46 protein-coding genes and 1 pseudogene are annotated in these 48,295 nt (G+C 68.2%); 13 read left to right on the top strand and 34 right to left on the bottom strand.

What is annotated here, in order from left to right; translation table 11 throughout:
• Positions 1-232: 232 nt before the first annotated feature.
• Positions 233-457, bottom strand: coding sequence for a hypothetical protein (locus tag VGP60_RS11395; protein ID WP_327547908.1), 225 nt, complete (start codon positions 455-457; stop codon positions 233-235).
• Positions 458-584: 127 nt separating this feature from the next.
• Entirely contained in the window at positions 585-1,163 is a 579-nt protein-coding gene (locus VGP60_RS11390; RefSeq protein ID WP_327547907.1) for a TetR family transcriptional regulator, read from the bottom strand.
• An 83-nt stretch (positions 1,164-1,246) separates the two neighbouring features.
• Between VGP60_RS11390 and VGP60_RS41680 the strand changes: the two are divergent.
• Positions 1,247-1,648: pseudogene (locus VGP60_RS41680) on the top strand (aldehyde dehydrogenase family protein); the annotation flags it as partial.
• A 91-nt stretch (positions 1,649-1,739) separates the two neighbouring features.
• A complete protein-coding gene (locus tag VGP60_RS11385; RefSeq protein WP_327547906.1) occupies positions 1,740-2,738 on the top strand; it encodes an aldehyde dehydrogenase family protein in 999 nt (332 codons plus the stop codon).
• Positions 2,739-2,912: 174 nt separating this feature from the next.
• On the opposite strand, the gene VGP60_RS11380 is transcribed toward VGP60_RS11385, so the two are convergent.
• A complete protein-coding gene (locus VGP60_RS11380) occupies positions 2,913-3,347 on the bottom strand; it encodes a VOC family protein (protein WP_327547905.1) in 435 nt (144 codons plus the stop codon).
• A 19-nt stretch (positions 3,348-3,366) separates the two neighbouring features.
• On the opposite strand from VGP60_RS11380, the gene VGP60_RS11375 reads away from it, so the two are divergent.
• Positions 3,367-4,050: a DinB family protein gene (locus VGP60_RS11375; RefSeq protein ID WP_327547904.1), complete on the top strand. Its 684-nt coding sequence runs from the start codon at positions 3,367-3,369 to the stop codon at positions 4,048-4,050.
• Positions 4,051-4,065: 15 nt separating this feature from the next.
• Here VGP60_RS11375 and VGP60_RS11370 read toward each other — a convergent pair whose 3' ends face one another.
• The 6 genes from VGP60_RS11370 to VGP60_RS11345 all read right to left on the bottom strand — a co-directional run bounded on the left by VGP60_RS11370 (position 4,066) and on the right by VGP60_RS11345 (position 8,811).
• On the bottom strand, positions 4,066-4,566 hold the full coding sequence (locus VGP60_RS11370) for a nucleoside 2-deoxyribosyltransferase domain-containing protein (RefSeq protein WP_327547903.1): 501 nt from the start codon (positions 4,564-4,566) through the stop codon (positions 4,066-4,068).
• Positions 4,567-4,571: 5 nt separating this feature from the next.
• Positions 4,572-4,955 carry an HIT family protein gene (locus VGP60_RS11365; RefSeq protein WP_327547902.1) on the bottom strand — a complete coding sequence of 128 codons (384 nt, stop codon included), beginning with the start codon at positions 4,953-4,955 and terminating at the stop codon, positions 4,572-4,574.
• A 30-nt stretch (positions 4,956-4,985) separates the two neighbouring features.
• Positions 4,986-5,588: a hypothetical protein gene (locus VGP60_RS11360; protein WP_327547901.1), complete on the bottom strand. Its 603-nt coding sequence runs from the start codon at positions 5,586-5,588 to the stop codon at positions 4,986-4,988.
• A gap of 303 nt (positions 5,589-5,891) precedes the next feature.
• Positions 5,892-6,251: an AtuA-related protein gene (locus tag VGP60_RS11355; protein WP_327547900.1), complete on the bottom strand. Its 360-nt coding sequence runs from the start codon at positions 6,249-6,251 to the stop codon at positions 5,892-5,894.
• Positions 6,235-7,518: an acyclic terpene utilization AtuA family protein gene (locus VGP60_RS11350; protein ID WP_327547899.1), complete on the bottom strand. Its 1,284-nt coding sequence runs from the start codon at positions 7,516-7,518 to the stop codon at positions 6,235-6,237. Before VGP60_RS11350 ends, VGP60_RS11355 begins: the two co-directional genes overlap by 17 nt.
• A gap of 9 nt (positions 7,519-7,527) precedes the next feature.
• The gene (locus VGP60_RS11345) at positions 7,528-8,811 is read right to left on the bottom strand and encodes a citrate:proton symporter (RefSeq protein ID WP_327547898.1); all 1,284 of its coding nucleotides are present in this window, start codon (positions 8,809-8,811) and stop codon (positions 7,528-7,530) included.
• A gap of 81 nt (positions 8,812-8,892) precedes the next feature.
• Between VGP60_RS11345 and VGP60_RS11340 the strand changes: the two genes are divergently transcribed.
• On the top strand, positions 8,893-9,843 hold the full coding sequence (locus VGP60_RS11340) for a LysR family transcriptional regulator (protein ID WP_327547897.1): 951 nt from the start codon (positions 8,893-8,895) through the stop codon (positions 9,841-9,843).
• A gap of 154 nt (positions 9,844-9,997) precedes the next feature.
• Here VGP60_RS11340 and VGP60_RS11335 read toward each other — a convergent pair whose 3' ends face one another.
• The gene (locus VGP60_RS11335; RefSeq protein ID WP_327547896.1) at positions 9,998-10,168 is read right to left on the bottom strand and encodes a hypothetical protein; all 171 of its coding nucleotides are present in this window, start codon (positions 10,166-10,168) and stop codon (positions 9,998-10,000) included.
• A 262-nt stretch (positions 10,169-10,430) separates the two neighbouring features.
• On the opposite strand from VGP60_RS11335, the gene VGP60_RS11330 reads away from it, so the two are divergent.
• Positions 10,431-12,413, top strand: coding sequence for an amino acid transporter (locus VGP60_RS11330; protein ID WP_327547895.1), 1,983 nt, complete (start codon positions 10,431-10,433; stop codon positions 12,411-12,413).
• A gap of 67 nt (positions 12,414-12,480) precedes the next feature.
• Here the strand turns inward: VGP60_RS11330 and VGP60_RS11325 are convergent, their stop codons facing one another.
• Complete coding sequence (locus tag VGP60_RS11325) at positions 12,481-13,077, bottom strand: XRE family transcriptional regulator (protein ID WP_327547894.1); 597 nt, start codon at positions 13,075-13,077, stop codon at positions 12,481-12,483.
• A 114-nt stretch (positions 13,078-13,191) separates the two neighbouring features.
• On the opposite strand from VGP60_RS11325, the gene VGP60_RS11320 reads away from it, so the two are divergent.
• Complete coding sequence (locus tag VGP60_RS11320) at positions 13,192-13,815, top strand: class I SAM-dependent methyltransferase (RefSeq protein ID WP_327547893.1); 624 nt, start codon at positions 13,192-13,194, stop codon at positions 13,813-13,815.
• 91 nt (positions 13,816-13,906) lie between these two features.
• Positions 13,907-15,478, top strand: a complete 1,572-nt coding sequence (locus VGP60_RS11315; RefSeq protein ID WP_327547892.1) for an MFS transporter — start codon at positions 13,907-13,909, stop codon at positions 15,476-15,478.
• Positions 15,479-15,662: 184 nt separating this feature from the next.
• Here VGP60_RS11315 and VGP60_RS11310 read toward each other — a convergent pair whose 3' ends face one another.
• From VGP60_RS11310 to VGP60_RS11235, 16 genes are all read right to left on the bottom strand, one after another.
• Positions 15,663-16,985 carry an APC family permease gene (locus VGP60_RS11310; protein ID WP_414640326.1) on the bottom strand — a complete coding sequence of 441 codons (1,323 nt, stop codon included), beginning with the start codon at positions 16,983-16,985 and terminating at the stop codon, positions 15,663-15,665.
• Between the two features lie 25 nt (positions 16,986-17,010).
• Entirely contained in the window at positions 17,011-17,391 is a 381-nt protein-coding gene (locus VGP60_RS11305; RefSeq protein WP_327547890.1) for a VOC family protein, read from the bottom strand.
• An 11-nt stretch (positions 17,392-17,402) separates the two neighbouring features.
• Entirely contained in the window at positions 17,403-18,161 is a 759-nt protein-coding gene (locus tag VGP60_RS11300; protein WP_327547889.1) for an ArsR family transcriptional regulator, read from the bottom strand.
• A gap of 71 nt (positions 18,162-18,232) precedes the next feature.
• The gene (locus VGP60_RS11295; protein ID WP_327547888.1) at positions 18,233-20,056 is read right to left on the bottom strand and encodes a hypothetical protein; all 1,824 of its coding nucleotides are present in this window, start codon (positions 20,054-20,056) and stop codon (positions 18,233-18,235) included.
• A gap of 94 nt (positions 20,057-20,150) precedes the next feature.
• Positions 20,151-21,164 (bottom strand): Gfo/Idh/MocA family oxidoreductase, encoded by a 1,014-nt coding sequence (locus VGP60_RS11290; protein WP_327547887.1) that lies wholly within the window; start codon positions 21,162-21,164, stop codon positions 20,151-20,153.
• Positions 21,161-22,027 (bottom strand): sugar phosphate isomerase/epimerase, encoded by an 867-nt coding sequence (locus VGP60_RS11285; RefSeq protein WP_327547886.1) that lies wholly within the window; start codon positions 22,025-22,027, stop codon positions 21,161-21,163. Before VGP60_RS11285 ends, VGP60_RS11290 begins: the two co-directional genes overlap by 4 nt.
• Complete coding sequence (locus VGP60_RS11280) at positions 22,021-22,890, bottom strand: sugar phosphate isomerase/epimerase (RefSeq protein ID WP_327547885.1); 870 nt, start codon at positions 22,888-22,890, stop codon at positions 22,021-22,023. Before VGP60_RS11280 ends, VGP60_RS11285 begins: the two co-directional genes overlap by 7 nt.
• Entirely contained in the window at positions 22,887-23,906 is a 1,020-nt protein-coding gene (iolG, locus tag VGP60_RS11275) for an inositol 2-dehydrogenase (RefSeq protein WP_327547884.1), read from the bottom strand. The genes VGP60_RS11280 and iolG overlap by 4 nt, the downstream gene beginning before the upstream one ends.
• Positions 23,894-24,799: an aldo/keto reductase gene (locus tag VGP60_RS11270; protein ID WP_327547883.1), complete on the bottom strand. Its 906-nt coding sequence runs from the start codon at positions 24,797-24,799 to the stop codon at positions 23,894-23,896. The genes iolG and VGP60_RS11270 overlap by 13 nt, the downstream gene beginning before the upstream one ends.
• A gap of 11 nt (positions 24,800-24,810) precedes the next feature.
• Positions 24,811-25,827, bottom strand: coding sequence for a Gfo/Idh/MocA family oxidoreductase (locus tag VGP60_RS11265; RefSeq protein WP_327547882.1), 1,017 nt, complete (start codon positions 25,825-25,827; stop codon positions 24,811-24,813).
• Entirely contained in the window at positions 25,824-26,783 is a 960-nt protein-coding gene (locus VGP60_RS11260; protein WP_327547881.1) for an NAD(P)-dependent oxidoreductase, read from the bottom strand. The genes VGP60_RS11265 and VGP60_RS11260 overlap by 4 nt, the downstream gene beginning before the upstream one ends.
• A complete protein-coding gene (locus VGP60_RS11255) occupies positions 26,780-27,823 on the bottom strand; it encodes a LacI family DNA-binding transcriptional regulator (protein WP_327547880.1) in 1,044 nt (347 codons plus the stop codon). Before VGP60_RS11255 ends, VGP60_RS11260 begins: the two co-directional genes overlap by 4 nt.
• The gene (locus tag VGP60_RS11250) at positions 27,820-29,007 is read right to left on the bottom strand and encodes a Gfo/Idh/MocA family oxidoreductase (RefSeq protein WP_327547879.1); all 1,188 of its coding nucleotides are present in this window, start codon (positions 29,005-29,007) and stop codon (positions 27,820-27,822) included. The genes VGP60_RS11255 and VGP60_RS11250 overlap by 4 nt, the downstream gene beginning before the upstream one ends.
• A gap of 73 nt (positions 29,008-29,080) precedes the next feature.
• Entirely contained in the window at positions 29,081-29,881 is an 801-nt protein-coding gene (locus tag VGP60_RS11245) for an HpcH/HpaI aldolase family protein (RefSeq protein WP_327547878.1), read from the bottom strand.
• On the bottom strand, positions 29,878-31,749 hold the full coding sequence (gene iolD, locus VGP60_RS11240; protein WP_327547877.1) for a 3D-(3,5/4)-trihydroxycyclohexane-1,2-dione acylhydrolase (decyclizing): 1,872 nt from the start codon (positions 31,747-31,749) through the stop codon (positions 29,878-29,880). The genes VGP60_RS11245 and iolD overlap by 4 nt, the downstream gene beginning before the upstream one ends.
• Positions 31,750-31,782: 33 nt before the next feature.
• Positions 31,783-33,192: an aldehyde dehydrogenase family protein gene (locus tag VGP60_RS11235; protein ID WP_327547910.1), complete on the bottom strand. Its 1,410-nt coding sequence runs from the start codon at positions 33,190-33,192 to the stop codon at positions 31,783-31,785.
• A 523-nt stretch (positions 33,193-33,715) separates the two neighbouring features.
• Between VGP60_RS11235 and VGP60_RS11230 the strand changes: the two genes are divergently transcribed.
• The 4 genes from VGP60_RS11230 (at position 33,716) to VGP60_RS11215 (ending at position 38,166) form a co-directional block, all read left to right on the top strand.
• Entirely contained in the window at positions 33,716-35,200 is a 1,485-nt protein-coding gene (locus VGP60_RS11230) for a CoA-acylating methylmalonate-semialdehyde dehydrogenase (protein ID WP_327547876.1), read from the top strand.
• A gap of 187 nt (positions 35,201-35,387) precedes the next feature.
• Positions 35,388-36,230 (top strand): substrate-binding domain-containing protein, encoded by an 843-nt coding sequence (locus tag VGP60_RS11225; protein WP_327547875.1) that lies wholly within the window; start codon positions 35,388-35,390, stop codon positions 36,228-36,230.
• A gap of 46 nt (positions 36,231-36,276) precedes the next feature.
• Positions 36,277-37,332, top strand: coding sequence for an ABC transporter permease (locus VGP60_RS11220; RefSeq protein WP_327547874.1), 1,056 nt, complete (start codon positions 36,277-36,279; stop codon positions 37,330-37,332).
• A 6-nt stretch (positions 37,333-37,338) separates the two neighbouring features.
• Positions 37,339-38,166 carry an ATP-binding cassette domain-containing protein gene (locus VGP60_RS11215; RefSeq protein WP_327547873.1) on the top strand — a complete coding sequence of 276 codons (828 nt, stop codon included), beginning with the start codon at positions 37,339-37,341 and terminating at the stop codon, positions 38,164-38,166.
• A gap of 157 nt (positions 38,167-38,323) precedes the next feature.
• On the opposite strand, the gene eno is transcribed toward VGP60_RS11215, so the two are convergent.
• The 3 genes from eno to VGP60_RS11200 all read right to left on the bottom strand — a co-directional run bounded on the left by eno (position 38,324) and on the right by VGP60_RS11200 (position 40,643).
• Positions 38,324-39,607, bottom strand: coding sequence for a phosphopyruvate hydratase (gene eno, locus VGP60_RS11210; RefSeq protein WP_327547872.1), 1,284 nt, complete (start codon positions 39,605-39,607; stop codon positions 38,324-38,326).
• A gap of 183 nt (positions 39,608-39,790) precedes the next feature.
• The gene (locus VGP60_RS11205; protein ID WP_327547871.1) at positions 39,791-40,291 is read right to left on the bottom strand and encodes a MarR family winged helix-turn-helix transcriptional regulator; all 501 of its coding nucleotides are present in this window, start codon (positions 40,289-40,291) and stop codon (positions 39,791-39,793) included.
• 124 nt (positions 40,292-40,415) lie between these two features.
• Positions 40,416-40,643, bottom strand: a complete 228-nt coding sequence (locus tag VGP60_RS11200; RefSeq protein ID WP_327547870.1) for a hypothetical protein — start codon at positions 40,641-40,643, stop codon at positions 40,416-40,418.
• Positions 40,644-40,780: 137 nt separating this feature from the next.
• Between VGP60_RS11200 and VGP60_RS11195 the strand changes: the two genes are divergently transcribed.
• Positions 40,781-42,370, top strand: coding sequence for a CocE/NonD family hydrolase (locus VGP60_RS11195; protein ID WP_327547869.1), 1,590 nt, complete (start codon positions 40,781-40,783; stop codon positions 42,368-42,370).
• A gap of 68 nt (positions 42,371-42,438) precedes the next feature.
• Here the strand turns inward: VGP60_RS11195 and VGP60_RS11190 are convergent, their stop codons facing one another.
• From VGP60_RS11190 to VGP60_RS11180, 3 genes are all read right to left on the bottom strand, one after another.
• Positions 42,439-43,599, bottom strand: a complete 1,161-nt coding sequence (locus VGP60_RS11190) for an alpha/beta hydrolase (RefSeq protein WP_327547868.1) — start codon at positions 43,597-43,599, stop codon at positions 42,439-42,441.
• Positions 43,600-43,873: 274 nt separating this feature from the next.
• Positions 43,874-45,217, bottom strand: coding sequence for an MFS transporter (locus VGP60_RS11185; RefSeq protein ID WP_327547867.1), 1,344 nt, complete (start codon positions 45,215-45,217; stop codon positions 43,874-43,876).
• A gap of 72 nt (positions 45,218-45,289) precedes the next feature.
• Positions 45,290-45,493 (bottom strand): hypothetical protein, encoded by a 204-nt coding sequence (locus VGP60_RS11180; RefSeq protein ID WP_327547866.1) that lies wholly within the window; start codon positions 45,491-45,493, stop codon positions 45,290-45,292.
• A gap of 319 nt (positions 45,494-45,812) precedes the next feature.
• Between VGP60_RS11180 and VGP60_RS11175 the strand changes: the two genes are divergently transcribed.
• Complete coding sequence (locus VGP60_RS11175; protein WP_327547865.1) at positions 45,813-47,039, top strand: cytochrome P450; 1,227 nt, start codon at positions 45,813-45,815, stop codon at positions 47,037-47,039.
• 153 nt (positions 47,040-47,192) lie between these two features.
• Here the strand turns inward: VGP60_RS11175 and VGP60_RS11170 are convergent, their stop codons facing one another.
• The gene (locus VGP60_RS11170; protein ID WP_327547909.1) at positions 47,193-47,837 is read right to left on the bottom strand and encodes a DNA alkylation repair protein; all 645 of its coding nucleotides are present in this window, start codon (positions 47,835-47,837) and stop codon (positions 47,193-47,195) included.
• Positions 47,838-48,295 lie beyond the last annotated feature (458 nt).

Genomic DNA, 48,295 nt, shown 5'->3' with positions numbered 1-48,295 from the left:
AGCGAAACTCACCAAACGAGCCGACCACCGAGAAGCAAGGTACGCGGACCCACCGAACATCCGGCTGACACCTCGGGCAGCTTAAGTCAGTGGCATTGCTGTCGACAGATGGCGGTAGTTGCGGACGCGGGGTATCACGTGCTGTCGACATCTCGCGGCCGCGCAAATCCCCGTGGCACGTCTTGCCTTCGCAATTGTCCAATTATCGGCAATTCGATAAAGACCGCGAGTGCTATCGCCCGCGGGTGGCGGGAAACGCGAGTCCGATGATGGCGCAGGCGATCATGAGCACCGCCAGTACGGCGATCAGAATCGCCAAGAAGGGGCTGCTCACCGTGTCGGTCGCGAAGTTGGTCAGCTCCAGGCAAAGCAGGAGAATTCCGGCGGCGAGACTGAAGTAGCACTGGGAACGAGTCGTCGGGACGATAACGAGTTTCCGGCGGGTTTTGTCGGTCATGGTTTCCTCTGTGTCGCGGATGGCGAATAAACGAGGCTAACCACGATCGCCGCTTTCCGGCATCGGTCAAAAGTACGGTTTCCATATCAGCGTGGGGTCGTGACCTCAATGCGGCGTTGGTGTCACGTCACGGAGTCGTGGGGCCTGGCGTGAAGGCGGAGCGGACGGCCGCGGCGAGGCTGGTTCGCCGGCGCTCGTGGTCGGCGGCGGCGTCCGCGGTGGTCGCGGTGTAGGTGAGGCTGCTGGGGGACCAGGACATGGCCATGGCGATGACCATGGAGTGCACGTCGGCGGGCGGGTACGTGGCGGCGATGTGCCCGGCGTCCTGCGCGCGGGCGATGGCGTCAATTTTGGGTGTTTCGTCGGCTTGGGTGAAGAGGTGGCCTGCCGGGGAGCGTTCCAGGCGGGCCCAGGTCGCCAGGCGCACGAGCTGCGGGCGAATGAGATAGGCGTCGTAGAGGCTCACGGCGTAGCCCGGGAGATCCTCGGCGGTCAGGGGGGCGGTGTCGAGGATGCCGTTGACCTGGTCTAAGAGGACGGCGTCGAACAGGTTTTCCTTGCTGCCGTAGTAGGCGTAGAGCTGGGCTTTGCTCACCTTCGCCTCACCTGAGATGCGGTCGACGCGCGCGCCGGCGATGCCGTGGGCGGCGAACTCCACGGCGCCGGCGTCCAGGAGACGTCGCCTGCTGGCCTGCGATTTGTCCACGTCGTGAGTGTAAACGAACTGTTCTGTTTGCGAGATCCCCTGGTCGTGGCTACAGTCAAAGGCGAACGAACCAGTTTGTTTTGATGGAGGTAGACATGACCACCCCGCTTCTCGTGGACGCCGACACGCGTCCGACATCCTCGTTTCTGGACGGCGAGGTGAAGAACCTGCTGATCGACGGCGAGTGGGTTGCTCCACGATCAGGAGAAACCTTTGAAACCATCGATCCCGCGACCGGCAAGGTGCTCGCGACGATCGCCACGGCCGGGCCGGAAGACGTCGAGCTCGCGGTGGCGGCGGCCAGGAGAGCCTTCGAAGACCCGTCCTGGGCGGCCATCACCCCCTATCAGCGCAGCCGGATCCTGCTGCAGATCGCGGACGTGGTCGAGGAGCATGCCGAGGAGCTGGCGATCCTTGACTCGCTCGACATGGGTGGCCCGCTGTGGATGACCCGCTGGCTCCTGGAGCACTCCGTGGAGGTCTTCCGCCACTACGCCGGTTGGCCGACGAAGATCTACGGCCAGACCGCGCCGTCGGATCCCTCGGTGTTCAAACACCCTGCGGCAGCCGTTGGGCGTGGTCGGCGCGATCACGGCCTGGAACGGCCCGGTCCTGCAGCTCGCCTGGAAGCTCGGCCCGGCGTTGGCGACCGGCAACACCGTGGTCGCCAAGCCCGCCGCGTGGTCGCCGCTGTCCACGCTGCGGATCGGGGAACTGCTGCTGGACACCGATCTGCCCCGTGGCGTGGTCAACATCGTCGCCGGCGGTGCCACAACAGGCGAGGCCATCACCAACCACCCCGATGTCGACAAGATCTCCTTCACCGGGTCACTGGCCGTGGGCAAGCGAATCCTCGAGGTCTCCAGCCGGGACCTCAAGCGCGTCACCCTGGAGCTCGGCGGAAAGTCGCCCACGATCGTGTTCGCCGACGCCGATCTGGAGGCCGCGGCCAAGGGTGCGGTGGCGGGATTCGCCCAGGGCAGCGGAGAAGGCTGCGTCGCCGGCACACGGATCTTCGTCCAGGAACCCGTCCGCGAGCGCTTTCGTGAGCTGCTGGTCCAGGAAATGAAGGCGTACACCCTTGGCGACCCGTTCCATCCCGAGACCCGGATGGGCCCGCTGGCTTCCTCGCAGCACTTCGACCGCGTCTCGTCCTACCTGGACATCGCCCGCGAGGAGGGCGGCGAGCTGACGACCACCGGCGAGCTCGGGCACGGCCTGTACATGCCGCCCACACTCGTCGAGAACGTCGGCGCCGACGCGCGAGTCGTGCGGGAGGAGATCTTCGGCCCCGTCGCCGCCCTGATGACGTTCACCGACACCGACGACGCCATCGCGCAGGGCAACGACACCATCTACGGCCTGTCCGCGTCCGTGTGGACCACGAACCTGGAACACGCCCACCGCACCGCGAGCGGACTTCGCGCCGGAACCGTGTGGATCAACGCCTATGCCGACATGAGCGCGGGCACGGTTCCCTTCGGTGGCTTCAAGCAGTCCGGCATCGGGCGTGAACACGGCATCGAGGTCCTCGACGCCTACACCGAGACAAAAACCGTCATGGTCCACCTCTGACCGCCTACATCGAGCCTCGCCAGGAGAAAACATGCACCGCGAGATCGCTCGTGCCCTCGCTCTCACGAGGTCCTCGACCGCCCGTGAGCGCACGGCCGACGCGTCTCGAGGACTGGATGACGGGCGGCCGCTGGCAGCCGTGGTCACCGGGAGCCGAGGCTCTGCGCCGGCCCCTCAGTCGAGACAGAACTCGTGGCCCTCGATGTCCTGCATCGAGATGCACGACTCGTTGACGCCATCGGCAAGCAGTGTTTGCACGTGTACCGCGCCGAGTGCGACCAGTCGTGCGCACTCGACCTCGAGTGTGGCGAGGCGCTCTTCACCCCCGAGCCCGGTGCCGGCCCGCACGTCAAGATGCTGCCGGTCCTTGACGACCTTGCCTTCGGGAACGCGCTGGAAGAACAGTCGCGGGCCCACCCCTGAGGGATCAATGCAGGCGAACGCCGAACCCTGACGCTCAGGTGGCAGCGAGCGATCGAAATCGTCCCAGGTGGCAAACCCTTCCGGTGGCGGCGGTACGACATACCCCAGCACCTCGCACCAGAAACGAGCGACGCGCTCAGGTTCTGCGCAATCGAAGGTGACTTGGAACTGCTTGACCGACGCCATTGGTCCACCATAGTGGCGCGTGCTGTTCACCGAGACCCCGGATGTCATCGCCGCTGCTCGGCACCTCCGCTGTCAGTTAATCCGTTGTGGGCAGCCATGCGCATTGCGGATGATTGTGGCCATGGCCACGACCCGACGAGCCGATATGTTCACCGCGGACGGCAAGCCGTCTGACGACGACCCGCGTGAGAACGGGCCGATGTTGGGCGACGAGCGCACGACGCTGGTCGAATCCCTGCGCTGTCAACGCCTCACCTTGGAGATGAAATGCGCAGGTCTTGACGCGGAGGCGATGGCGCGGCGTTCCGTCGAGCCGTCGACGATGTCGCTCCTGGGGCTGGTGCGACACCTGGCCGAGGTGGAGCGCGCGACGTTCCGGGTGATGATGTCGGGACAGGACGTGCCCCGGCTGTTCTGCTCCGGCACCGATCGTGACGGTGATTTCGACGGTGCTGTTCCCGACCCCCAGGTGGTCGCGGAGGCGTGGGACGCCTGGCGTGCGGAGGCGGACTTCGCCACGCGGTTTGTGGCCGAGGCACCCAGTCTCGACATCATCGGCGACGATCCCTTGAACCAGCATGGCAGCGGCGGAGGGTCGATGTCGCTGCGCCAGGTGCTGGTCGGAATGATCGAGGAGTACGCCCGCCACATGGGGCACGTCGACTTGTTGCGCGAGCGGATCGACGGGCGCCTGGGCCAGTGATGATCATGGGCGGCGTCAGCGGAGTCCGGTGACCACCGTCAGTGCGTGCGCGACCGCTTCGGCGAGGGTGTCGAAGACCGGAACGCCATGACGCCGGGCGACATGGATGAGGTATCGGTTGCGCTCCGGGTTCGGGCAACCCGGCGGGGCGCCGAGGACAGCCTCGCGTCCGAGGCCGACGTCAAGCCCGAACTCGACGTTCGTGGTGAACCCGGGCAACTTCCGCAGATCGCGCGGGATCCAGAACAGGATCACGGTGGCGGCCGCGCGGGCAGCGGATTCCCAGTCGACCTGGTCGTCGTACTTCGCGGCCCGGCGTCCGCCACGGCTTTCGGGCGAGAGAACCGTCAACGGTTCACCCGCGGCCGGCCAGCGGGCCCGGATGAGGTCGATCGCCCCCGGCCGCCAGGACGGCACGTCCTGCGCACTCGGGGTCGGCCCCGCCAGGAAGATCGCCGGTGAACCGTTGCCAGGCAAGGCTTCCCGCGCCATGACGACGTCCACGGTGTCGGCCACCGATGTCAACCCCGATCCCCGTCCAGGCGGGAACCCTGTGTGCTCCAAGGCAATGGCAGGTTGTCACCCGCCGCACGGGGCACGACGTGTACGTGGAGGTGGAAGACCGTCTGGGTCGCGGTGGCTCCCTTGCTGGTGATGATGTTGCACGCGGGTAGTTCCGCCGCCAGTTCGGCCACGCATTCCATCACCCGCGCCGAAAGCGCGGTGTCGGCGCCGATGTCCGGTACGCACTGATGGGGGATGACGAGTACATGCCCGTCCGCGACGCCGCCGCTGCGTGGCCGGATGGCGAGTACGTCGTCCCAGCGACGGACCACCTGAGCCGAAGCGCGCTCGGCCACGATCTCGCAGAAGCTGCAAACCGCAGCTGATGGTGTCGAAGTCATGCTCACAGCAAACAAGTCCAATCCGTTCCTTCATAAGGGTTTCCCGTTTCCGACCTGGGTGGTACGCCGAAGGGCGACCACTCGCTGGTGAGACGGTCGTCCCCGTCGAGCGGTGAGCGCGGTCAGCGGGCCCGTTGTCCCCCGGGACGGCATGATGAAGTGTGTGAGTGACGCGGCGGGGGAACCGATCCCGTAGCGCACGACCGGCGCCGCCACCATCGCCGCGCCCCCGGCGACGGCGAGCCCGGCCGCGGCCCGCCACGACAGACGACGGCAGCCCGTGCCGACCAGCAACGCCAGCGCGAGGACCTCCGTGGCGCCCGGCCACGCCCGCGAACCCGCGCCCGTCACCGAGATCAGCACACTCGATCCGGTGCTGACCAGGGAAAGCGCGACCACGGCCGCGCCGAGCTGCCCGACGTGGCGGGGGAACCGGCGCCGCAGCACGGCGAGTACCGCGGCCGCCGGTCCCACCGCGGGCACCAGGCTGGTGAACGCGATCGCGAGCAGGCCCTCCGCGCCCGGAGCCCGCAGCACCAGCACCGAATCCACGACGGTGGCCAGGAGCAGCACGGCGATCTCCGCGACGAGCAGCCCCTTGCGCGCCGGGGGACTGGGCAGCCAGGTGGTCATGAGCCGATCATGCCCGCTCGCCTAGCGGGCCTGTTTCACCCGGGCGCCACCGCGCGGCAGCGGCGTGTCGTGGGATGCCCTGAACGACGCGTTGAGGCCTTGAGTGACACGAACGCGTCGTTCAGTGGCCGAGCTGGGCGCGGCGGTGGTTGAGGGTGTTGCGGGTGGCGTCGATGATGAGGAACGCGCCCAGGCGAGGGCGGCGGTGGCGAGCGCGATGAGAAACACCGTCGGTTGCCCGAATCTGTGCCAGGCCTGGTTGGCACGGTCTGGGTCGCGTGCGATCCAGTTGTTCGCAGGTCTCTACCTGGTGCTTGCCCTTGGCTCATCTCCGATGGGTGTCAGTGCGGTGAAGCCGACACCGACCTCCATGGACAACAGCCGGGAACTCAAGGACTTGCCATGCGTGTCGAGCGCGAGCGAGGTGGTCACACCGCCGTCGACGATCTGGTGACACACGAAGTGCAGCGCGCCGAGACCGGGCAGTTCGTGGCGAACGACCTCGCCGTCGATGTACTCCGCGAGGTGCGCGCGGACCCGTTCGGCCGTCACTTCCCTTGCCAGCAGGGAGAACTGGGCTTCGTCGTACGGGAACACCGACAGGGTCGCGACGTTCCCCTTGTCGCCGGCCCGGCAGTGCGCGAGTTCATGAAGCAGGGGCATCGGGCGCCTCCAGCAGGGTGACGGCGGGGCGCACACGCTCCCGCGGGATGAGGGTCGACGCGATGCCGATCACGTCGCCGACGTGCACCCGGACCCCGCCACCGCCGGCGGGACCGTTGGTGTACAACGACTCCACCTCGTCGCCGACACGGTCGAGCAGCGTGAGGTCGTGGCTGAGGGCAGCGACTCGCAGGCGGCAGTCGGTCTCACCGCCGAGCACCTCGGCCCGCAGCGGCACTCCGGCAAGGCGGGTCGTGACGACCTCGGCGGCCAGTGCGGCCCGGCGTGCCGCGTTCGGTCCCACGTAAGAGATCTCGGCCTCGACCTTCGAGCCTGCCCGGTAACCGACGCTGACTTTCAGCTGGTCCGGCCGCGGTTTACCGCGCGCGCCGGCGACCCGGACCCCGCGCGGGTGCTCGGTGACGGTCACCTCGCGCAGGTCGAGCACGACGTCCGGAGTCAGATAAGCGGCCGGGTCGGTGATTTCGTACAGCAGTTGTTCGCGCACGGTCGCGCGGGACAGGACGCCACCGGTGCCGGGCAGTTTGGCGAGCTCGGCGGTCCCGTCCGCGGCGACGTCGGCGAAGGGGAAGCCCAGCCCGGCGAGGTTCGGCACGTCCTGGTGACCGGGGTCGGCGAAGTAGCCGCCGGTGAGCTGGCCGGCGCATTCGAGGAGGTGGCCGACCAGGGTTCCGGCGGCCGAGGCGGGGACGTCGTCGAGATCCCAGCCGAGACGGTGCGCCAGCGGCGCGAGGAACAGGGACGGGTCGGCGACCCTGCCGGTGATCACCACGTCCGCGCCGAGTGCGGGCCAGATCGCGTCCGCGCCGAGGTAGGCGTTCGCGGAGACGATCTCGCCGTGCTCCCGCAGCGGACGCCCTGTCTCCCAGGCCGGTGCGTCGAGGTCGACCTCGGCGAGGACGTCGTCGCCGGTGACGACCGCGACGGTGGCGCGAGAGCCGATCTTGTCGAGGATCTCTCTGGTGACCCGGCCGGCGGAGAGGGGGTTCGCCGCGCCCATGTTGGTGATCACGCGGACGCCGCCGCGGGTGGCGAGCGGCAGGAGGCGTTCGAACCGGGCGGGGAGCCGGCGTTCGTAGCCCGCGTCCGGGTCGGCGAGCCGGCGCTGCTGGGCGAGTGCGACGGTGCGTTCGCCCAGGCATTCGAGCACGAGGTCGGCGAGGTCGCCGCGGCGCAGCAGGTCCTCCGCCGGTTCGATCCGGTCGCCGGAAAAGCCGGCTCCGCTACCGATCCTGGTGGTGTGCAAGCGTTCTCCTTAGAACGAGATGGCGCCGGTCAGCAACGCGACGGCGGTCATGACGAGGGTGGTGCCGAACGCCCACTTGAAGATGAACCGCTGGTGCGCCCCGAGTTCGACACCGCTCATGCCGATCAGGATGAACGTCGACGCGGTCAGCGGGCTGAGCGGGAAGCCGGTGGTCATCTGCCCCAGAATGGCCGCGGTGCCGACCTCGGACGCGCTGCCGCCGAACGTGGCGGAGGTCTCCGCGAGCACCGGCAACACACCGAAGTAGTAGGCGTCGGGCGTGAACACCAGCGAGAGTGGCATGCTCGTGATCGCCACGGCGACCGGCAGCGCGCCCCCGGCCCCGTCCGGGATCACCCCGACCAGGCTGCGAGCCATCGCTTCGATCATGCCGGTGCCGCTGAGGATCCCGGTGAACACACCGGCCGCGAAGATCATCGTGGTGACGAGGACGACGTTGCTGCCGTGTCTGGCGAAGAGTTCCTGTTGCTGGGTCCAGCTCGGGCGGTTCACGATCACGGCGATGACGAACGCGATCACGAACACCACCTCGAGATCGGCCAGCTGTGCCAGCAGCACGCCTACGAGCGCGAGCGTGAGTACGACGTTGAACCAGAAACGCAGGGCCTCGGGCCGGGTACGCGGTGCGGGCTCCGGGGTGAGCTCGTCGAGTTCGATCACGCCGAGCCGTTTGCGTTCCGACCGTCCGATGAGGACGGACGCCACGAGTACCCACACGATCCCGGCGGCCATGGCCGGGATGGCGGGTACGAAGATCTCGGAGCTGTCGAGCTTCAACGCGGCCATCGCCCGCGCGGTCGGGCCGCCCCAGGGCACCATGTTCATCACGCCGGCCCCGAGGCAGATCACCCCGGCGAGCACCAGTGGGCGCATGCCGAGCCTGCGGTAAACCGGCAACAGCGCCGATACGGTGATCAGGAAGGTCGAAGTGCCGTCCCCGTCCAGCGAGACGAGCAGCGTCAGCACCGCCGTCCCGACGGTGATCTTGAGGGGATCGCCCTTGGCCCAGCGCAGCACCCGCGTCACGGCCGGATCGAACAGCCCGGCGTCGACCATGAGGCTGAAGTAAAGGACCGCGAAGGTGATCATGATGGCGACCGGGGCGACCTTGCCCAGCCCGTCGCCGATCAGGGTGCCCAGTTCACCGCCGAACCCGGTCACCAGCGCGACGAGGATCGGGATGGCGGTCAATGCGATGAGCACCGAGACCCGCCGGGACAGAACGGCCACCAGGAACAGCACGATCGTGACGAAGCCACTCACGGCGAGCATCGTTGACCTCCTTTGAGTGCTTCCACCTTCTGGCGAATCGCTATCGCTGGCAAGCATCAATATGCGATAGAATGATGCACTATGCGCATGGATCTGACCGTCCAGCAGCTCCGCGTAGTCGTCGCGGTACACGACGCCGGGAGTTTCACCGCGGCCGCCGAGGCCCTGCTTCAGGCACAGTCGTCGCTGAGCCGCTGCGTGCTGCAGGTGGAGCGCAGGCTGGGCGTAGCACTGTTCGAGCGCACGACCCGCAGGCTGGAACCGACCGCCGAGGGGCGTGAGTTCGTGGCGATCTCCCGTGCCACGATCGCCACGTTCGACGCGAACCTGCGGCACTTCAGCGGTTTCCTGGACGGGCAGCGCGGGCGGGTCCGGGTGGCGACCCTGCCGTCGCTCGCGGCGATCCTGCTCCCGGCCGTCGTCTCCGCCTACCAGAAGGACCATCCGGACGTACGACTGTCCATTGAGGACGCTTTGGCGACCGAGGTCCTCGAGCGGGTTCGCGCGGGAGTGGTGGACTTCGCGGTCACCGTCGTGTCCGCCGCCGAGCCGATCGACGACCTCGAGGTCACTCCGGTGGCCACCGACCGGTTCTGCTGCGTCTTCCCGCCGGACCACGCCTTCGCCCAGGTCGAGGAAGTGGCCTGGGCACAGCTCGCCGGCGAGGCGTTCATCGCGTTCGACCGGACGACGAGTATCCGTCAGCACCTCGACCGCGCTTTCGCCGAGTCCGGCAGTCGCCCGAGGAACGCGATCGAGGCACGCAACATCAGCGCGGTGGCCGGTCTCGTCGCCGCCGGCCTCGGGGTGTCGGCCGTGCCGGGACTGGTGTTGCCGCTGACCCGGTTCGCCGGCCTGTCGCATCGGCCGCTCGGTGCCCCGCGCACCGAACGGCGGATCGCCGTCGTCCGGGTACCGCATCGCCCCCTGTCACCGGCCGCGACCGCGTTCCGGACGGCGATCACCGACGCCAGCCGGCAAGGCGTGACCTTGCCTCCCGAAACCGCCTGGCTGACCAGCCGTAAAAGGTGACCCCACCTGCCAGCGGAACTTGCGGCCAATCCCGTCGCCGGAATGCCGTGAAGGGAACCTTGAGGGACTCTGAGTCCCTCAAGGTTCCCTTCACGGCATCAACGACAAGCCGCGAGGGCGGGTGCGCGGCAGGCCGCCCGCGGCGGCGGCGATGTCACGGGTGCTGGCTTCCCTCGGCACCGTGCCGGGCTATCAGTACCCGCGCGGCGGTCAGCAGTGACTTGCGCGTGGCTGTCGCGTCACGACGCCGCGGTTTGTCCGCGCCACTGGTGCAGTCGGGGTCCATCGTCGCCCTTCTCTCGACCGGTTCGTCCACTGAAGACATCAGTGTAGATTTCGAACGTGCTGGTGTCCCCGGTCGGCAGACTGCGCGAGATGCCCACCCGACCGGAAACCGGGAGTTGACGGCCCGGACAGAATCGCCCGGCACTTCCGCTGGTCAGGTGGGTCGTGAGTGGCTACGAGTGTTCTAACACCCGTAGCCACTCACGAGCCCAGACGTGGTGCCCCGACGAGCTGACGTCTTGTGCGTCGTGCATCATTCGCCCGGTAAGACCGAAGCACGGATTGCCAGCGGGGGAGACGCGTTGAGTACCGCACCTGAGTTCGTCGTTCCGGCCAGTGTCGAGAGTCCGGTGAAGGCCAAGCCTCCGGGCAGCGCGGCCGCTCGCTGGCTGCTGGAGCACCGGGTCGCACCGGTGGGACCTGAAAGCGGTGAGGACCACGCCAAGCCCCAGGCGTGGTGGAAGGTGATGTGCCTGACCGGGGTCGACTACTTCTCCACACTGTCGTACCTGCCAGGTATCGCCGCACTCGCGGCCGGGGCGTTGTCGCCGCTGGCGACGTTGCTGATCGTCGCGCTGACGTTGTTCGGCATGCTCCCGATGTACCGGCGCGTGGCCAGGGAAAGCCCGCACGGCCAGGGTTCGGTGGCGATGCTGGAGAACCTGCTGCCGTTCTGGCGCGGCAAGGTCTTCGTCCTGGTCCTGCTCGGGTTCGTGGCCACCTCGTGGATCATCACGATCACGCTGTCCTCGGCGGACGCGACCGTGCACCTGCTGGAAAACCCCATCATGCCGGGCTTCCTGCACGGGCACGCCGTCTTGATCACGGTGGTGCTGCTGCTGATCCTGGGCGGGGTGTTCCTGATGGGGTTCAGCGAGGCCGTCGGTGTCGCGATCCCGCTGGTCGCGGTTTTCCTGCTGCTGAACGCGGTGGTGGTCGTGGCGAGCGTGTTCGACCTCTTCACCGAGCCCGCCGCGTTGTCGGCGTGGACCGACGCGCTGACCTCCGGCGGTGGCGGCTTCACCGGCATCGTCGGCCCGGCGGTGGTCGCGTTCCCGTTGCTCGTGCTCGGGATGTCCGGGTTCGAGACCGGCGTCAGCATGATGCCGCTGGTCGCCGCCGAGGGCCGGACGAAGGAGGAGCTGCTCGAGTCCCGGATTCGCAACACCCGCAAGCTGCTGACCGTCGCCGCGCTCATCATGTCGGTGTATCTGATCGCGACGAGTTTCATCACGACCGTGCTGATCCCGGCCGAGCAGTTCAAGGAAGGCGGCGCGGCCAGCGGGCGCGCCATGGCCTATCTCGCGCACCAGGAGCTCGGCGAGGTGTTCGGCACGGTCTACGACATCAGCAGTGTGCTGATCCTGTGGTTCGCGGGCGCGTCGGCGATGGCCGGGCTGATCAACATCGTGCCGCGCTACCTCCCCGCGTACGGCATGGCACCGGAATGGGGCCGCGCCGTCCGCCCGGTCGTCATCGTCTACACCGTGATCAGCATCCTCATCACGATCGCGTTCGGTGCCGACGTGAACGCCCAGGCCGGTGCGTACGCGACGGGGATCCTGGCGATGATGGTCTCCGGCGCGGTCGCGGTCACCATCTCCGCCGCCCGCCGCAAACAGCACCTCGCCACTGTCGCGTTCACTGTGCTGACGCTGGTGCTGCTCTACGCGCTCGTCGAGAACATCATCGAAAAGCCCGACGGGCTAGCGATTTCGGCGTTGTTCATCCTCGGGATCATCGCGGTTTCCCTTATCTCCAGGGTGTCGCGGACGACCGAGCTGCGCGCGGAGCGGATCGAGTTCGACGAGACCGCGCGGCAGTTCGTGACCGATTCGATCAGTCATGACGGTGCGCTGAACATCATCGCCAACCGGCGCCAGGGCGGCGATTTCGCGGAGTATTCGGCGAAGGAGGCCGAGCAGCGCGGCATGAACCCGCTCCCGGGCCGGGCCGACGTGCTGTTCCTGGAGATCGACGTCGTCGACCCGTCGGAGTTCAGCAACGTCCTGCAGGTGCGCGGCGTCGAGATCGACGGCTATCGGATCCTGCGTGCGCAGAGCCCGGCCGCGCCGAACGCGATCGCCGCGATCCTGCTCGCGCTGCGCGACGCGACCGGTGTCCGGCCGCAATGCCATTTCGAGTGGTCCGAAGGCAATCCGCTCGGGCACCTGTTCCGCTACCTGATCCTCGGCCGCGGCGACACCGCGCCCGTGGTGCGCGAGATTCTGAGGACCAGCGAGGACGACCCGGCGCGCCGGCCGGGTATCCACGTCGGGGGCTGACCCGGAATGGCGGTTTTCCGTCGTCGCCGAGGCTGACGGGCCGGAACCGATGTGCCAGCGCCAGGTGTTATTCGGGCAGGCGTCCTTTCGGTGCCGCGCGGACATGGGCGCGTTCACCTTGTTTGCCGATGAGGCTGAGGAACTCGACGGGACCGGAACCGGTGGCCCCGAACCAGTGTGGGGTGCGGGTGTCGAACTCGGCGACCTCTCCTGATTCGAGGATGAGGTCGTGCTCGCCGAGGACCAGGCGGAGCCTGCCGTTGAGGACGTAAACCCAGTCGTAGCCCTCGTGGGTACGCAGGTCGGGTTCCGCGTCGTCGTTCCCGGTGGGGAGGACGAACTTGTACGACTGGATGCCTCCGGGACGGCGCGTGAGGGGGATGATGGTCGATCCGTCGCCGCAGGCGATGGGGCGCAGGTTGATGCGGGGGTTCCCGGTGGGGGGCGCGTCGACAAGTTCGTCGAGAGTGACCCCGTGGGCGCGGGCCAGCGGGAGCAGCTGTTCGAGCGTGGGGTGTCGCAGGCCCGCTTCGAGTCTCGACAGCGTGCTGGTGGAGATGCCGGTTTCGTCAGCGAGGTCGGTGAGGGTGATGTCGCGGTGCATCCGCAAGCGCTTGAGCCTCGGCCCGACGGCATCGAGGGTGCGGTTCAGGTGGTCGTCCATGGCACCAGTTTGCCATTTGGCAAGAAGGTTTGCGCATTGGCTTGGTCGCACGCACGATTGTCAAGAACTCGGCCACCGAAGAAGGCCGGTCGAGTCGGGACACACGGAGGCGTGATGACACAGGGATTCGACAAGGACTACTGGGAGTCCCACTGGCGGCAGGCGAACGAGCGCGGAGCCGGGCGGCAGCTCGCCCCGAACCCGTATCTCGCGCGTGAGACCAGCGGCCTGGTGCCGGGCACGGCGCTGGACGCGGGTTGTGGCGAGGGCGCGGAAGCGATCTGGCTGGCCGCTGAGGGCTGGCAGGTCACCGCGGCCGACATCTCCGCCGAGGTCCTTTCCCGCGCCTCCGAGCGCGCGGTAAAGGCTGGTTCGGCACCTGAGCGTGTGCGGTGGCTCGAGACGGACCTGAGTGTCTGGAAACCGGGTGAGCGGTTCGACCTGGTCACCACCCACTACGCGCATCCCGCGATGCCGCAACTGGCGTTCTACGAGCGCATCTCCGACTGGGTGGCGCCGGGCGGCACCCTGCTGATCGTCGGACACCTGCACACCCCGGGGCACGGCCACGGACACGGTCACCCTCCCGAGGAGGCATCGGTCACCGCCGCGAGCGTCACGGCGGGCCTGGACGCTGCCCGGTGGGACGTCGTCACCGCCGAGGAGCACGTCCGCACTCTCACCAACCGCGCGGTCCAGTTGCACGACGTCGTCGTGCGCGCCACCCGGCGCCCCTGACCACGCGAATCCGCCGGCCGTAGAGCCACCAATACCCGCGCCCGGGTTCTTGCCCGTGGCGCTGATCCCGCATGCCCTTCGGAGGGAAATCATGAGTACCAACGGGTCTCCGCAACTGGCGACCGCCGGCCCGACCATCCACGACCCGCGTCAGCGCCGCGCCATCCTGATCGGGGTGTGCATCGCCCTCATGGCGGTCATCGCGTCGGTGTCCGGGCTGAACGTCGCTCAGCCGCAGGTCGCCCTCGCGTTCGGCGCCTCGCAGAGCGAGGTCCTGTGGATGATCAACATCTACACCGTCACCCTGGCCGCGCTGCTGCTGCCGCTCGGCGCGGTCGGCGACCGCTGGGGCCGCAAACCAGTGCTGCTCACGGGCCTGGTCGTCTTCGGCGTGGCGAGCGCGGCGGCGGGTCTGGCCCGCTCCTCCGAGGTCATGCTCGCCGCGCGATTCCTCGGCGGCGTCGGCGCGGCGATGATCATGCCCGTCACCCTTGCCGTCATCACCTCGACCTTCCCGGACGAGGAACGCTCCAAGGCGATCGGCGTGTGGACCGGCGTCGCCGGTGGCGGTGGCATCCTGGGGATGTACCTGTCGGCTGTACTGGTCGACGTGGCGAGTTGGCGGTGGCTTTTCGTCCTGCCGGTCGCGCTCGTCCTCGTCGCCATTCTCCTGGCGCTGCGAACCATCCCGAACTCGCGCGAGGAGTCGCCGCACAAGTTCGACGTCGTCGGTTCGCTGTCGTCCCTGGTCGCTGTGGCCGGGTTCATCTTCGTTCTTCACGAGGGACCGGACCAGGGCTGGACCGCACCCGTGACGCTGGTGAGCCTCCTGGCCGGAGTCGTCGGTGCCCTCGGTTTCGTGGCGTGGGAACTGCGTCAGCGGGCGCCGCTCCTGGACGTCCGGCTGTTCCGCGAGCGGGGCCTGGCGAGTGGTTCGGTGTCGCTCCTCGCGGTGTTCGGCGTGCAGGCAGGGATCTTCGTGGTCCTGTTCCCGTATTTCCAGGCGGTGCTCGGCTGGTCCGGTCTTCGCTCCACCCTCGCGCTCATGCCGATGGCCGTGCTGATGATGGCTGCCTCCGGCCTTGCCCCACGAGTAGCGGCACAGGTCGGAGCCCGCGTGACGATGGCGTCCGGGATCTTCCTGGGAGGCGCTGGTCTGGCCCTCATGGCGACCCTTGTTTCAGTCGGCGGCGGCTACCTCTCCGTCCTGCCGGGCATGCTCGCCATGGGACTGGGCATGGGCCTGTCCATGACGCCGTCCACCGAGGCCATCACCACGTCACTGCCGCGTGAACGGCAAGGTGTCGCGTCCGCACTCAACGATGTCACCAGGGAGTTCGGCACCGCGCTCGGTGTCGCGCTGCTCGGCGCGGTCCTGACCGCCGGGTACCGAAGCGCTATCGACGCTCGGCTGGAAGGCGTCCCACACGACGCCGCCGACACCGCCCGCGAGGGCGTAGCCAACGCCCTCGCAGTCGCTGACGGACGGCTCTACTCGCGAGCGCTGATCCGAGCCGCACAGGAGTCGTTCGTCGACGGCTGGCAGCAGGCCATGTGCGCCGGGGTTGTCGTGATGACGATGCTATTCGTCTACGTACTCGTGCGCGGTCCTCAGCGCACCGGGACCAGTTCGAAAGCCGTCAGCCCGCGGCCCGCGCGGTGACGCGCTGAATGGGCAGAGCCTGGTTCGTCAGTAGTTCTTCCAGCCTGGTGCCGGCACCAGTGACACCGCGTCATACCTTCACCCCAAGAATGCCATGGTGAGGTCATGACGCGGTCGCACTGGTAGATATGCCCGGGGATGACTGGAATAGACGGCAGCAGGCTCCGGCGGCGGCGGTGATGGGCTACTCGGCAGAGGTTGCGTGCCGTTCACGCACGCGCAGCACGAACCAACGGCCGGCCAGCCCGAGGGCGAACATCACCACGCCGGCGCTCACCGAGGGAAGGGGAAGGGTCGCGACGAGGACGACGCACCCCGCGGCTCCGACGATGTTGAGGGCGCGAGGCCAGCGGCGGTGCTCGGCTGTTTGGCCGGCGGCGGAGAGGTTGGCGATCAGGTAATAGACCAGGACGCCGAACGAGGAGAACCCGATCACGGAGCGCAAGTCGGTGGTGAGCACGAGGACGCAGACGACGGCGGCGAGCGCGGCTTCGGCGTGGTGGGGCACCTGGTAGCGGGGATGGACCGCGGCCAGCCAGCGGGGCAGGTCGTGGTTGCGCGCCATCGCGAGACTGGTCCGGCCGACGCCGGCGATGAGCGCCAGCAGCGCGCCGAGGCTGGCCAGCGCCCCGCCGATCCGCACGACCGGGGCAAGCCCGGGGACGCCGGCGGCGGTGACGGCTTCGGTCAGCGGTGCGGTGGCGGCGGCCAGCCGGTCGGGGCCGGCCGCGAGCAACGCGGAACCCCCGATGAGGACGTAGATGACCACGGTGATGCCCAGGGCGATCGGGATGGCGCGGGGGATGGCGCGCTGCGGGTCTCGGACCTCTTCGCTCATGGTGGCGATGCGGGCGTAACCGGCGAAGGCGAAGAACAACAGCCCGGCGGCTTGCAGGGTCCCGTAGACGCCACCGGTGCCCAAAGCCTGCCAGCCGCCGAGGTTGGCGGTGCTGGTGTGCCCGCCGACGGCGATGCCGACGATGATCGCGGCGAGCGCGAGCAGGGTGCAGGTGACGAGGACGCGGGTGAGGGCGGCGGTTCTGGTGATACCGCGGTAGTTGAGCGCGGCGAGGCCGAGCACGCCCGCGCAGGCGACGAGTCGTTGCGCCCACCAAGGGCCGGGGATGGCGTAGGTCGCGAAGGTCAGTGCCATCGCGGCGCACGAGGCGGTTTTCCCGATGACGAATCCCCAGCCGGCGGTGAATCCCCACCAGTGCCCGAGTTGCTCGCGGCCGTAGAGGTAGGTGCCGCCCGAGGTCGGGTAGGTCGCGGCGAGCTGGGCGGAGGCGGTGGCGTTGCAGTAGGCGAGGATCGCCGCGATCGCCAGGCCGATCAGCAGCCCGGTCCCGGCGGCTTTCGCGGCGGGACCGAACGCGGCGAATACCCCCGCGCCGAGCATCGACCCGAGGCCGATGATCACCGCGTCACGGGTTCCCAGTCGCCGTGCCAGCTGGGGTGGCGGTGGGGTCACCGGTTGTCCTTTCGTGCCAGGTCGTGGTTGGCGCATCGAATCGCCCGGTGCTCGGCGGATGTCACCGGCGTGGCTGGAACAGTTCGACGAGGTTTCCGGCGGGGTCGATCAGCAGGATCTGCCGGCCGCCGGGCCCGGTGACGACGTCGTTGCGGAAGCGGACTCCGGCCTCGCGCAGCCGGGCGGCCTCGGTGTCCAGGTCGTCGACGAGGAGGTGGATCCGGTTCCAGCCGCCGGCCTCGGGGACGGCTCCGTCGGGCATGGGGCGCCCGGCGGAACTCGCCGGTCCGGACAGCAGGAGGCGCAACGGCCCGCGTACGACGTCGGCGAAGGCCGGGACCGCCGACGAGAGCAGCGTGAAGCCCAGATGGGTGGTGTAGAAGTCGACGGCGGCTTGGACGTCGTCGACCAGGTAGCGAACGTGTGCGTGCTCGTCGGTCATGATCGTCTCCGTTAGGTGTGGGTGCGGGCCAGGTTCGGCAGCAGGAACCCGATCCGGGTGGTCAGTTCGTCGGCCGTGCGGCCGAAGGCGGGGTAGCTGGCCTCGGCGGTGTCACCGGCCGCGGAGGGGTCGGGCATGCTCCAGTGCACGAGGCCGGGGTGGCCGGGGAACTCGGGGCACACCTCCCGGACCTTGTCGCAGAGGCTGATGATGTAGTCGAAACGCTGCCCGACGAATTCGTCGAGGTGTTTGCTGCGGTGCCCGGACAGGTCGATGCCTCGTTCGCGCATCACCGCGACCGCGTTGGGGTGTAACGGTTTCGGGTGGCTTCCCGCGCTCGCGACCTCGACGAGGGGCGCACTCCGGCGTAACAGCGCTTCGGCCATTTGGGAGCGGGCGCTGTTGCCGGTGCACAGGAACAGCACCCGGCCCCGCATCGACCCCGGTGTGGGCGGTGTGGGTGGGACGAGTCCCAAGGCCGGGTGCAGGCCCTGCCCGGTCTCGGCGAGCAGTTCCGCGCACCGGTCGAGGTCGAGACGGTAGTAGGTGTCGCGGCCGTCGGCAGAGCTGCGGCGCCCGGCGACCAGTCCGCCGGTGCGCAGCTTGCGCAGGTGGTAGGACACCAAGTTCTGGGGCTGGCCCACCGCGATGACCAGGTCACCGACCCGCTGGTCGCTACGGGCCAGCACGCGCAGCAAAGCCCAGCGCAGTTGCTCCCCGGCGAGATGGAGGAACCGCGGTGCACCCGGAGCCCGGCCGGCAGCGTCCATCTGCCGAAACTACATCAACTGGCGTTGATTGACCAGCATGGAGCTGCGGTGATGTGCGCCGCCGGGCAAGGTCACGGGTTCGGCAGAATCACCCAGGGCTCGGCAATCGAACCATCTGGCTCCCAGCCGAACCGTCGCAATCGAGTACTTTCCTCTGTCCGCCCTGTCTTTCGCAGCATCCAGGCCGCCGAGGGAAGGGCGCGGGGGTCTTCGGCTTCGGCGGCGCGTCGGTACCAGGTGATCGCCTCCTCCACCTGCCCTAGTTCCTCCAGCAGCCGGGCCGTGACCCACGGGCCGTCGTGATCGCCGGCTTCGGCTCGGGTCTGGAACTTTTCGATTGTCTTCTTGATCGTCCCCGTCTTCTTCAGCAGAGGAGCCAAGTGCTGCATCTCCTCCGCCACGGTGCCGCGACGGGTCGCGTTGATTTCGAGCCAGGTGATCGCCGTCTCCTCCCGCGTCGCGTCGTTCGCGAGTCGGTCCGCCTCGGTCAAGCCGCGTGAGTCACCCGCACGTCGGAACCAGATGACCGCCTCCTGGATCAGCTCGGCTTCCAAGAGCAGCGACGCCACGGAAGAGGCGGCAAGGTGGTCACCGGCTTCGGCGGCGCCGGCGTAGAGACGGGCGCCGATGCGCCTCAGGCCGCGGCTGGCGGCCGCGTGGGCGAGGGTCTTGTGGTCGGCGGACGTGGCGTGGTCGATCAGGGCGTTCCACAAAGCGGGCGGCGTGGGAGTGATGCGGCGCGTGGTCAGGGCGTGCTGTTCGAGGTAGTCAGCGAGGCGGTAGTGGGGCTGGGCAGGTTCGGGCCGGCCGGGGTGGGGGCGGATGCGGGTCAGCGGGCCGCGGACGCCGTGCAGTGGCTTGGCTGTGTAGGCGAGAGATCGTTCGAGCCAGTCGTCTTCCAGCAGGTCGTACTGGTCGTCGGTGAGGCTGCCTTCGGCGGCCGCTGCCAGCAAGGCCCGGGGCAGCGCCACGCTGTGACCAAGGCGCCGGGCGTCCATGGCGGCGGTGATCAGCGCCCTGGCGGGAACGGGAGCGGTGCGATAGCGCTCCAGCAGGGCGGGAGCGCCGGCGAGGTATTGGGTGATCTGCCCCTGCTCGGCCCGTTCCGCGGCATACTTCAGCCGTGGATCGTCTGTGGCTTCGAGCGCCAGGGCCTCCAGATCGGTGCCCGTGAACGTCTCGGCGACGGGCAGGTCATGGCCGGCCAGCAGCGCGCGGGCTTGGGCGTGAGGGTCATGCGCTCCGTCGGTGGATGGGGTGGTCAGCGTGGCCCAGTAGCCGGGCCAGCTGGTGCCCAGCACCAGCACCGGCGCCCGGCGTGGGTCGCGCAGCACCGCTCGCAGCCCGGCGGCGACGCGTTCACCCAGTGCAGGGTCGGCGAGGTGGAACTGGGCCTCGTTCAGCCACACCACCGTGTGCGGCTCGATCTGCGCCAGCCCGGCCAGCGTGGCCTCCGCGTGGGTCGGATCGATCGGATGCCACAATCTCCACTCCTGGTCGACGCTCCGCAGCGGCTTCAGCGCCTCCCAGCACGCCCTGGTCTTGCCGGTGGAAGAGCCGCCCACCAGCACCACGATCTGGCTGACGCCGCCGACGGCCCGCGCCACCACCTCACCCAGCAGACGGTCATGATCACGGTGCACGTACGCCGGGAGCACCGGAAAATCGGCGATGCGGGAGCCGGCCTCGATGGCGCGGTGAACCTCCAACGAGAACGGGTCGGTCACCTCACTCAGTGCCCAGTCTGGCCGCACCCCGGCCCGGCCCTGCCCGGAATGGGCCGCCTCACGCGTGCCGTCCCCGTGGAAGTGGATCTCACCGATGTCCCTGGCCTGCACCACCGGACCCGAGACCGAACCGTCGATCCGGTTGCTGACATGCTCAGGGCCAGGCATCCTCCCATCATCACCGATCCGGCTTGATCACGACAGCCGGTGTGCCGGCCGTTCCTGTACGAGTGTCAGCCAACCCCGAATCCGCCCCGGCCGGTCAGGTGACCGGATCGGGCTGACGCTGTGGGCGGGGAGTGAGACCGGCGGCGCGGTAGCAGTCGTCGATGAGTTGCATCGTGGCGACGGCGTCGTCGAGGTCGTTCTCGAGTGGTGTGCCTTCGCGCAGGTGTGCGGCGAAAGCTTCGAGTTGGTATGTGTAGGACGACCTGCGCCCGAGCTCTTCGACCCGGCGGCCGCGGGCGTCAGTGATCGTGACGCGGTCGTCCAGGTGTGGCTGGACGAAGTTCTCGGCGACAGCCTCACCGCGGCTTCCGACCAGCCGGCAGCTGAACTGCCATTCCGGCGCGGCCATGTGACAGCGCGCTCGCCCGGTCACACCGTTCGGGAACTCGAGCTCGGCGTCGAGCCATTCGTCGACTCCGGGGTGCCCGGCGCGCTCACCGGCCCGTGCCCCGGACAGCCGGGGCGGTCCGCCGGTCCACTTGGCGAGGGCCCGGTGCGCGTGGAGGCCGTAGCAGCCGAGGTCCATCAACGCACCACCGGCGAGGTCGTAGGACCAGCGGGGGTCGGTCTCGTCCGGGGCGGGCATCAGCATGTCGACTTCGACTGCGCGCAGCTCACCCAGCTCACCGTTGTCGAGGAGTTCGTGCAGCCGCCGGGTGACCGGGTGGTACAGGTAGTGGAAACCTTCCATGACGCGCACTCCCGCGGCCACCGCCGAGTCGCGCACGGCGGCGGCCTCGGTGGCGTTGCTGGCGAACGGTTTCTCCGACAGCACGTGCTTCCCCGCCGCCACCGCCGCTAGGTTCCACGGGCCGTGCCAGGCGTTGGGAAGCGGGTTGTAGATCACCTCGACGTCAGGGTCTTCGACAACCTCGGCGTAGGAGCTGAGCACGCGTTCCACTCCGTGCACGGTCGCGAACCGTTCCGCCCGCGCGCGGTCGCGCGCGGCGACGGCGACCAGGCGGTGTCCGGTCGCGGCCGCCGGTGCGGCGATGGCCTGGCCGGCGATACGTGCCGCGCCGAGGATTCCGATCCGCAGCGGTGTCAAGGTTTCCTCCTGATGGTCAAGCATTGCCGAGCCGCGTCGAATGCTTCGGCGACGGCGATTTCCGGTTCCAGCGCCCGGTGGTTGTGCGACATCATTTCCACGCCCCAAGGACCGTCGTAGCCGAGTCCGGCCACGGCGTCGATGAACGCGGCGACGTCGAAGTCGCCCTGTCCACAAAGGACTCGGTTGTCGAAGGTGTCGTCGAGGCCCGACCCGAGCTGGGTGGCCGAGCCGTCGTCGAGTTCGACGGCGAAGAGGTACTCGGCCGGGACGATGGCCGCCATCGTGCGGTAGTCCATGCCGCTGCGGTAGATGTGCCAGATGTCGAGTAGGAGCCCCGCGCCAGGATGGGCGACGTCGGTGACGAGCCGCACGGCCGGTTCGAGTGTCGGCATGCTGGAGAACGCGCACGCTTCGAGCGCGATGCGGGTACCGGCTTCGGCGGCCTCGGATGCCAACGCCGCGAAGGACTCGCGAAGCACTGCCGGATCGTAGCGGTCGCCGAGCACGCCCACGCCCACCTTGACGTGGCGGGCACCGAGGACGGCCGCGGCGGCGAGCAGATCCGCCCGTACCCGGTCGGAGGCCGCGCGAACGGGACCGGTCGCCCACCATTGGTCGACGACTTCCAGTTCGATGTGGACCAGTCCGTGCGTCGCGAACAGGTCGGCGAGCCGGGGCAGGCCGATCTCGTCGCGCGCGGCGACGAGATCGGCGTGGCTGAGGCCGAACCCGCGATAACCCGCGGCCGCGACGGCCTTGATCCGCCGCTCGATGCCGATCGGGCTGCGGTCGCCGGTGCGGGCCGGCATCACGTCACCGGCCGACGTCCAGCAGGTGGCCAGCAGATCCGGAGTCACCATCCCAGGCTCCGCAGGTAGGCCACGGACGCGCGGACGTCGGCTCCCGGGCCTTCGCCTTCGGGCCTGCCGGTGAGGATGGTGTCCTGCTCCATCGTGTACCAGCCCCGGTAGCCGTAGGACTCCAGCACGCCGATGATCCCCGCGATGTCGATGTCCCCAGCGCCCAGCGGCCGGTACATGCCGTCGCGCACCGCGTCGGTGTAGGTGATCTCGCCCGCCCGCACCTTCTCCGCGATGGAGACGTCGACGTCCTTGAGGTGGGTGTGGGAGATTCGCTCGGGGACGGCCTTGGCGAGCTCGACCGGGTCGGTGCCGCCGACGATGAGGTGGCCGGTGTCCAGGCACAGCGGGACCGTCGACCCGGTGAGGACGCGTTCGACTTCGGTGCGGCTTTCGACCATCGTGCCGACATGCGGATGCAGCGCCGCGGCGACGCCTCGCTCGCGCGCCCGCTCGGCGATGCGGTCGAGGTTGCCGAAGAGGGTGCGCCACGCCCGCTCGTCGAGGTCGGGCCGGGTGTCGTAGCCGTCGAGGCCACTGACCGCGGCGAGCACGATCGTGCCCGCGCCGGCCGCGACGAAGCCGTCCAGTTCGCGGTCGACCTCCGGGAGCGGGTCACGCCCGGCGTCGTGCAGGACGACGGGAACGAAGCCGCCGACCGCGGAAAGGCCGAGTTCGCGCAGCTTGGCCGCCTTCGCGGCCGGGTCGCGGGGGAGGAACCCGTCCGGACCGAATTCGGTGGCGACCAACCCGATGGCCTTCATCTCCGGCAGCACCTGCTCGGGGGTGAGCTGGTAGCCCCAGCCCGGCACCTCGCACACGCCCCACGAGATCGGCGCTCCGGCAACCCTGTCCATGATCATGTCAGTACTCCATCGGTGAGGTGCGGGGATACGGTGACGGTCCGGCCGGTGGCCGCGCTCTCGATCGCCGCCTCGGCGAGCACGAGCGCGGCCCGGCCGTCGGCGAAGCCGGGTGACGGCTGCCGCTGCTCACGGACCGCGTGGACGAACTCGTCGAACTCCGCCAAATACGCGTCGCGGTAGCGCTCGACGAAGAACCGCAGGTACGTGTCGGACGCCTCGGCTCCGAAGGGGCCGGAGGCACGCACGCTCGACGACGTCTGATTGCCCGCCTCCAGCATGCCGTTGTCGCCAAAGGCTTCGACGCGCTGGTCGTAGCCGAACACACAACTGCGGCTGTTGGTGATGGTGCACAGCGCGCCGCTCCGACTTCGCAGCAACACCATCGCCTGGTGTGCGTCGCCTTCCGCGGCGAGCATCTCGTTGCCGTCGTCGGCGGTGAAGGCCTGCACTTCCGCGATCTCACCGAGGAAGTACCGGGCCAGGTCGAAGTCGTGGATCGTCATGTCGCGGAAGATCCCGCCGGACGAGACCACGTAGGCCCGCGGAGGCGGCTCGGGATCGCGGCTGGTGATCCGCAACGCGCGGAGAGTACCGATTTCGCCTGCGCCGACGCGGCGGCGGATCTGGGTGAACGTGGGATCGAACCGCCGGTTGAAACCCATCATGACGAACGGCCGCAGCCCGGCGATGTCCGACCAGCACTGGTCGATTCGGGCCAGATCGAGGTCGATCGGCTTCTCGCACAGCACGGGTTTGCCGGCGAGGGTGGCGCGGCTGAGCAGGTCGATGTGGGTCGGGGTGGGCGAGGCGATGACGACCGCGTCCACATCCGGGTCGGCCAGCACCTGTGCGACGTTGTCGGTCGCATGGCCCCCGAGCCGGGCGGCGAGGGTCTGGGCGGCGGGCAGGACAGGGTCGCATACCCAGGCCAGCTCGGCGTCGTCGTGGCCCGCGATCGAACGCGCGTGGACCTGGCCGATCCGGCCGCAGCCGAACAGTGCTACGCGGAGCATGTGTCACCTCCATTGTTGTCGGGCAGGCCGCTGCTCCAGGACAGGTCCCGCACGTCGGCGGTCACCGCGAGGACGGCGGCGAGCAGGTCTTCGTCGATCGGGGCGGATTCGGCGGCGACGGCGGCGTCCAGGTGCCGGGCCTTGGTGGTGCCCACGACCGTCGTCGCCGCACCCGAGCGCTGGATCGAGAACTGGTTGGCCAGGAACGCGATGTCGGCGCCGCGCCGCGCGCACACCTCGGCAGCGCGCCGTGCCGCGTCGACGATCCGTTGTCCCGCGGGAACGGTGATCCGCGAGCCCGCCGGGGTGAGCAGGCCGAGCGCGACCGCGGCGGCATTGATGAGCCCGACGCCGCGCTGCCCGCACAGCGGCGCCAGGTCGTCGGCGAGCCGGGTGTTGAGCAGGGTGTAGTGCGCGTAGGAGAGGACGACATCCAGGTCGGTCTCGGTGACGGCGCGGCGCAGCGTCCCCATCGGGTAGCCGGTCATCCCGATGTAGCGGCACTTGCCTTCGTCGCGGAGCCGGACCAGCTCGGCGTAGGTGTCGGCGAAGACGCCGCCGAGGTCAACGAACTCGATGTCGTGCAGCTGCAGGATGTCGACGTAGTCGGTCTGCAGCAGCTCGAGGCTGCGGTGCACGCTCTCGCGCAGCCGCTTCGGCGTGAAGTCGAACTCGTCGCTGCCGTAGCGGCCGGCTTTGGTGCCGATCACGACGTCTTCGCGGTGTTCGCGCAGTGCCGCGCCGAGCCGGCGCTCGGCCAGCCCGTTCCCGTAGTAGGGGGACGAATCGAAGAAGGTGATCCCGGCGTCCAAAGCCCGGTGCACCGCGGCCGTCGCTTCGGTTTCGTCGGCGGCGCCGAACATGTCGCCCAGCGGTGCAGTGCCGAACGACACCGCGGACACCTTCAGATCGGTGTTACCGAGGGGGTGATAACGCATTGTTCCTCCGTGGGGGACTCGTAGAGGGCAGGCCGCTTCGGCATGGTCACGGCGACGGTCCGCCGCTCCTCGGCCGCCTGCAAGCAGGTCTCTGCGGCGACGCCCGCGGCATAGCCGTCCCAAGCGCCGGCCCCGCAGGCACCGTTGGTGCCGGCTGCGGTGACCCAGGACTGCAGTTGCCGTCGATAGGCGTCGGCGAACCGCGCCCGGAAGTCGCGGAAAACCGGCGTCGGCGTGAGGCCGGCGGTACTCGTTTCCCCGACCAGTTCGCAGCGGACGTCGTAGCCGTACTGCGCGTTGACGAAGATTTCGATGTCCGCGAGTACTCCGCTGCTGGTCTCCACGACCAGCAGGCGCGGGTCGCTCAGCCCGGCCGCGGCCAGGCTGCTGCTGCGCGGGGTGAACACCGACACCTGGGCGATGTCGGCCGACAGCAGCCAGCGGATGACGTCGAATTCGTGGACGGCCGAGTTCAGGATCGGCATTTCCGGGGTGAACCACGGCATGGCCACGGCGTTGCGGTGCGCGCAGTGCAGCATGAGCGGCGCACCGACGCGGCCGTCCCGCAGCGTCCGCTTCAGCTCGACGTAGGCCGGGTCGAAGCGGCGCATGTAGCCGACCTGCACCAGGCGACGGCCCAGAGCGACCTCGCGCTCGACGATGCGCAGACAGCCCGCAACCGTCGCGGCGAGGGGTTTCTCGCACAGGACCGGTTTCCCGGCGTCGAGGCAGGCCAGCACGAGGGGTTCGTGGGCCTCGTCGGGCGCGGCGATCACGACGGCGTCCACATCGGCCGCCGCGATGAGGTCTTCCGCGGCCGGGAACACGCGTGTCCCGGCACATTCGCCCGCGACCGCGTTGGCGCGGTCCAGGTCGGCGTCGGACACCGCCACCACGGTCGCGTCGCTGATCTCGGTGTGCAGGGTCCGGACGTGGGCCGACCCCATCGTGCCCGTGCCGATCACGCCCACTCGCAGCGTCATGTCCGCACTTCCTGGTACACCTCGGGATTGGCGACGTGTTCGGCATGGCCGCCGCCGAGGACCGCGGCCATGCCGGTGGCCATCTCGACGCAGGTGCGATGCCATGCCCGGGCGGAGATCCCCATGATGTGCGGGGTCAGCACGACGTCCGGGTGGTGGAACAGCGGGTGGTCGGCGGGTGGCTCGGGGTCGTAGACGTCGAGGCCGACACCGGCGAGGCGGCCGTCCAGCAGCGCGGCGTGCGCCGCGTCGAGGTCGAGCAGGCCACCCCGGGCACAGTTGACCAGGACGGCACCCGGCTTGACCTGCCGCAGCTCGGCCGCGCCGAGGAGGTGCCGGGTCTCGGGGGTCAGCGGCGCGTGCAGGCTGAGCACGTCCGCGGCCTCCAGCAGCCGGGGCAGGTCGGTCACGGTGATCCCGTCCGCTTGCCCCGCGTCGAGGTGCGGATCGCAGACGAGCACGTCGGCGCCGAAGCAGCGAGCCAGTTCGGCCACGCGCCGCCCGATCCGGCCGTAGCCGACGAGCCCGACGGTGGCGCCGTCGAGGTCGTACGCCGTGAGCCGGTTCCGCTGGGCCCACTTGCCCTCGCGGACCAGTGTGGTGTGCCGGCCGAGCTTCTTGAGCAGGTGCAGGGCGAGGGCCAGGGTGCCTTCGGCGACCGCCCGGGTGCCGGCGGTCGGGGTGACGACGACCGGCACCGACCGGGTGCTGGCCGCGTCGAGGTCCACACGATCAACGCCGACGCCGGTGCGGCCGATCACCCGCAGGTTCGGCGCGGCGTCGAGCAGCGCACGGTCCACCTGGCTGGTCGCGCGGGCGATGAGCCCGATCGTGTCCGGCAGCAGGGCACGCTGGTCGGCCGCGGATTCCGCGGTGACGAGCTCACCGAACGGCGAGAGCTGCTCGGCGACGAGTTCGTCCACGGGCCCCATGGCCATGATGACGGACCCGGTCATGGCTGGGTGTCCTTCTGTGCGTGGGGTTTGGTGGTGGAACGACGGACGACCAGGGTCGGCGCGATCAGGTCACGAATTCCGTTTTCCCCGGCGGATTCTCCGCCGTTGAGCCGGGCGAGGATGCGGGTGGCCGCCAGCTCACCGATCTCCTCGCTCCGCGGGTCCACTGAGGACAGTGAGAGGTGGCTGACCGCGGCGAGCGTGGTGTTGTCGTAGCCGACGATGGACAGGTCCGTGGGCACGGACAGGCCGGCATCGTCGGCCGCGGAGAGCGCGCCGACACCGGCGAGGTCGTTGAGCGCGACGATCGCCGTCGGACGGTCGCCGCCCAGCAGCCGCGCCGCGGCGGCGTGGCCGGACGGTTCGTCGTAGTCGCAGAACTCCACCTGGATGTACTGCGCGAGCCCGTGCGCGCGCATCGCGCCCTCGTAGCCACGCCGCCGCGCCTCGGCGACGCCGTCCGGGCCACCACCGATGTGGGCGATCCGCTGATGTCCCAGGTCGATCAGGTGCGTGGTCGCCTTGCGGCTGCCGTCCTCGTCGTCGTTGACCACGCTGTCGGCATACGGGAGTTCGTAGCTGTGGCTGCTGGCGACCACGGCGGGCACGGACTTCATCGCCTCGGCCAGCGCTTCGTCGTAGGGCAGCGTGCCGACGACGCACAGTCCTTCGACCCGCAGATCGATGAACGCCTCGGCGACGCCCGGGTCCACCTTGTTGTCGAGCTGGCCGCCGCCGATGAGCACCCGGAGACCATTGGCCTTCAGCACCCGGCGAAAGCCGTCGAGGATGTCGACGTACCAGGGGTTGCGCAGGTCGGACACGACGACGCCGATTGTCCGGGTGCGTCCCTCGACCAGGCTGCGCGCCACCGTGTTCGGCCGGTAGCCCAGTTCTTGCGCTGCCTGCAGCACTGCCTCCCGGCGGCCGTCGCTGACCTGCGGAGCCCCGCGCATCACCAGGGACACGAGCGACTTGGAAACCCTGGCGCGCCGGGCGACGTCGTTGATGGTGGGCCGGCGACCCTCCTGCTCGCTCATCGCACCGCCCCGGCGGGGACCGTCGCGGGAACCTTGAGCCAGCCGCCGTTCTCCGCCGAGCGCGCCATCGTGTCGACGACATGAGACGCGGTCAGCGCGTCGGCCACGCCCGGCGCCACCTGCTCGCCGGTTTCGATGGAACGCAGGAACAGCGCGGCTTCGACCACCTTCAGGTCGTCGTAGCTCATCGAAATCGCCGGCCCCGGCTGGAAGCGGCCGTAGTCGCCGTGGCCCGGTCCGGCCAGGACCGTGCGGTAGCCGTGGTCGGGGCCGCCGCGGCCGAGGCAGACCTCCAGTTCGTTCATGCGCTCGAAGTTCCAGGCGACCGAGCCCTCGGTGCCGTAGATCTCGAACCCGATCTGGCACCGTGGCCCGACCGTCACGCGGCTGGCTTCGACGGTGCCGACCGGTCCGTCGGCGAACCGCAGCAGCCCGGCGGCGTAGTCCTCGTTGTCCACCGGCGCCGTCGGCCCGCCCTCGATCACCGCGAAATGCGTACTGGGGCCGTCGCCGGGCAGCGGGCGTTCCGGGATCATGATCGACGTCAGCGCGCTCACCTCGGTGATCGGCCCCAGGAGGGACTGCAGCAGGTCTACCGCGTGCGTCATCAGGTCGCCCAGCACGCCAAGGCCCGCCCGGTCCCGTTGGAAGCGCCAGGACAGGGCGCCGTTGGGTTCGGCGGCGTAGTCGTTGAGGAACCGGCCGCGGACGTGGGTGATCCGGCCCAGCCGGCCGGAGGTGATCAGCTCGCGGGCGTGCGAGACCGAGGGGGCATGCCGGTAGTTGAACCCGACCGCGGTGCGGATCCCGGCCGCCTCGGCGGCGTCGGCGACCGCGATGGCGTCTTCGATGGTGCGGCCGACCGGCTTCTCGATCCAGAAGTGCTTTCCCGCGGCGGCAACGGCGGAGGCGATCTCCCGGTGCAGGTAATTGGGCGCGGTGATGCTGATGGCCTGGACGTCGGGGTGCGCGACGACGTCGCGCCAGTCGTCGGTGGCCTGCGCGTAACCCAGTGCGGCACGCGCGAATTCCTGCTGTTCGGCCAGCACGTCGGCGGCGATGATCAAGCGAGGTCGTAGTCCCAGCTCGGGATAGTGGTAGTTCACCCGGTCGTAGGACCTCGAGTGCAGCTTGCCCATCCAGCCGACGCTGATCAAACCGATCCCAAGTTCGGTGGTGCTCACGAGCCCTCCTCGCTGACGCTCGTCCGCCGCGTTCGCGGTGCTGCTGTGTCTGATGGTTCGCTCGCGGGCTCGCTCACACGATCTCCTTCTGTCGCCTCGTCGCGTTGTCCGCGGCTGTGTCGATGATGGTGCGGATGGCGTCGGCCACCGCCCCGGCGAGGATGCTGGAATCCGAACCTACGCCGACGAAAGTGAACCCGTCCGTGACGTATCCGGCCGCGCTCGCGGGGGTGGCGGCCAGGGTGCCGGCCGCGATGCCGGCGCCCCTGGCGGCGTCGAGCACCTGGCCGAGTGCGTCCAAGAAGTCGGGGTGGCGGACCTGCCCGGGGATCCCCATCGCGTGGCTGAGGTCGCGGGGTCCGACGAACAGGACGTCGACCCCGGGGACCGCGGCGATGGCCGCCGCGTTGGTGACCGCCTCAGGGCTCTCGATCTGGATGATGCCGAGGATCTCGTCGTTCGCCCGGTCGAGCGCGCCGGTGTCGAGCCCGAACCCGCACGCCCGGTTGTAGGTGGCCACACCGCGGTCGCCTTCGGGTGGATAGCGCAGATGCGCGATCGCCTCGGCGGCCTGCTCGGCGGTGTCGATGCGCGGGAACATGACCCCGCGGACGCCGAGGTCGAGTACCCGGCCGGCCCGGATCCGGTCGGCGGTTTCGACGCGCACGAGCGCGGCGACTCCCCGGGCTTCCGCGGCGAGGATTTGGGGGAGCAGGGCGTCTTCGCCGGTGCCGCCGTGTTCGAGGTCGATCAGCAGCCAGGCGGCGCCGCCGAGCGCGCAGGCCTCGGCGGCCAGCGGCGAGCCCAGGTTGACGAAGGTGCCCAGCGCCGGCCGTCCGGCCGCCATCAGGTCCACCAGCTGACGCCGGTTCATGCGTACCACCTCTGTGCTGTCTTCGCGGACTCGTACTCGCGGCGCTTCTCCTGCACCGCGGGGTCTCGGGACACCTCGGCCGGAGCCACGTCCCACCACACCCCGCCGGGTGGCAGGTTCTCCTGGGGCGCGGTCTCCACCACGATGACGGCCGGGCCGGTGTGCTCGCGGGCCTTGTGCAGCGCGGTCCGCACCTCTTCGGGTGTCGCGGCGGTGAAGGCGGCGGCGCCGAGCCCGCGGGCGATCGCCGCCAGGTCGAGGTCCACGTATCCGCCGGTCAACGCGCCGGGGTGGCCGTCGCGGCGGCGGAACTCGTTGCCGAAGTCGTTGCCGCTGGCGGTCATCTGGAGCCGCCGGATCACCTGGAACCCGTGGTTCTCCGAGATCACCACGGTGATCTTCAGGCCTTCCTGGACCGCGGTCGCCAGCTCGGTGGGTTGCATCAGGAACGTGCCGTCGCCGATGAAGGTGACCACCTCGCCGTCCGGCTGGGCGAGCCGCACGCCGATGCTCGCCGGCAGTTCATAGCCCATGCACGAGAAGCCGAACTCCAGGTGGCAGCCGCGGCCGTCCGTCGCGTCCCACACCTTGAGCAGGTCGCCGGGTGGTCCGCCGGCGGCGGCCACGACGGTGTCCCCGGAGCGCGCTTCCTCTTGGAGCACACCGATCAGCTGCCCCTGTGTCATCGGGCTGCTCGACGTACCGGCCAGTGCCCCGGCCCGGCGGGGTGCCCACTCGGCGCCGAGCGTCCGCGCCCGCTCGGCCCAGTCGGCGCGCGGCTCGACACCGGCGTCGCGGGCGGCCTCGGCCAGAGCCCGCAAGGCCAGCTTCGCGTCGGCGACGATCGCGGCCGCACCTTGCTTGACCGCGTCCTGCTCGGTGACGTTGATCGAGGCGAACCGGACCTCGGGGCCGGCGAACAACGACTGCGAGCCAGTCGCGAAGTCGGTCAGCCGGGTTCCGATGTGGACGATGAGATCCGCTTCGGCGGCAAGCGTGTTGGAGGCCGGGTTGCCTTCCAGGCCCAGTCCGCCGACCTGCCACCACTCGCGGGCCTGGACCGCGCCCTTGCCACCGAAGGTTTCCACGACCGGCAGGCCGAACTCCTCGGCCAGAGCCTCGAGTTCGGCGGTGGCTTCCGAGTAGTGAATGCCGCCGCCGGCGATCACCAAGGGCCGCTTCGCCGCGGCGAGCAGTCGCGCGACCTCCGCCACTTCGTCCGGGTGGGGGCTGCGCCGGCGGATGAGCCAGTCCTTCTCGGCGAAGAACTCCTCGGGGAAGTCGTAGGCCATCGACTGGACGTCCTGGGGCAGGGAGATCACGACCGCGCCGGTTTCCGCCGGGCTGGTCAGCACTCGCATGGCCGCGGGTAGCGCGGTCAGTAGTTGTTCGGGCCGGGTGATGCGGTCGAAGAACCGGGAGACCGGCCGGAACGTGTCGTTCACGGTGACGTCGGCCGCGGCCGGGTCCTCCAGCTGCTGCAGCACCACACCCTGGCGCCGGGTGGCGTAGGTGTCGCTGGGGAACAGCAGCACCGGTAGCCGGTTGATCGTGGCCAGCGCCGCGCCGGTGACCATGTTGGTCGAGCCCGGCCCGATCGACGCGGTCACCGCGAGCGTCGACTTCCGCCGGCTGGCCTTGGCGTATCCGACCGCGAGGTGGACCATCGATTGTTCGTTGCGGCCCTGGTAGTAGGTCAGCTCGCCGGAGTACTCGTCGAGCGCCTGGCCCATCCCGGCGACGTTGCCGTGGCCGAAGATGCCCAGCATCCCCGGCACCAGACGGCGGCGTTCGCCGTCACTGACGCTGTACTGCTTGCCCAGGTACAGCACGACCGCCTGCGCGGCGGTCACACGTACGGTGCCCATGCTCCCTCTTTCTTCGAAGTCTCTTGCGCGTTGCTAGCCGTGCAGCACGACCGTCTTCTCTTCGGTCATCTCGGCCACCGCGGCGCGGGGCCCTTCCTTGCCGAAGCCGCTGCCCTTGAAGCCGCCGTAGGGCATCAGGTCCGCGCGCCACAGGGGTGACCAGTTGACGTGCACGTTCCCGGCCTCGGCGTCGCGCGCGAAGCGGACGGCGTTCGAGACGTCCCGGGTGAAGATGCCCGCGCCGAGCCCGTACCGGCTGTTGTTGGCGATCGCCAGTGCGTCATCGACGGAATCGGCGGTGGTCACGGCGACCGCGGGCCCGAACAGTTCGTCCTGACTGAACGCCGAATCCGGATGGACGTCCGTCACGATCGCCGGCTGCACCACGGCACCGTCGCGATCCCCGCCGTACCAGATCTTGGCGCCGTCCACGGCCGCCTGCTGGATGGCGGCGTGCACGCGGTCGGCTTCCCGGGTGGTGATCAGCGGGCCCATCGTCGTCGCGTCGTCGAACGGGTCGCCGGTGCGGATCGCGGCGACCCGTTCCGTGAGCGCGTCGAGGAAGTCACCGGCGATGGACCGGTCGACGATGACCCGCTGCACGGAGATGCAGACCTGGCCGGCATTGCCGTAGCCGCCGATCGCGACCGAGTTCGCCGCGAGTTCGAGGTCGGCGTCGGGCAGCACGACCACTGGGCAGCTCGCGCCCAGCTCGAGGGACAGCTTCTTCACCCCGGCGACGCGCGTGATGTGTTCGCCGACCGCGGTGCTGCCGGTGAAGCTGATCTTGCGCACCCTAGGGTCCGAACACAGCACGTCGCCCAGTTCACTGCCCGGACCAGGCAGGACCGAGAGTGCCTGCGGCGGGAGCCCGGCTTCGAGCAGGAGATCGGCCAGCATCAGCGCGGTCAATGGGGTGGTCCGGGCCGGTTTCAGCACGACTGCGTTTCCCGCCGCCAACGCCGGTCCGATCTTGTGCAGCACGAGCAGCAACGGGAAATTGAACGGCGTGATCGCCACGACGACGCCACACGGCTGCCGCAGCGTGAAGCCCAGCTTCGATCGCCCGGCACCCTTGTGCGCGTCCAGCGGCAGCGAGTGGCCGTAGAGCTGGGTGCCTTCGAATGCCGACAGGCGAAGGATTTCGCCGGCCCGCGACGCTTCGCCAGTCGCTTCGGCCAGCGTCTTGCCGGACTCCGCACTGATCGTCGCGGCCAGCAGTTCGATGCGCTCGTCGGCGAGGGCCGCGGCCTTGAGCAGCACGGCTTGCCGGTCGTAGGCGGTGGTCTCCCGCTGGATCCGGGCGCCGGCCACCGCGGTGTCGAGTGCCCGGCGGGCGTCGTCGGCGGTGGCGATCGGGACGGTGTCGACGGCCTCGTCCGTGAAGGGGTTCCGGATCTCTTCCTGGGCGCTTCCGGCGGTCCACTCGCCGGCGACGAACATCTTCACGGCTGACCTCCCCACCGGGAAGGTGGTGGGGAAACGGCTTTGGAACGCTCCAAAATCGCAGGTGAGGGATGCGGCATTGCATTTCCGATCTGGTGGTCGCGAACCGGGAATTCCGTTGCGGGGAACCGCGGTGCTCCGACGGTGATGACGGCGATCAAGGGGTCCGGCCGGATGAGCCGGGCAGACCCTGGCGGCTGTTTGGAACGCTCCAAGCGTGCGCTGCGTCACCCGAATCTGTCAACACCTCGGCTGTAAAACGCCGGAAACAGGCCGTTTACCTGCGGGTTCTTTGCGCGGGGGTTGACAAGGCCGGCAATGAGGGTGCAGGGTCTCGTTCCCAAGTTGCGGGGTTGACCGGCAGCGCACCCATGGGTGCCGGTGCTTCACCTCTGGCAGGGCGCTTTAGAGCGCACCTGACCGGGAGTTTTGGTGCACGACGAGATCGGCAGCGGCAGACGAGCACGTCCGCCAGCGCCCCTTCGTCAGTAGGGGACCGACCTCCAGGGATCCCGGTTACATGCACACCATCGAACACTGGATCAACGGCACCGCCACCGCGGCGGGTTCGACCCGTACGGCGCCGGTCTACGACCCGGCCACCGGACGGCAACGGGCAGCGGTTCTGCTCGCGGAGGCGTCCGATGTGGACACCGCCGTGGCGGCCGCGAGCAAGGCCTTCGAATCGTGGGGCAACTCGTCGCTGTCGCGGCGGGCCAAGGTCATGTTCGCCTTCCGCGAGTTGCTGGTGAAGCACGAGGACGAGCTGGCCCGCATCATCTCCGGCGAGCACGGCAAGGTCGTCGACGACGCCCGCGGCGAGATCGTGCGCGGCCGTGAGGTCGTCGAGTACGCCTGCGGCATCGCCGACGCACTCAAGGGCAGCTTCTCCGACCAGGTCTCCCGCGACGTCGACGTGCACAACTTCCGGCAGCCGCTCGGGGTGGTCGCCGGGATCACGCCGTTCAACTTCCCGATCATGGTTCCTTCGTGGATGCACCCGATGGCGATCGCCACCGGCAACACCTTCATCCTCAAGCCGAGCGAGCGCGATCCGTCCGTGTCGGCGCTGTACGCCGAGCTGTACGCCGAGGCAGGGCTGCCCGAGGGCGTGTTCAACGTCGTCAACGGCGACAAGGTCGCGGTCGACGCGATCCTCGACCATCCGGACATCGCCGCGGTGTCGTTCGTCGGCTCGACCCCCATCGCGAAGTACGTGCACGAGCGCGGTACCGCGGCCGGCAAACGCGTCCAGGCCCTCGGTGGTGCGAAGAACCACGCGGTCGTGCTGCCGGACGCCGATCTGGAGTACGCCGCCGGCCACCTCACCGCCGCCGCGTTCGGCTCGGCCGGGCAGCGGTGCATGGCGATCTCGGTCGGGGTCGCCGTCGGACCGGCCGGTGACAAGCTGGTCGAGATCCTCGGGCGCAAGGCCCGCGAGGTCAAGGTCGGGCCCGGCACCGACCCGGCCAGCGACATGGGCCCGGTCGTCACCCAGGCCGCCCGCGAGCGCGTGGTCAACGCCGTCGCCCGCGGCGCCGAGCAAGGCGCGTCGGTGGTGGTCGACGGTCGCGGGCTGACCGTGGCCGGCCACGAAGACGGCTTCTTCGTCGGACCTTCCCTGCTGGACCGCGTCACGCCGGACATGCAGGCCTACCAGGAGGAGATCTTCGGCCCGGTGCTGGCGATCGTCCGCGCCGGGAGCGTGGACGAGGCGATCGAGATCATCAACGCCAATCCGTACGGCAACGGCACCGCGATCTTCACCGCCAGTGGCGAGGCCGCACGCAGGTTCCAGCGTGAGGTCAAGGTCGGCATGATCGGCGTCAACGTGCCGATCCCCGTGCCGATGTCCTACTACTCCTTCGGCGGCTGGAAGGACTCGCTCATCGGCGACAGCCCCATCCACGGTCCCGAAGGTATCCGTTTCTACACCCGCGCCAAGGTCGTCACCACCCGCTGGCCCCACACCGAGGCCGCCTTCAATTTCCCGACAGCAAACTGAAAATCAACTTTCCCCGCACAAAGAGGTGTACGAAATGAAAAGAAATCGTGCTGTCCCATTCTTTGCCGTGCTCGCGGCCTCTGCTGTGATAGTCGCAGGCTGTAGTAGCTCCGGCGGGAAACAACAGGAGCAATCCGGTGCGGCCGCCGCCGCGGGGGTCGCGAACACGCCGCGGATGAAGGTCGCGATGATCACCCATGCGACCCCGGGCGACACATTCTGGGACATCGTGCAGAAAGGCGCCCAGGCCGCCGCCGCCAAGGACAACATGGAGTTCGTCTACTCCAATGACCCCGACGGCCCCAAGCAGGCGACCCTGATGCAGAACGCGATCGACCAGAAGGTCGACGGCATCGTGGTCGACCTGGCCCATCCGGACGCGATGGCCGGCGCCGTGGCGAAGGCGAAGGCAGCCGGAATCCCTGTCGTGGCCTTCAACTCCGGGCTGGACGACTGGCAGCGGCTCGGCGTATTGGCTTTCTTCGGACAGGACGAGTCGCTGGCCGGGCAGGCGTTCGGCAACCGGCTCAACGACGTCGGGGCCAAGCACGCGCTGTGCGTGATCCAGGAGCAGGGCCAGGTCGCGCTGGAGGCCCGGTGTGCCGGGCTGAAGCAGGCGTTCAAGGGGCAGAGTGAGCTGCTCTACGTCAACGGCGCCGATCCGTCGGCGGTGCAGAGCACCATCCAGGCCAAGCTCCAGCAGGACCCGAGCCTCGACTTCGTCGCCACGCTCGGTGCGCCGATCGCGCAGCTCGCGGTCCAGTCGGTCGCCGGTGCGGGCAGCTCGGCGAAGGTCGCGACGTTCGACACGAACAAGGCGCTCGTGCAGCTGGTCAAGGACGGCTCGGTGCAGTGGTCGGTGGACCAGCAGCCTTACCTCGAAGGCTATCTGGCCGTCGACGCGCTGTGGCTGTACAAGGTCAACGGCAACGTCAGCGGTGGCGGCAAGCCGGTGCTCACCGGGCCGTCCTTCATCACGAAGGACAACATCGACGCGGTCGCCGAGTTCGCAAGCAACGGTACCCGATGACCGCCTCGCCAGGCGCCGGCTCGGTGCCCTCTCCTAGGAGAATCCCATGACGCAAGCACTCACCCCCGTGCCTGCCGCGCCGGAGACCCGCCGCGTCCAGGTCCAGCCACGCTCCTTCACCCGCCGGGTGATCTCCCGCCCCGAGCTGAGCTCGCTGCTCGGCGTCATCGCGGTGTTCGTGCTGTTCCTCGCCGTCGCCCCACCGTTCCGCTCGCCGGCTTCACTGTCCACAGTGCTCTACTCGAGCTCGACGATCGGGATCGTCGCGGTCGCGGTCGCCCTGCTCATGATCGGCGGTGAGTTCGATCTGTCGGCGGGGGTGGCGGTCACCAGTTCGTCCCTGACCGGCTCGATGGTCGCCTACCAGTTCTCAGTCAACGTGTGGGTCGGCGTCGTCGCCGCTCTCGTGGTGTCGCTGGGCATCGGGTTCCTCAACGGGTACCTCGTGGTACGCACGAAGCTGCCGAGCTTCCTGATCACTTTGGCGACTTTCCTGATGCTGCAAGGGCTCAACCTCGCGGTGACGAAGGTCGTCACCGGGAATGTCGCCTCCGACTCCATCGCCGACATGGACGGCTTCGATTCGGCCAAAGAGATCTTCGCCGCCGACATCCCGATCGGCGGAGTCACCGTCAAGATCACCGTGTTCTGGTGGATCCTGTTCGTGGCGGTGGCGACCTGGATCCTGCTGCGCACGAAGGCGGGCAACTGGATCTTCGCCGTCGGCGGCCAGGCCGAGTCGTCGCGGGCGGTCGGCGTGCCGGTCAAGCAGACCAAGATCGGGCTGTTCATGGCCGTCGGGTTCCTGGCCTGGTTCGGCGGCATGCACCAGCTGTTCGCGTTCGACTCGGTCCAGTCGGGCACGGGCATCGGGCAGGAACTGCTGTTCATCGCGGCGGCGGTGATCGGTGGTTGCCTGCTGACCGGTGGCTACGGATCGGCGATCGGCGCCGGGATCGGCGCCCTGATCTACGGAGCGACCACGCAGGGCATCGTCTACGCGGGCTGGAATCCGGACTGGGTGAAATTCTTCGTCGGCGCGACCCTGCTCATCGCGACACTACTCAACATGTGGGTGCGGCTGCGCACCTCGAGGAGGTGAGCGGCCATGACTGAAAAGGCTCCCGTCGTGGAACTGGTCGGCATCGGCAAGAACTACGGCAACATCACGGCGTTGCGCGGCGTCAGTATCGCGGTGCGCGACGCGGAAGTCACCTGCGTGCTCGGCGACAACGGCGCCGGCAAGTCCACCCTGATCAAGATCATTTCCGGGCTGCACTGCCACGACGAGGGCGAGTACCGGGTCGACGGCACCCCGGTGCAGTTCGCGTCGCCACGCGAAGCGCTGGACCGGGGCATCGCCACGGTGTACCAGGACCTGGCCGTGGTGCCGCTGATGCCGGTCTGGCGCAACTTCTTCCTCGGGTCCGAGCTGACGGAGGGCGTCTGGCCGTTCCGCAGCCTGGACACGGAGCGAATGCGCCAGACGACGGTCGACGAGTTGGCCAAGATGGGCATCGAACTGCCCGACGTGGACGCACCCATCGGCAGCCTTTCCGGCGGACAACGTCAGTGCGTAGCGATCGCACGGGCGATCTACTTCGGAGCGCGTGTGCTGATCCTCGACGAGCCGACCGCCGCGCTCGGCGTCAAGCAGTCCGGCGTGGTGCTCAAGTACGTCGCCGCCGCCCGCGACGCCGGCCTCGGCGTCATCTTCATCACCCACAACCCGCACCACGCGTTCATGGTGGGCGACCACTTCATCGTGCTGCGGCAAGGCGAGATCGAGCTCAACGCCACCCGGCGGGAACTCACGTTGGACGACCTCACCCACCACATGGCCGGCGGTGCCGAACTGGAGTCACTCAAGCACGAACTCAACCGGTTGCCCGCGCCGGAAATGGGTGCGTTGCAGGAAGTCTCCCCGACCGGGTGAGACGGGCAGGGCTTTCCTCGCGCGGCACGCGAGGAAAGCCCTTGCCGCTCGGGACATCGCCCCGGTCAGGCGCGTGGGGTCGTGAGTGTTTACGAGTGTTAGAACACTTGTTGCCACTCGCGACCCAACCGGAGAAGCGCTTTCTCGCCTAACTGCGTTAGCGAGTGAAGTTCAGCGAGCTACGGCCTGCGTAAACAGCCTCGGCACCGAGTTCTTCTTCGATGCGGATGAGCTGGTTGTACTTGGCGGTGCGGTCGGACCTCGACAGCGAGCCGGTCTTGATCTGGCCGCAGTTGGTGGCCACCGCGAGGTCGGCGATCGTGGTGTCCTCGGTCTCGCCGGAGCGGTGCGACATGACGACCGAGTACCCGGCCTTGTGCGCGGTCTCCACCGTGGTCAGCGTTTCGGTGAGGGTGCCGATCTGGTTGACCTTGACCAGGATCGAGTTCGCGATTCCCTGGTCGATGCCGTCCTGGAGCAGTTTCACGTTGGTACAGAACACGTCGTCGCCGACGAGCTGGCAGCGGTCGCCGATCCCGTCGGTGATCAGCTTCCAGCCCAGCATGTCGTCCTGCGCCATGCCGTCCTCGATCGAGACGATGGGGAACTTCGCCACCAGTTCGCTCAGGTAGGCGACATGCTCTTCGACCGAGCGCTTGCGGCCTTCGCCCTGGTAGTCGTACACGCCGTCGGCGTAGAACTCCGACGCGGCGGGATCCAGCAGTAGCGCGACGTCCTCGCCGGGGGTGTAGCCGGACCGCTCGATGGCGCCGACGACGAATTCGAGAGCTTCGTCCGCGGTGCTGAGGTTCGGGGCGAAACCGCCTTCGTCGCCGACGTTGGTGTTGTGCCCGGCGTCGTGCAGGGACTTGCGCAGGGTGTGGAACACCTCGGAGCCGATGCGGACGGCTTCGGAGAAGCTCTCCGCGCCGACCGGCGCGATCATGAACTCCTGGAAGTCGATCGCGTTGTCGGCGTGCGCACCGCCGTTGATGATGTTCATCATCGGCATCGGGAGCAGGTGCGCGAACACGCCGCCCACGTAGCGGTAGAGCGGCACCCGGTGCGCGGCGGCCGCGGCCTTGGCGACCGCGAGTGAGACACCCAGTGTCGCGTTCGCGCCGAGCCTGGCCTTGTTGTCCGTGCCGTCCAGCTCGATCATGATCCGGTCGATGTCGGCCTGACCCTCGGCCTGCAGTCCCTTGATCGCGTCGGCGATCTCACCGTTCACGGCGTCGACGGCCTTGCGGACGCCCTTGCCATGGAACCGGGTCTTGTCGCCGTCGCGAAGTTCGACCGCTTCCTTCGTGCCGGTCGACGCGCCCGACGGGACCGCGGCGCGACCGAGGGATCCGTCCTCGAGGTGGACGTCGACCTCGACGGTGGGATTGCCGCGGCTGTCCAGAATTTGCCGTCCTGCGACTCGGACAATGGCTGTCATTTCACTCCTTGATGGGGACGGCGTCATCGATCCCGGTTCGCTCGCCGGTGAGCGCTTCGAGGATGCGCACGAAGCATAGCGACAAGTACTGATGAGAAGATCAAATGCGACGCCGCTGGGGAGCGAGCCCGAGCGCCGTGGCTTGTCGCCGCAGGTCCCACCCACCCGAGTTGCGTGCCGCTCTCAGCCACGCCGTCGGGCGGCGGTTTCCAGCGCACCGCCGATCACGCGGAAAGCACGGGCCACGTCCGAGCCCTGCCGATCGGTCAGCGCGTCGATGACCTCGGCCTCGAGCACGAGGCGGCGAGGGATGACATCGTCGACCGCGGCGGCACCCGTATCGCTGATCGTGACCAAGGCACTCCGCTTGTCCGCGGGGTTGGCCACCCGTTTCACCAGGCCACGTCGCTCCAGCTTTGTCAACGCCTTGCTCAGGGCGGCCGCGGACTTCCCTATGGTCTGGGCGAGACGGCGGGCGATGATGGGCTCCGGCGCGTGGCGAAGGTGGAACAGCACGTCGAACTCGGACGAGCTGATCGCCGAAGTCTCAAACACGGGTTCGAGCAGGAATTCGAGCATGGCGTTGGCGTGCTTGAGGCCGCCGAAGAGTGTCATCGGGGTCAAGTCGAGATCTGGGCGTACCGCACGCCACTGATCCCAGGTCGCCGCCTCGCTGCCGGCCACGGTCACCTCACTTCGTCAACGGGTACATTACGGCTTAACTGTATCGAGGTGGGTGATACAGGTTCGGGTGTATCCACAAGGTGACAGGTCCAGTCTCGCGCGGGTGTGCTCGACCCCGCCGAAGCTATCTCACCGGGATCGACGTCGACGGCGAGTACGTCACCTCGGTCCTGCCGGGACTGCTGATGGCCGGGCTCGGGCTGGGTGTCGTATTCGGCTCGGCGAAGAGCTCGGCCGCCGCGGGAGCGGCGCCGTCGCAGTCAGGCATCGCGTCGGCAACGGTGAACACCACACAACAGGTCGGCGGTTCGGTCGGCATCGCGCTGCTGACCAGCTTGTCGCTGTCGGCCACGCGTAGCGGCGACGAAGTCGCCGGGTATCACGCGGCCTTTTGGGGAGCGTCGGTCTCGTTGGTGATCGCCGCCCTCGTCGCTGGCGTACTTATCCGCGCCGCGCAGCCGAACCAGCGTCGTGACCGAAGGAGAACGCATGTCCCAGCCCAGGACCGCCGGGCGATTGGCCCGCGCTGTCGACCTTCTCCAGAGCAGGGCCTTGGGCCTGGCGCCCGTACGAACCCGCTACACCGTCGACCGTGGCGTGCGGGTACCCACCCGGGACGGCGCCGTTCTCGTAAGCGACCACTACGCGCCCACCGGTGTTGCCCTCGGGACGGTGCTCATCAGGACGCCCTATGGGAGGGGACTGCCGGTGAGTCTCTTCCACGGCCGGATGCTCGCCGGGCGTGGTTACCACGTCATCGTGCAGAGTGTTCGTGGCACCGGCGGTTCCACCGGTGACTTCCGGCCGATCGTCCAGGAAGCAGCGGACGCCCAGGACGCGGTCGCGTGGCTGCGGGCACAGTCCTGGTTCGACGGACGCCTCGCGACCTTGGGCGGGTCCTACCTCGGCTGGGCGCAGTGGGCCTTGCTCGAGGACCCGCCCAGTGAGCTGTGCGCCAGTGTGATCATGGTCGGTCCGCACGACTTCGGCCGCGCGGTGCGAGGCAGCGGAGCGTTGGCGTTGGCGGACTTCCTGAGCTGGAGTGCGACGGTCGAAGCTCAAGGAGTTGGCGGTCTTCGCGGCGTTCGGGAGATGGTCGCGGCACGTAAGCGGACAGCCGCGGCACTCAGTACACCGTCTCCCGCCGGGGACATCGCGACGACCGCACTGGGCGGCCGGGGTGCTTGGTTTCACGAATGGCTGGCTCACGACGATCTCGGAGATCCGTACTGGGCGCCGTACGGCGCGTCATCGGTCTTGAAGAGCGTCAGTGTCCCGACGCTGCTTATCGGCGGATGGCAGGACGTCTTTCTCGAGCAGACCATCGAACAGTATCTGGCGTTGTCCGGGCACAACCCCGAGGTCGGGCTGACGGTCGGCCCGTGGACACATCTCGACACCGCGGTCAAGGCGTCCAAGGTGGCCGACGCGGAAACCCTCACGTGGCTCGATCGTCATCTCGGAAACAGGGGCACAGGACGACAGGCGAAAGTGCGGATTTACGTTACCGGTGCCGAAGAATGGCGCAGTCTGTCCAGTTGGCCCCCCAAAACCGCGGAATGGGCTCTCTACCCGAACACTGACGGACGTCTCGCCGAGGATCCCCATGAGGGGCTGGTCGAATTCCATTACGATCCCGGCGACCCGACTCCGGCGGTCGGTGGCCGCCACATGTCGCCGGGTGCGGGCAGTCGTGACAACCGGAAGCTGGAAGAGCGCGAAGACGTGATCACGTTCACGTCGGACCCGCTGCCCGGAAATCTGGAGGTATTCGGCGTCCCTCGCCTGCGGCTGGGGTTGCGCCCGGCCGCCCCGGACAGCGGCATCTTCGTACGCGTATGCGATGTCGACACCCGGGGCAGGTCCTGGAATGTGTCCGAGACGTTCCACAAGCTGGACGGTCCGGGAAAAGCGGTCGTGGAAACCAGCCCTTGCGCTCATCGGTTCCGGGCTGGTCACCGCATACGTCTTCAAATCTCCGGTGGAGCTTATCCGCGATACGACCGCAACCCGAATTCCGTCAGCTATCTGATCGATTGCGGGGATTCCTCGCTCCACCTCCCGACCGGGAACCCATAGAAAGCTGGAAGGACGGCGGGCCACGTGCGGCTCGCCGTCCTTCCAGCGTATGAGAAGTTCTTCTCTGTTCAGTTCTTCAGGTTCTGGTTGAGGAAGTCGATCAGCGGGTCGGCTACCTCGGTCGTCGTCCACTGCGGGGCGCTTTTGGTGTCACCGGTGAAGGACAGATCGCCGTGCCCGCCGCCTTCGACGACGTAACGGGTGCTGTTCGCCCCGGCGGCTCGCAAAGCGTTGTGCAGTTTGAGGGTCTGACTGGGCGAGATCAGCTTGTCCGCGCTGCCGTGGAAGATCACGAACGGCGGGTCGCCGGGCTTGATGTGGGTGATGGGGTTGGCCGCCGCGACCGTCGCGGGGGTGTCGGCCAATGACTGGGTGCTGTCCGGCCCGTTCACGTACTTCGCCGCGATGGCCATCAACGGCGCCATCGCCTGCTGGGAAGCCGGGTCATAGTCCGATTCGAGTTGTGAGAGCTCGGAAGCGCCGAACTTGTCGACGACAGCCTGGACGTCGCTGCTCTGGTCGAGATTGTCGCCGGCGTCGTACTGCTTGTCTCCGTTGGTCACCCCGACCATGGCCACCAGGTAGCCGCCGGCCGAGTCGCCCCAGACACCGACCTTGCCCGGGTCGATCTGATAGGTCGACGCATGGGCCCGGAGGTATCGGATGGCGGACTTCACGTCGGCGATGCTGTCGGTGTAGGTGGCGCCGTCAGGCTGTACCCGGTACTGGACGCTCGCCACGACGAATCCGGCGTTCGCGGCGTAGCTGCGCAACGGGAGGTTGCCCTCCTTGCCGGACTGGACGAACCCGCCACCGGGGACGTAGACGACCAGCGGTTTCGGCCCGGGGGTCTGCGGCACCTGGATGTCCATCAGGAGCTGCTTCGTTTGGCCGTTGGCGAGCTTCGGCGAGGCGTAAGCGACGTTGCTCTTGGTCTCGACCTGAGTCTTCCCGCACTGGATCTGGTGTGCCTGGTCCGGCTTGAGGACCGTGCTGGTGCTGGTGTCCACGGGCACCGTCAGCGTCACCTCGGGCGCTGTCCCGGCCGGACCCTGGCCTGGTGCGCCTGGGGGAGTGGGGGGCATCGGACTGTCCGGGCAGCTCGCGGAAACGGTGGACGGCGTTGCGGGAGAGTTGGCCGGCGCACCGGTCGAACTGTCTGAACACGCGGCCGCGGTGAGGGCGCTCACCGCGGCCAGCGCGATCAGGGACATCCTGGCTGATTGCATGGAGTGGCTCCTGTGCTCGGCTGAGGGTTGTCGAGGACGCTGGGAATCGTTTTGACCATTGACAAGTCAACCGGCTGCGGTTGTCAGAAAACTTGGTCGCCGGAGTGAAAGCTTTCACTCATTCGAGCGGACGGAGGGACGTCGTAAACTGATCATTAACTGGTTAACTACTAGTTACGGTAGCACGGCCCAGTTCGGTCGCGCCTGACAATGAGTTCGGCACCCGGGTGTACTTGATCACCGACTAACTGCGGCGAAAATCGTGCCCTGCTGGTCATTCGACGGAAACCACGATGGCTTCCCGTTCGGCTGCCGATGGTTCACGGAAGGCGAGCACGGCGGCGAGTGTGACGAAACAGGTCAGCAGCATGTACGCGGAGACCGACAGTGAGGATCCGGTGATCCCGATCAGCCAGGTCGCCACCAGCGGCGCGAACCCGCCCCCGAGGACCGCGCCGAACGCGTAGGCGAAGGAGACACCGCTGTACCTGACCGAGGTCGGGAAGAGTTCGGCGTACGCGGCTGCTTGCGGTCCGTAGGTCAGGCCCAGGCCGACGGCCAGTGCGACGACCGCGACCAGCATCAGCGGCACGGAACGGGTGTCGAAGAGCAGGAAGAAAGGAAACGCCCACGCTGTCAGCGCCAGGGTCCCGACGAGGTAGGTGCGCCGGCGCCCCCAGCTGTCGGAGAGGTGGCCGGCGAAGAGGGTGAAGACGCCCCATGCGACCGCGCCGACCATGCCGATCATCAGCATGGTGGAACTCGGTAAACCGAGTGTCCGGGTGCCGTATGAGGTGACGAAGGCAATGAGAATGTACCCGATCATGTTGTTCGCGATGAACAAGCCGATGGCCACCAGCAGTTCGCGACGATGGGATCGCATCAATTGCTTCAGTGGAGCCGAGCGGCGACGCCGCCGTTGACGAAGTTCGACGAACACGGGACTTTCGGAAACCTTGGTGCGAATAAAGAAGCCGACGCCGATCAGGACGACTGACAACAGGAACGGGATTCGCCACCCCCATGATTGGAACTGCTCTGTCGTCGTCGTGGTCGTCACGGCGAAGAAAGCCAGGTTCGCCAGGAGCAGGCCGATCGGGACGCCGATCTGCGGGAACGAGCCGAAGAGCCCGCGGCGTCCCGGTGGAGCGTGTTCGACCGACATGAGCGCGGCGCCGCCCCATTCGCCACCGGCCGAGAGCCCTTGCAGCAGTCGCAGAACCACCAGCAGCACCGGCGCGGCCAGGCCGATCGACTGGTAGCTGGGCAGCAGGCCGACACCGACGGTGGCGATACCCATCGTGAGCAGGGTTGCGACCAGCACGGCTTTCCGGCCGAACCGGTCCCCGAGGTGACCGGCGATCACGCCGCCGATCGGTCGTGCGACGAAACTGACGCCCAGTGTGGCGAACGAGGCCAGCAGGGCGCTGGTTCCGTCCAGTGCGGGGAAGAACTGCTTGCCGAACACCAGGCCTGCCGCGGAGGCGTAGACGAAGAAGTCGTACCACTCGATGCTCGTGCCGACCAGGCTTGCGCCGATGACACGTCGTAGCCGGCGCCTGTCGTCGATCACCGGGGCAGATTCGGCGGAGGCACTGCTGGGGTGACTGGACGTCATCGGGCAGCCCCTTTCGGGCGCGACTGGCCCCGGTGGCCGGGTGCCAGTAGAATGTTAACTGGTTGACTACCGCTAAGCTATGTCACGCGAGCTGCCGGCGCCAGAGTTCCCGGTGTCCGGATTGTCTTCGGGATCGCGGAAGAACAGGCTCACCCGGTTTTCAAGGTCGATTTCGACGGGAAAGCTCATCACGTCCTTATAGAAGGCTCTCGTCTCCTTCATCTTCCCGCAGAGCAGGATCGTATAGTCTAAATTACGGATTTCCTTGATGCTCATTGCGGTGAATCCTCGAGTTCTGCGCGGGTGCGACCATATCCTGACCAGAATGATCCGCTCAAACATCGAGGTCACAACAAGCGACCATGACCGGCCTGCCGCAGGACATGGGCAAATGCTCACCCAGTGCTCAGGTAAATGCGGAAAGGTTTGAATTCGCGCGGGAAGGTACAAAGTTATACGTTGGGTCGGGCTTCGCCGAGCGCGGGCGGCAGCAGAGGCGAAATCGTCTGCGGCAGGCCGGTGTCAGGGCCGTGGCGGTCGTATGTCAGGTCTGTCGGCGAATGTGGCCGTAGCAACCGCCACGAAAGGAAATCCGATGACTCAGACGGTTCCCGTCCCGCACGGCCTTCCCATGGACCGCGATGCGGGCCCCTTCGACCCGCCCCGCCAGATCACCCTGCTGCGCGACGCTCGCCCGGTCAGTCCCATGGTCTTCCCCGACGGTCACGAGGGCTGGCTCGTCACCGGCTACGACGCTGTCCGCCGGCTCATGGCGGACACCCGGTTCAGCTCCCGCCTGGACATCGACGTCATCCACATGCCGTTCGAGACCCCCGGTATGCCCGTCGCCACCGAACCTTCCCCGCAGATACCGGGCATGTTCATCGCCATGGACCCGCCGGACCAGACCCGGCTGCGGAAAAGGCTCACCGGCGCCTTCACCGTCAAGCGTATGAAGCAGCTCGAAGAGCACATCATCGACATCACGGCGCGGCAACTGGACGAACTGGCCCGCTTGACCCCGCCGGTCGACCTGGTCAAGGAGTTCGCGTTGCCGGTGCCCTCGCTGGTGATCTGCGAACTGCTCGGTGTCCCCTACGCCGACCGGGAGAACTTCCAGGTCAACTCCGCCAAGTTCCTGGTCAAGGACCAGTCGCTCGACGAGAAGATCGCCGCGTACGTCGCACTGACCACATACCTGTCCGAACTGGTCACGCGGAAACGCGCCGTGCCCGACGATGACATCCTGTCCGACCTGGCCCGCCACGACGACCTCACCATCGAGGAGCTGACCGGCGCCGCCTTCCTGCTGCTGCTCGCGGGCCACGAGACCACCGCCAACATGCTGGCACTGGGCACCTTCGCGCTCCTGGAGAACCCCGAGCAGGTGGCCGAAGTGCGCGCCGACCCGGAGCTGCTGCCCAACGCCGTCGAGGAACTCCTGCGCTACCTGTCCATCGCCGACATCTTCTATCGCTACGCCACGGAGGACATCGAACTCGGTGGCGAAACAATCGGCAAGGGCTCGACCGTCGTCGTCTCGCTGCTGGCCGCCAACCACGACCCCCGGCACTTCGACAACCCCGACACCCTCGACATCCACCGCAAGGCCCGCGGTCACCTGTCCTTCGGTCACGGCGTCCACCAATGCCTCGGCCAGCAACTGGCCCGCATCGAGATGCGCGCCGGTTTCGAGGGACTGCTGCGCCGCTTCCCGACCCTCGAGCTCGCCGTCCCTGCCGGCGAGGTGAAACTCAAGACCGACATGAACATCTACGGCGTCCACGAACTACCGGTCACCTGGACGGAAACGGCCCGGTAGACCGTCGGCCGGGTAGGCACTGGACTCGGCCCGGTCCCATTTCCCGAAGACCGGAGGTGGGCGGCGCGCACGATCGGCCGGCTCGCGGCGACCGTGCGCGCCGTCCGCCACCGCGTTCTGACGGGGTAGCGGCACGAGCGCGGGCGAACCTTCCTACTGGTCGTGCTGTCGGCGCACCATCTCGGTGATCCAGATGGGCGCGAACGGAGACGTGCAGTTCGGGGGAGTCGGGTAGTCCTTGAGCACCTCCAGGCGCTCACCGACGTCGGTGGCACGGGCGCGATGCTCAGCGTGCTCGATCCCGATCTGAGCCAAGCAGTGGTTCATCGCCCACTGCAGGCGATCCGGGGCGTCTCTCATCTCCGCCTCGATGACGTCGAGCAGTCCCGCGAGGTCGAGGCCCTCGGGCTTTTTGGCCACGCGTTCGGTGGTCAGCGCCCAGCCGGCACTCGCGACCACTGGATCCGGATCGGCGGACCAGGCCAGGCGCAGCTCTTCGACATGCGGGTTCTTCTTCACCACGTAGTTCACGAACCAGTCGTGCACCTTGGGGGTGCGCGCCTCGCGCAACATGACGTCCAACTCGTCACGCTCGAACGCCTTCGGGCGGCAGATCAGGAGCGCCAGCAGTCTCGCCGCGGTGTCAGCCGTCTCCCAGAGCCGGCGCGCGAGTTGCTGCTGCGTTTTCAGTCGCTTCGCGAGCGCGCGCAGTTTGCTGAGGTTCACACCGTGATCGTCACCGTGTTTCTCGTTCACCTCGCGTGTCTTCGGGTCTTCGAGCGCGGCCAGTTCGGCCATCACCTCGGCCACCGTCACCTCAGCCTCCTGTCGATCACGTGTGAGGTTGGAGCCTACGGGGAAAGCACATAATGGACAGACCATGCGCTTGCTGATCACCTGGTTCCCCACGTCCTGGCTGCCGGCCGGCAATTCTGAGATACCGCAATATCTGATCACTCGGCGACCTCGTCTTACGTTTGCCGGGAAGCAGAATCACGCAACGCTGGTGGATGCCTCTCGCTTGAATTGATTTTTCCTTGGCAAGAACAAACATCCCAGCTCAGAGTCCCTGAACGAGGCGCGCTACAAAAGTATTGGGAAGGGCACGTCCGGGTTCGTAAATCAGACTGGGCCGGAGAGTATGCCGTTGGCGAAAGTACCGGGGTGGTTGGCGGAGTCCTGGCGCACGACGGGGAGGTCCGAAGGCCAGTCGGCGGTGAGACCTGTGTCATCCGCTGTGGCGTGCGACGTCGTTT

Origin of the sequence: Amycolatopsis sp., from assembly GCF_036008905.1 — a bacterium.
Taxonomy (GTDB): Bacteria; Actinomycetota; Actinomycetes; order Mycobacteriales; family Pseudonocardiaceae; genus Amycolatopsis.
Note: the sequence above shows the minus strand (reverse complement) of the source record. Positions and strands in the feature narration are given on the sequence as shown.

Coding starts and splice junctions, on each gene's coding strand:
- VGP60_RS11395 (WP_327547908.1), bottom strand. CDS start 457: ATGACCGACAAAACCCGCCGGAAACTCGTTATCGTCCCGACGACTCGT.
- VGP60_RS11380 (WP_327547905.1), bottom strand. CDS start 3,347: ATGGCGTCGGTCAAGCAGTTCCAAGTCACCTTCGATTGCGCAGAACCT.
- VGP60_RS11365 (WP_327547902.1), bottom strand. CDS start 4,955: ATGACTTCGACACCATCAGCTGCGGTTTGCAGCTTCTGCGAGATCGTG.
- VGP60_RS11360 (WP_327547901.1), bottom strand. CDS start 5,588: ATGACCACCTGGCTGCCCAGTCCCCCGGCGCGCAAGGGGCTGCTCGTC.
- VGP60_RS11355 (WP_327547900.1), bottom strand. CDS start 6,251: ATGCCCCTGCTTCATGAACTCGCGCACTGCCGGGCCGGCGACAAGGGG.
- VGP60_RS11345 (WP_327547898.1), bottom strand. CDS start 8,811: ATGCTCGCCGTGAGTGGCTTCGTCACGATCGTGCTGTTCCTGGTGGCC.
- VGP60_RS11340 (WP_327547897.1), top strand. CDS start 8,893: ATGCGCATGGATCTGACCGTCCAGCAGCTCCGCGTAGTCGTCGCGGTA.
- VGP60_RS11335 (WP_327547896.1), bottom strand. CDS start 10,168: ATGTCTTCAGTGGACGAACCGGTCGAGAGAAGGGCGACGATGGACCCC.
- VGP60_RS11325 (WP_327547894.1), bottom strand. CDS start 13,077: ATGGACGACCACCTGAACCGCACCCTCGATGCCGTCGGGCCGAGGCTC.
- VGP60_RS11320 (WP_327547893.1), top strand. CDS start 13,192: ATGACACAGGGATTCGACAAGGACTACTGGGAGTCCCACTGGCGGCAG.
- VGP60_RS11315 (WP_327547892.1), top strand. CDS start 13,907: ATGAGTACCAACGGGTCTCCGCAACTGGCGACCGCCGGCCCGACCATC.
- VGP60_RS11310 (WP_414640326.1), bottom strand. CDS start 16,985: ATGCGCCAACCACGACCTGGCACGAAAGGACAACCGGTGACCCCACCG.
- VGP60_RS11305 (WP_327547890.1), bottom strand. CDS start 17,391: ATGACCGACGAGCACGCACACGTTCGCTACCTGGTCGACGACGTCCAA.
- VGP60_RS11300 (WP_327547889.1), bottom strand. CDS start 18,161: ATGGACGCTGCCGGCCGGGCTCCGGGTGCACCGCGGTTCCTCCATCTC.
- VGP60_RS11295 (WP_327547888.1), bottom strand. CDS start 20,056: ATGCCTGGCCCTGAGCATGTCAGCAACCGGATCGACGGTTCGGTCTCG.
- VGP60_RS11285 (WP_327547886.1), bottom strand. CDS start 22,027: ATGGTGACTCCGGATCTGCTGGCCACCTGCTGGACGTCGGCCGGTGAC.
- VGP60_RS11280 (WP_327547885.1), bottom strand. CDS start 22,890: ATGATCATGGACAGGGTTGCCGGAGCGCCGATCTCGTGGGGCGTGTGC.
- iolG (WP_327547884.1), bottom strand. CDS start 23,906: ATGCTCCGCGTAGCACTGTTCGGCTGCGGCCGGATCGGCCAGGTCCAC.
- VGP60_RS11265 (WP_327547882.1), bottom strand. CDS start 25,827: ATGACGCTGCGAGTGGGCGTGATCGGCACGGGCACGATGGGGTCGGCC.
- VGP60_RS11260 (WP_327547881.1), bottom strand. CDS start 26,783: ATGACCGGGTCCGTCATCATGGCCATGGGGCCCGTGGACGAACTCGTC.
- VGP60_RS11255 (WP_327547880.1), bottom strand. CDS start 27,823: ATGAGCGAGCAGGAGGGTCGCCGGCCCACCATCAACGACGTCGCCCGG.
- VGP60_RS11245 (WP_327547878.1), bottom strand. CDS start 29,881: ATGAACCGGCGTCAGCTGGTGGACCTGATGGCGGCCGGACGGCCGGCG.
- iolD (WP_327547877.1), bottom strand. CDS start 31,749: ATGGGCACCGTACGTGTGACCGCCGCGCAGGCGGTCGTGCTGTACCTG.
- VGP60_RS11235 (WP_327547910.1), bottom strand. CDS start 33,192: ATGTTCGTCGCCGGCGAGTGGACCGCCGGAAGCGCCCAGGAAGAGATC.
- VGP60_RS11230 (WP_327547876.1), top strand. CDS start 33,716: ATGCACACCATCGAACACTGGATCAACGGCACCGCCACCGCGGCGGGT.
- VGP60_RS11225 (WP_327547875.1), top strand. CDS start 35,388: ATGATCACCCATGCGACCCCGGGCGACACATTCTGGGACATCGTGCAG.
- VGP60_RS11220 (WP_327547874.1), top strand. CDS start 36,277: ATGACGCAAGCACTCACCCCCGTGCCTGCCGCGCCGGAGACCCGCCGC.
- VGP60_RS11215 (WP_327547873.1), top strand. CDS start 37,339: ATGACTGAAAAGGCTCCCGTCGTGGAACTGGTCGGCATCGGCAAGAAC.
- eno (WP_327547872.1), bottom strand. CDS start 39,607: ATGACAGCCATTGTCCGAGTCGCAGGACGGCAAATTCTGGACAGCCGC.
- VGP60_RS11195 (WP_327547869.1), top strand. CDS start 40,781: ATGTCCCAGCCCAGGACCGCCGGGCGATTGGCCCGCGCTGTCGACCTT.
- VGP60_RS11190 (WP_327547868.1), bottom strand. CDS start 43,599: ATGCAATCAGCCAGGATGTCCCTGATCGCGCTGGCCGCGGTGAGCGCC.
- VGP60_RS11185 (WP_327547867.1), bottom strand. CDS start 45,217: ATGACGTCCAGTCACCCCAGCAGTGCCTCCGCCGAATCTGCCCCGGTG.
- VGP60_RS11180 (WP_327547866.1), bottom strand. CDS start 45,493: ATGAGCATCAAGGAAATCCGTAATTTAGACTATACGATCCTGCTCTGC.
- VGP60_RS11175 (WP_327547865.1), top strand. CDS start 45,813: ATGACTCAGACGGTTCCCGTCCCGCACGGCCTTCCCATGGACCGCGAT.
- VGP60_RS11170 (WP_327547909.1), bottom strand. CDS start 47,837: ATGGCCGAACTGGCCGCGCTCGAAGACCCGAAGACACGCGAGGTGAAC.